Raw genomic sequence first — 57,671 nt, forward strand, 5'->3', positions numbered from 1 at the left:
GGGGCAGAGAGGGGTGAACCCTATCCTCAAATTCGGAGCTTGCGGCTTATGCCCACTACCCCTCTCTGTCGCTTTCGCGACATCTTCCCCTCAAGGGGGGAGATTGATGGCCGCAAACGCAATCAGGACAACCGGCGTTTGGCCGAGAGGCGAGGCAGAGCGCTGAAGCACAGCGCCCCGACAACCTCACCCCGAAATCTTCGAGAAATCCGCAACCGTGCCGGTGGCCTCCCGGATCATGGCGAGCAGCGCCAGGCGGTTGGCGCGGACGGCCTCGTCCTCGGCGTTGACCAGCACATCCTCGAAGAAGCTGTCGACCGGCGCGCGAAGGGCGGACAGCGCCTCCATGGCGGCGAAATAGTCTTCCTTGGCGGACGCGGCCTTTGCCTGTTCCTGGGCCTTGAGGATGGCCGCATGAAGCGCCTTCTCGGCATCCAGCTCGAACAGCGCCGGATCGACCTTGTCGGCAACCCGCGTCTTCTTCTTTTCTTCCGCCGCCAGCAACTGGCTCGCGCGTTTTTCGCCGGCCAGCAGGTTCTGGCCATCCTCGGAATCGAGGAATTTCGTCAGTGCCTCGACCCGGCGGGCGACGACTTCGAGATCGTCGGCATCGGCAGAAAGCACCGCATCGATCAGGTCATGCCGCGCGCCCATGTCGCGCAGGTAGACCTTGAAGCGGTCGTGGAAGAAGGAGAGGAGGTCGCGGTCATCGAAAACCGACAGCAGCGGCAGGCGCACGCCCCGCTCCAGAATGATGCGGATCACGCCAAGTGCTGCGCGGCGGAGCGCATAGGGGTCGCCGGAGCCGGTGGGCTTTTCGTCGATCGACCAGAAGCCGGTCAGCGTGTCGAGCTTGTCGGCGAGCGCCACCGTCAGCGAGACCTTGTTGCGCGGCACGACGTCGGAGGGGCCGAGGGGCTTGTAGTGTTCCTCGATGGCTGCCGCGACATCCTCGCTCTCGCCCTGCAGGATCGCATATTTGCGGCCCATCGCGCCCTGAAGCTCGGGGAATTCACCGACGGCCTCGGTCCTGAGATCGGCTTTCGCCAGCACCACCGCGCGGTCGACTTTTGCCGAATCGGCGCCGACGATCGGCGCGAGTTTGGCGGCCAGCGCCCGGATGCGGGCAACGCGGTCGCCCTGGCTGCCGAGCTTGGCATGGAAGGTGACGTTGAGCGCGTCGAGCTTGGCCATGCGCTGGTCGAGCGGCTTGTTCAGGTCGAGGTCGAATTTCTCGGCTGATGCCTTGAGCGTTCCAAGGTCCGGCAGGTCGCGCTGGTCGATATGCCAGAAATGCAGCGCATCGGAGAGACGCGCGCGCACGACCTTGCCATTGCCGTAACGGATTTCCTTGCCGCCGTCGGTGGCGGCGATATTGGCGACCAGGATGAATTTGTTGGTGAGGCTGTCCTCGCCATGCTTCCGAACCACGAAGCATTTCTGGTTGGTCTTGATCGTCAGCCGAATGATCTCGTCGGGAATTTCGAGAAACGCCTCCTCGAATTCGCCGAGCAGCACCTGCGGATATTCGACCAGCCCCGCGACCTCGTCCAGCAGGCCCTCGTCCTCGACCACGTCGAGCCCGTTGGCGAAGGCGAGATTGGCGGCGTCATCGCGGATGATGTCCTTGCGGCGCTCGGCATCGAGCACCACGCAGGCCTTCTCCAGCCCGGCGGCGTAATCGCAGAAGCGCTTGACCGTGAAGGGTTCCGGCGCGTGAAAGCGATGGCCATAGGTGACATCGGAGGCGACGATGCCATCGATCTCGAAATCGATCACCTTCGTCTCCTCGATTTCCGTGCCGAAGGTGCACACGATCGACTGCAGCGGCCGCACCCAGCGCAGGCTTCCGGGCTCGGCAGATGCCGCGCCCCAGCGCATCGATTTCGGCCACGGGAAGTTGCGGATGATGCCGGGCATCACGTCGCGGATGATCTCTTCGGCGTCACGGCCAGGCTTTTCGATGACGGCGACGTAGAAATCGCCCTTCTTCGGGTCCGACTGAACCTTCGCCTCGGAAATATCGGAAAGCCCCGCGCCGCGCAGAAACCCTTCGAGCGCCTTCTCCGGCGCGCCGACGCGCGGGCCCTTGCGCTCCTCGCGCACATCGGCGGAGCGCGCGGTCAGCCCGTGAATATCCAGCGTCAGCCGGCGCGGCGTGAAATACTCGCGCGCGCCCTCATAGGTCAGACCCGCATCCACCAGCGCATCGGTGACGCGCTTTTTCAGCTCGCCCGCCGCCCGGCGCTGCATGCTGGCAGGGATTTCCTCTGAGCGAAGTTCAAGCAAAAGGTCTGGCATCGGAAAGGGCTTCTATCATTGTCAGGAACTTGGGTGTGGCGGTGTTAGCAAGCTCCGTGAAAAAAGTCATCCGGCAATACGGTTTTTCGAAGCGCGGCCGGAAAAGAACCGTTTTTGCGCCCGCTTTGGGCCGAATTGCGCGTTATTCTGCGCCGACACACAGGAGAACCCAACGTGCACACCTTGTCGCTTTTGCCGCTTGTCGTTCTGGCAAGCAATGCCGCTTACGCCGAGCCGTTACTACCCCAGGGTAATTTTCGCACCGAATGCCTCGAGATCGGCAAAGACGGCCGCCACGGGCTGATCGCGGAAGTATCAATCGAGGGCAACGTGATTTCGGCCAGCGCGCAGACCTATGCGCATAATGATTGCGATGTCCCGACGGTGCGCGCGGACTATCGCGGCATCATTACCGATGTCCGGACAAATGGCGATCGCATCGACTTTACGCAGGAAACGGGCCCGTTTCTCTACACCCTGCTCTCCGATGACGTCACGACCTATTACAACGCCAATGCCGAGTCCGCCGGCTGTGGGCTCACAGGCTGGCAGACCGGCGTGCCGCGCGATGCGGCGGGCAAAACCTGCGCGCCCTACACCTTTCCCGAAATCGGCACGGAACTGAAGGACAGCGTCTGGGAGAACCGGAACGGCATCGAGTTCGCACGCCTGCCGCTTATATGGGACAGCGCGCCGGAAGCCGGCTACCCCGAACAGCCGTCCGGCATCCTCTTCACCCGCGTGGCCGACTGAGCGGCCTACCAGCCGCCACCGCCGCCACCACCGCCGCCGCCGCCGGAAAACCCGCCGCCGCCCGAAAAGCCGGAGGACGAGGTGTTCTGCGTCGGCATCGACGACGACATGGTGGACGCCATCGAGGAGGAGAAGCTGCCGATCTGGTCGGAGAGGTTCTGGTGGCGGAAATCGCCGGCATACCAGTAGGGTGAATAATAGCTGGCCGTGCCAGCCGCGATAGCCGCCACAAGCCATTTGTCGAAGGCGCGCGACCACGGCTTTTCGACGCCGAGCGCCACCGCATAGGGCAGCAGCGTCTCGAAATGCTGCGGCGACATCTCCGGCGCGCCGGCCATGTTCATGCGATTGGCTTCGGCGAGCGTCAGATACTGCTTCAGCCCGGCGATCTCGTCCATCTTCTTGCGGCCCGCCGTCGTCGGCGCGCCCATGATGAAGGCAAAGATCAGGTTGGTGAGCACGAGCCCGCCACAGGCAACGATCACTGCCCAATCCGCGGCATCGATACTGTCGCTGAGAAGCGTGACCGCCATGCCGCCGATGGCCTGCAGCAGGAAGAACCCGACAAATCCGGCGGCGACCAGAGTGCCGATCGCCGAGGACATCGACCGGCCCCGCCGCCGGAACGACTTGGCGATCATCGACGAAAACAGGCCGATGAACACGGAAATGAACACCGAGAAGAACAGCACCGGAATGACGGCGTTCGATATCGTGCCGAACACCAGCAGCAACAGGCCCGCAAGCGCGGAAAGCGCGATGCCGCCCACGAGATACCCGATATTGCGGACAAAGAACTCGCCGCGATGCTCGCTGGTGATCGCCGAGGTGAAGGCGCTGGCCATGGACGACACTTTCGAGCCATGCGCCTTGTCCACAATGAAGACGCCGCCGGCATCATCGACCGATTTCAGCAAGGCCTTCTGCCCCGCCGGCAAAGCCGGATCGTAGGGCTTCGACGTGCGCTTCAGCGTCATGCCCTTCTTCGGCTCGTCGATGATCAGGAAGCCCTTGACGGCAAGGTCGATCGCGGTCGCCGCGATCGCATCGAAACGGCTCGCGCCGAAGCCCTGGTTCTCGACATAGGCGACAAGCGCCGGCGAAAGACCCTCCGGCGGTTCCCAGCGCGGCACCACGACGCCGGCCGGTGGATCGCGCCCGACCTTGCGCCACGACAGGAGGTAATAGAGGAAGACCAGCAGCAGGCCGCCGAAACCGATGAAGTAATTGCGGTAGTCGCTCAAAAACCACGACGCGCTTTCCGACGTCGTCGGCGCGTCGATCGCGCCCTTCGGCACGGCGACGACGACCGAGAGCCCTTCCTTGGGGCCGAGCGGGGCCGTGGTCTCGAAGGTCACGACATTGCCGTTGGTCGTCTCGCGGGCATTCTGTTCGCGTGAGCCGTAGGCGCCGGTGTAGAAGGTGGTCCGCGTCGGCGTCACGCCCTCCGGCAGCGTGATCGTCGCGGTCGCCTGCTCGATCGGGAAAGCCCAGAAATTGCCGGTGGCGTTCCAGTAAATTTCGTCATGGTCGTCGAAATAGCGCACCTGCCGATCGGTTTCGTAGGTGAGCTGATAGGTGTGGTTGCCGGGCGGCAGCACCGTGTCGGCGGAGCCGATATAGATGCGGATGCCATTGGTGATGCTTTCGGTGTGGTGGTCCACCGGCTGACCGTCAAGCGTCACGGATTTGAGGTCGAAGGTCACGTCGCCGGTGCGGCCGCTGTCGGTTTCAAAGCGCAGCGGAAAATCGCGGAAAATGCCGCGCCTGATCTGGTCGCCCTCGGCATGGACGGCGATGGTTTCGGTGACGTCGTAGACCCCGGATTTCTCGACGGTGACGTCCGAGGTGAAGCTGTTGATGACCTCGGCCGCGTGGACCGGAACGGCGGCAAGGAGGAGCGTGGCGAGAAGCACGGCGATGCCGCGCGCGCACCGATCTCCTCCCTTCAGGGGGAGATGTCGCGAACGCGACAAAGAGGGGTAAACCCTCTCGCCGAGACTCAGAATTTGCGGCTTTCGCTGCACCCCTCTCTGCCCCTGTCGGGGCATCTCCCCCTCAAGGGGGGAGATTGATGGGAGTACCGCCGCAAAGGCAGTCCGTATCCTCGAAACCCAATGCATGGCTACCTCGCGCGAGACTGACAGTGTCCGGTTCGCCATGGTGCTTCTCCTCAAGTTTCGTATTTGACGCCCAGCGAGGCCAGCGCATCCCAATAACCGGGATAGGTCTTGCCGACGCAGAGCGGGTCCAGAATGGTGATGCCGGAGATCTTCAGGCCGGCGAGCGCAAAGCTCATGGCGATGCGATGATCGGCGAAGGTGTCGATCTCGGCGGGCAGGTGCTGGCCGGCAAGGGCCGGATCGGAATGGACGATCAGGTCGTCGCCGTCCTCCTCGGCAAGGCCTTGGCGGATCGCGTTGAGGCCGAGCGAAAGCGCGCGGGTGCGATCGCATTCCTTGACGCGCAGGTTCTCGATGCCGGTGAAGCGCACCGGCGTCTCGTTGAAGGCGGCGAGCACGGCGAGCGTCGGCACGGCGTCCTGCATCTGGCTGCCGTCGATTTCAGTCGGCATATGCGGGAAGGCGGCCATCACCGCGTAAGACTTCGCATCCGGCTGGGTGAAGCTTTCCGCGCGCGTGCCGATATCGATCTTCCCGCCGGTCAGAAGCTCGGCGGCCCACAGATAGGTGGCGGCCGAGGCATCCGGCTCGATGTGGAAATCGGTCGCCTGATAATGGCCGGGCTGCACTTCCCAGGTGGCCTCATCCACCTGTTCGGCGGTCGCGCCAAAGGCGGCCATGGCGTCGAGCGTCAGCCGGATATAGCCGCGCGCGCCGATTTCCGTGCCGGTCAGCGCAATGGTGACCGGCGCGGGGGCAAGGGGTGCTGCCATCAGCAGGGCGGAGACATACTGGCTGGAAAGCCCGGCATCGATCTCGATGCGGCCGGAGCCGAAGCGACCATTGCCGGTAATCGTCACCGGCGGGCAGCCGGTCGGGGCCTCGGCCTTGATGCCGAGCCTTTGCAAGGCTTCGACCAGCGGCCCGATCGGGCGCTTGCGCATATGCTCGTCGCCATCGACGATCACGGTGCCATCAACGCTTGCCGCAGCGGCCGTCAGGAACCGGGTCGCCGTGCCCGCATTGCCGAGAAACAGCGGACCGGAGGGGGCTTCGAGCCGGCCGGACCCGGTGACCACAAAGCTGGTTTCATCCGGCTCGTCCACGGAAACGCCCATCGCCCGGAGCGCATTCGCCATGTGCTTGGTATCGGCGCTTTTCAGCGCGCCGGTGAGCCGGCTCTTGCCCTTGGCGAGGCCGGCGAGCAGCAGCGCCCGGTTGGTGATCGATTTCGATCCGGGCGGGCTGACATGGCCCGAAAGCGCGCGATCGGGCGGAATGATGGTGAGCTTGTCCATGCGAAGGCACTTTCATCAGGCCGCCTGTTGCGGCGGCGAACGGTCAGAACGAGACGTTGGGCACGGCGCGGTCGCCGGGTTCCTCGATCTCGAAATAGTCGCGCTTCTGGAATCCGAACTGGCCGGCGATGATGTTGCTCGGGAAGCTTTCAACCTTGATGTTCAGGTCGCGGGCAGCGCCGTTGTAATAGCGCCTTGCCATCTGGATTTCGCTTTCGGTCTTTTCCAGCGAAGCCTGAAGATCAGCGAAATTTTGGTTGGCTTTCAGATCCGGATAGGCTTCCGAAAGCGCGAACAGCCGGCCGAGCGCCTGGCTGAGTTCGCCTTCGGCCTGGGCGCGGCCGGCCACGTCGTTGGCTGCGACGCTCTGGGCCTTGTTGCGCTTTTCGACAACCTCTTCCAGCGTGCCGCGTTCGTGGCTCGCATAGCCCTTCACGGTTTCCACCAGATTGGGGATCAGGTCGGCGCGGCGCTTCAACTGCACGTCGATGCCGGACCAGGCTTCCTCCGCCGTCTGGCGAGCGCGCACCAGGGCGTTATAAAGCGAGATGACGAAGCCGATCAGGGCTCCGATGATGACGATGACAACGATCAGGGTGATCATGCGTATTCCTTCCCGCTCTGGTCGCTCAATCGCCGGTCGAATGGCCTCCTTCAGGCCGCCCTGGCTTCAAAGCCCCCGGCATCGGTCAGAAGATAGGCCTCGCCGCAGGCTTTGGCCAGTGTCCGCACCCGCAGGATATAGCTCTGCCGCTCGGTCACGGAAATCACGCCGCGGGCATCGAGCAGGTTGAAGATGTGCGAGGCCTTGATGCACTGGTCATAGGCCGGGAACACGCACTTGTGCAGCATGCCCGGTTCGCCCGGCGATCCGGCCGCCAGCAGCGCCTTGCATTCGGCTTCGGCATCGAGGAAATGCCGGTGCAGCATCTCGGTATTGGCGTATTCGAAATTGTGGCGCGAATATTCCTGCTCGGTCTGCAGGAAGACGTCGCCATAGGTGACCTTCTCGTCGCCCTCGCGGCCGTTGAAATTGAGGTCGTAGACGCTGTCGACGCCCTGCACATACATGGCGATGCGCTCGAGCCCGTAGGTCAGTTCACCGGCGACTGGCGCGCATTCGATGCCGCAGACCTGCTGAAAATAGGTGAACTGCGAGACTTCCATGCCGTCGCACCAGCACTCCCAGCCGAGCCCCCAGGAACCCGTCGTCGGGTTTTCCCAGTCGTCCTCCACAAAGCGAACGTCATGCAGCAACGGATCGAGCCCGATCGCCTTCAGCGAGCCGAGATAGAGTTCCTGCAGGTCCGGCGGCGACGGCTTCAGCAGCACCTGGTACTGGTAATAGTGCTGCAGCCGGTTCGGGTTTTCGCCATAGCGGCCATCGGCCGGGCGGCGCGAGGGCTGGACATAGGCGACGTTCCAGCGCTTCGGCCCGAGCGCGCGAAGCGTGGTCGAAGGATGCAGCGTACCGGCGCCGACTTCCATGTCGTAGGGCTGCAGGATGGCGCAACCCTTGTCGGCCCAATAGGCCTGCAATGTCAGGATCAGCCCCTGAAAGGAGCGGGTCGGGTGCATATGGGGCGGTATCGTCGCTTCGGACATGGCAGAAGGTTTCCGTCATTCTTGAATGAGCGGTGAGTGCCACTAAAGCAGAGAAGGGTCAAGGGTCGGGTGGCCGCGCTTAAGCCCGGCCACCCGATTGATGCCTATTCCGCCGCAAGCGGGCGGAACTCATCCTTCGTCGGCGTTGCCAGGCTGACCAGCCAGATTGCGAGCCAGGCGACGATGAAGCCCGGGATGATTTCATAGATGCCTGGGCCGCCCATGAAACTCTGGTCGAGACCAAGAGAAATCCAGACGATGACGGTCGCTGCACCCGCCACGAGGCCCGCTACCGCGCCCGCGCCCGACATGCCGCGCCATGTCAGCGACAGGATGATCAGCGGGCCAAAGGCGGCGCCGAAGCCCGCCCAGGCGTGGGAGACGAGACCAAGCACTTCAGAATCGGGATTGTGGGCGATGAGAGCAGCGACGATCGCCACCGCCAACACGAACAACCTGCCGATATTGACGATTTCCCGTTCGCTGGCATGGCGACGCAGGAACAGCCGATAGAAATCCTCCGTGAGCGAGGACGACGCCACCAGAAGCTGGCTAGAGATCGTGCTCATCACCGCCGCCAGCAGCGCGGCCAGCAGGAAGCCGGTGATCAGCGGAATGAAGAGCTGATTGGCGAGAATGATGAAGATCGTCTCCGGATCGGGAACGTTGATATCGTTGCCGACGGTGTAGGAACGCCCGAAAATGCCGACGCCGACCGCGCCCCCAAGCGAGATGATCATCCACGCCATGCCGATATTGCGCGCGGCCGGAACATCCTTGACCGAACGCACGGCCATGAAGCGCACGATGATGTGCGGTTGGCCGAAATAGCCGAGCCCCCAGGCAACAGCCGACAGGAAGCCGATCACGGTCAGGCCGTGGAACATCGACAGGAAGTTCGGATCGACGCTCATCATCCGCGCCTCGGAGACGCCGAAACCGCCGGCCTTGATGAGGACAACGATCGGCATGATCACCAGCGCCAGCATCATGATGCAGCCCTGGATGAAGTCGGTGAGGCTGACCGCAAGAAAGCCGCCGACCATGGTGTAGATCAGCACGATGCCGAGGGTGAGGTAAATTCCGGTCTGATAGGCGCTCATGCCGCCGATATGAATCAGGTCGGGAAAGGCCGTATCGAACAGCTTGCCGCCCGCCACCAGTCCGGATGCGGTGTAGACCGAGAAGAAGATCACGATCACGATCGCCGAAACGCTTCTCAGCGACAGCGCCTTGCTTGGAAAGCGCTTGGACAGGAATTCGGGGATGGTGAGGCTGTTGTCATAGCGCTCGGTCTGTTCGCGCAGCCGCGGCGCGACGATGATCCAGTTGAAGAACGCGCCGACGACGAGGCCGATGCCGATCCAGCTCTGGGTCAAACCCGAGACGAACAGAGCGCCCGGAAGCCCCATCAGCAGCCATCCGCTCATGTCGGAGGCGCCCGCGGAAAGGGCCGCAACGCCCGGCGAGAGCTGTCGACCGCCGAGCAAATATTCTTCGGAATTCGATGTGGATTTGCGCCAGGCGTAAATGCCGATGCCGATCATCAGCAGAAAATACGCCGTCAGGCTGATCGTGATACCAAGACTCATGGCCCTCTCCTTCGCTTGGTTTCCCCTAAAGGAAATCGCGAAAGCCGATGGCCGCCGCGTCTTCCCTGTGGCGAGGAGCAGGCCTTGAAACGGCGCACAGCCCTACTCCGGCTGAACGGCGTCGCGTCTTCAGCGCGAATCCCCGGTTACCGCTCAGGGAGAAACTGTAGCACCGGGAAGAAAGCCGGAGCAAGCGGATTGCAAAACGTCAACTTTTGAACGGATTAAGCGGAGGGGAGAAGCGCGAGGGTGGAACGGCTCCCTAGCACATGAAGTGCGGGCACGTGATCATCCGAGGACGTCACAAAGGAGCTCGTTCCAATCGCAATTGGACGCTCGGAAACGCAAAAAATCAAGTCCCTTTTGATGTCGGCTGGCGGCAAGCTAATCCGCGCTCTTCACCCGATATTCGCCAGTCACCGGGTCCTGCACCAGCGTGCCGGTGGCGCCGCTTTTCTGTTCGGCGCGTTTCTGCTCGCCGCGCGCGGAAAGCGCCTCGGCGTCGTTGACGAACTTGCGGTAGAGCATGTAGCCGCCGCCGGCAATGGCTGCCAGAAACATCAATCGTCCCATTTCATGCTCCTCCGTCGTCTATAGACCGTAACGACCCCATAATGCCCGCTCTTCGGCGGTTTCGGCAAGCCCTGACGCAAAGCCTGCGGCAATTTCCGCACCGTTGAGCTCGCCGGCAACGACTCCAGGCAGCTTGCGTCCGAGGAAATTGGTCGGGCCGGTCACGAGTTTCAGTTCCACCTTGTCGCCATAGCGGCTTTTGAGCGTGGCGCGCATATCGCCGATACCATCGACGAGACCGCGCTCGACGCCGCCATTGCCGCTCCAGAACAGGCCGGAAAACAGCTCCGGATCATCGGCAAGCTTTGCCCCGCGCCTGTCCTTCACCATCTGGATGAAGACCTGATGGATTTCGTTCTGCAAGCCCTTCAGGAACTCGACGTCCTTTTCCTTTTCGGGCTGGAAGGGGTCGAGCATCACCTTGTTCTCGCCCGAGGTGTAGACCCGGCGCTCGACGCCGATCTTGCCGATCATTTCGGTAAAGCCGAAGCCGCCGGAGACAACGCCGATCGATCCGACGATCGAGGTCGGGTCGACGAAAATCTCGTCGCCCGCCAGCGCGATCATGTAGCCGCCGGAGGCCGCGACATCCTCCACGAAGATCAGCACCTTCTTCTGCTTTTCCTCGGCAAGCGCGCGGATACGCTGATAGATCAGGCGCGACTGAACGGGAGAACCGCCGGGCGAATTGAGCGAGATCGCGACGCAGGGCGCCTGCTTCATCGAAAACGCCTTTTCAAGCGCAGGCGCCGCCGAGGCGAGGTTCAGGTTGCGCCGCCCGGGCGAACCGCTGGCCATGATCGTGCCGGCGAGCCGGACGACGGGGATGATCGTCTTGTCCTTGCGGAACCTCTTGGGAACAAGCCCGGCGACCAGGTTTTTCATGGCGTCCTCTGCGTTTCAATTCGATTGACCGCATGTATGCGCAATCCCGCCGAAGACAAGGTCCCATGAGAAGAATAAGCCCGAAAATCAGGCGGTTTTGCCCGCCTTGCGCCGCGCGTAGCATGCCCGGCCATTGTTGAGATCATCGACCGCGGGCAGGAAGGCGTGGCCGTCGTCGCCATGCATGATGATTGGCGGACGGAGCGCCAGGCGCGCGCGCGAGCCCTTGATGGCGCTTGCCAGGATACGGAAAGCGTCCTCGCCGGCGCGGGCATGCACCGGGGTAATCTCGATCCCGCCAAAGCGCCTGCCGCAGGCGGCGATGATTTCGGCGAGCGATTGCGGTCGTGCGATCAGCGAAAGCTGGCCACTAGGTTTCAAGATCGCGCCGGCGGTGCGGATCCACGACTCAAACAGCCCCTCCTCCATCGCATGGGCGACCTGCTTCAGCTGGTCCGGCGTCTTGCGGTCACCGGCCGCGTTGAAGGGCGGGTTCATGATGACGTGGTCGAAGGCGTCGTCCGCAAGGCCTGCGGCATTTCGGCGCGCGCCGGTCAACGTAACATCGGCCTCGAAGACTTCGATACGACCATGGAACGCAGCGTTTTCCGCAAGCGCCAGCGAGCGGCGGGCAAATTCCGCCATCTCCGGCGAAAGCTCGAACAGCGAGACCTCGGCCTCGGGAATGCGGGCTGCAACGGCAAATCCGGCAGCCCCGGCCCCGGCGCCGAGATCGGCCACTCGGAGCCCCTGCCCGCCCCTTGCGGCCTTCGGTTCGACCATCGCGGCGAGCAGCATCGCGTCCATCCCGGCGCGGTGTCCCCTTCCCTTTGGTTGCACGAGATGGAACCGACCGCGATGAAACGCATCGACGGTGAAAACCTCGGCCGTCATTCCGGCTCCAGTTCCCTGCCGAGCCCGGCATCGACCAGCAGAGCACGGGCTTCCGCCTTAGCACTTTCCTCGACCATCAGCCGGCGCGGCAGAAGACCGAGCGAACCCTCCATCACGCTCATCGAGCGATCCGCCACGAAATGGTGGATTCCGGCTTCCTTCAGGAGGCTTTCGGCTAGGCCCAGCACCACGGCGTCATTGGTCCGCAACAGATTGACAAGGGCCATTCATCACTCCTGAAATTCGCGTGAAAGGAGCACATTGCCCCTTGTCGCTGCTTATGCCGCTCCCTATTGTCGGCATGAATGCATGAAAAGGAGCGAGCTCACTTGGGTTCCGTCGCACCACTGGTTAAAGAGAACAAAACATCCGGCTCGGTCAAGCCCATCGTGGACCTGACCCGTTCCGACATGGAGCGCGTCAACGCGCTGATCCTGTCGAAGGCGGGCTCCGATGTCGAAATGATTCCGGAAGTCGCCAATCACCTGATTTCCTCCGGCGGCAAACGGCTGCGGCCGATGCTGACGCTCGCGACCGCCGCCCTGTTCGGCTATCGCGGCGAGCACCATATCCGGCTGGCAACCAGCGTCGAATTCATGCACACTGCCACGCTGCTGCACGACGACGTTGTGGACGAAAGCGATCTGAGACGTGGCAAGTCCAGCGCCCGGATGATCTGGGGCAACCAGGCAAGCGTTCTGGTCGGCGATTTCCTTCTCGGCCAGGCCTTCCGGATGATGGTGGAAACCGGCTCCATGGACGCGCTCGCTGTGCTCTCCGATGCCGCCGCCGTGATCGCCGAGGGCGAAGTGCTGCAGCTTGCCGTTTCCAAGAAGATGGAAACCACCGAGGACGATTATATCGCCGTCATCCGCGGCAAGACGGCGGAACTGTTCGCCGCCGCCGCCGAAGTCGGCCCGATCATCGCCGGCGCGTCAGATGCCGACCGCAAGGCCTTGCGGGACTACGGCATGGCGCTCGGCATCGCCTTCCAGCTTGTTGACGATGTGCTCGATTATGGCGGCGACAGCGCCGATCTCGGCAAGAATGTCGGCGACGATTTCCGCGAGGGCAAGGTGACGCTGCCGATCATCCTCGCCTATCAGCGTGGCAATGACGACGAAAAAGCGTTCTGGCGCAATGCCATCGAAGGTGGCGAGAACGACGATGCCGCCCTCGAAAAAGCCCGATTCCTCCTTGAAAAACACGGCGCGCTCGCCGATTCCGTTGATCGTGCCCTATCTTATGGTGAGGCGGCGCGAGCGGCACTGTCCGGTCTGCCGCATTCCGAAGGCCGTCACGCGCTTGAGGAAGTTATCGACTTCTGCATCGCGCGGATCAACTGACCGACCGGCGCCGCCCGGACTGCCGACCGTCAATGAAAGGGAGCGGATGACCAGCCTGAACAAACGTCGCCTGAAAACCATGCTTTTTGCCGCAGCGCTCGCCTTGCCGATGACGGCGGGCGCCAAGGACGCGACGGTGAACGACCCGGCCTATGATGCCCAGGGCGCGTTGAGTTTTGCCGGGGCGTTGCTGGCCGGCCAGACCGCTGCCGTGGACAACGACCTGGAACGGGCGATCGCCTATTTCCGCCGGGCGTTGCAGCACGAACCTTATGACAGCGGCACCAACAATCAGCTGTTCGTCACCCTGATCTTCAACGGCGATCTGAAGGCGGCCGAAGCGCAGGCGGACAAGACATCCGACGAACCGCAACTTATTCCGGTGCGCGAGCTGGCGCTGGGGCTCGCGGCCCTGCAGGACGGACGCTTCGCGGAAGCGATTCCCCGTTTCGAAGCCTATGGCGGCGCGCCGCTCAACGACCTGGTTGCCGGCCTGCTTCAAGCCTGGGCGCTTTATGGCGAGGGCAAGCCCGATGAAGCGCTGAAGACGGTCGACGCGCTTTCCGGTCCGCCCTGGTACGATCTCTTCACCAATTACAATGCCGGCGCGATCGCTGCCGCTTCCGGCGACACCGCCAAGGCGCGCAGCTATTTCAACGATGCGCTGCTCGACCGCCAGGGCTCGGCAACCTCGCCCGACACGATGCTGAAGACCGTCATCGCGCTTTCGGCGATCGAGGCCGAAGCCGGCAATACCCGCAAGGCGCTCGATACGGTCTCGACGGCGGAGACTTACGGCCTCAACCCGGCTGTGCTCAACCCGGTGCGGGAACGCATCGAGGCCGGCGAGCCCATACAGTCGCTGCCGGAAACCGCTGCCGAAGGCGCCAGCGGCGCCCTGTTCGAAGTCGCGGCGGCGCTTAACCAGGGCGGCAGCGATGACATTGTTACGCTCTATCTGGCACTCGCCGAGGCGCTGACGCCGGATGATTCCGACGTGCTTTACCTGCGCGGCGTGGTTGCCGCCGCCAATGACGAGCCGGAACGCGCGCTTGGCTATTTCTCGCGCATTCCCGAGGATGCCCCGCAATATCGTCTCGCCGAACTACAGCAGGGCCTTGCGCTTGCCGGCCTCGATCGCTTTGACGAGGCGCGCGACCACCTGACCGCGCTGATCGAAGAAGCGCCGGATGACCGCCGCGCCTATCTGGCGCTGTCGGGCGTCTATTCGGAGCAAAAGGATTTCCAGGCGATGGCCGATCTGCTGGACCAGGCGGTGGCGCGCATCGGTCCGGTCGCGTCGGCGGAGGACTGGGGCATTTTCTACCGCCGGGGCATCGCCTATGAGCGGCTGAAGGAGTGGGACAAAGCCGAGCCCGATTTCAAACGGGCGCTGGAGCTCTACCCCAACCAGCCGCAGGTGCTGAACTATCTCGGCTACTCCTGGATCGACCAGGGCATCAATCTGGAGGAGGGGCTCGACCTGATCCAGCAGGCCGTCGATCAGCGCCCCGATGACGGCTATATCGTCGATTCGCTCGGCTGGGCCTATTTCCGGCTCGGACGCTATGACGACGCGGTGCGTGAGCTTGAGCGCGCGGTGGTGCTCGATACCGGCGATCCGACGATCAACGACCATCTCGGCGACGCCTACTGGCAGGTGGGGCGCAAGCTCGAGGCGATCTACCAGTGGAAAAAAGCGCTTACCGATGAGCCCGAAGAGGATCAGGTGCCGGTGATCGAGGACAAGATCGCCAATGGCCTGACGATCGAGGATGACGAGACGCCTCTCGCCAGGGCGGCAGAGGGAGACGGAGACGCCGTCAAGACGCCGTGACCACGGCCGACGGCGCGGCCTTGCAGGCCGAGGCCCGCGCCAAGATCAACCTTGCGCTTCATGTCACCGGCAGGCGCGGCGATGGCTACCACCTGCTCGACACGCTGGTAACCTTTGCAGCCTTCGGCGACCGGCTGACCTTTACCGCGGCAGACGCCGACCGGTTCACGCTTTCCGGCCGGTTTGCCGAGGCCGTGCCGCGCGGTGATGATCCGGATCGCGGCAATCTGGTGCTGAAGGCCCGCAACCTGCTGCGGGAACATGCCGAGGCAGAAGGGCTTTCGGCGACGCCTGTGCATATCCATCTGGAAAAGCGCTTGCCGCCCGCCTCCGGCATCGGCGGCGGCTCGGCAGATGCCGCCGCAACCTTGCGGGGCCTTGCGCGGTTCTGGCGGCTGCCCGGCGAAATACCCGCATCGCTCGCGCTTTCGCTCGGCGCCGACGTGCCGATGTGTCTTGCCGGAAAGCCGCTATTTGCCCGCGGGATCGGCGAGGCGTTAACGCCTGCGAGGGATTTACCCACGCTCTTCCTCGTGCTCGTGAACCCGTTGCAGGAAGTGGCGACGCCAGCCGTTTTCGCGGCGCTCGAACAGCGCGACAATCCGCCGGTCCTCTCCGACGCCGCCATGCCGCGACGGGCAGAGGACTGGCTCGGCCTCATCAAGCGCGCCCGCAACGATCTCCAGCTTCCCGCAAGCCGGATCGCGCCGGTGATCCATGCCGTTATCGATGCGCTTTCGGCGACCGACGCCGAACTCGTGCGCATGTCTGGATCGGGCGCGACCTGTTTCGGCCTTTACCCCGATCTTGCGACCGCGGAGAAAGCGGCGACGCGCCTTGCGGCGGCCTATCCCGACTGGTTTGTCATTGCCACGCCCACAATTTCCTCAGGAGATGCCGCATGAGCGACCGCCCCTTCATTCCCGTGCGCTTTGCCGTGCTCACCGTATCCGACAGCAGGACGCTGACCGACGACCGATCGGGGGACACGCTGGCCGCGCGGATCGAGACCGCGGGCCATATTCTGGCCGATCGTCGCATCGTCGGCGACGACCGGGCGGCGATCGCCGAGACGGTAAAAGCCTGGTGCGACGATGACGGGATCGATGTGGTGGTGACCACCGGCGGAACCGGCTTTACCGGCCGCGATGTGACGCCGGAGGCGATCGAGCCGCTGTTCGACAAGCGCATGGACGGCTTTTCCGCGATCTTCCACCGCATTTCGTTCGAGAAGATCGGCACCTCGACGGTTCAGTCGCGCGCAACCGCCGGGCTTGTCGGAAAGACCTTCGTGTTCGTGCTGCCGGGTTCGCCCGGCGCCTGCAAGGATGGCTGGGACGGGATCATCGCCCAGCAGTTCGACTACCGCCACATGCCCTGCAATTTCGTGGAAATCATGCCCCGGCTGGATGAGCACCTGAAGCGGAACGCGTAAGTGCCGGCATTGCGCCTGATTCGGTTCATGTGCGGATCATCGCCCAGGCCGGAATGATCTCGCAGGAAAGCCGCCGCGTCATCTGCCGGCGGGCGAGCATGAAGGGCGAATCACCGCCTGCGCTGGCCTTTTCGAGCGCCATTGGCTTTGGCAGAAGCACGCCCACTTCCAACGGGCAACGTTTCGCGAAAAGCCTTTGCCAGAGCGAACGGCGATGCCGCTTTGACCGCGAGAACCGAGCGGGCCTGGTTTCCAGAGCGATATGCTCCGATACCGATTCGACCCAGCCGGAAAGCGGCCGCGCGCCCGGCTCCAGCACGAGCACCCAGTCGCCGCGCGACTGGCGGATGACCTCAGTCAGATCCCAGCTCCGCATGAACCGGCAGCCGGCGGCATCAGCCACGCGTTCGACGCCCTCGCCGGCGCCGTGCTCGAGAACGATGACATCGCTGACAAGCCCCTCGACGGCGCCTGCCACCAGAGCCGAGAGCGTGTGCGCAAGCTCGGCTTCCTGATTTCTGCTTTCGATCAGAACGCTTAACATGCCGCTATTTAGGCAATTTGCAGGGCTCTTGCCAAGGGCCAAGGCCCATGTGAACGGAAGGCGCGCCATATGTTCTTGCTTTGTTCTCAAAGTTAACCTATATTTTCCCTCAGTGTTGCGAACGGGCACGAAGATCCGCCGGCGCAACAGACGGGAGATGATCATGGAAGACGCTTTCGATATGGACATCGCCGGCTTCACGCCGCCTCCGGCCCGACATTTCGAGCCGGTCGAGACCGGTCGCAGGCGCGGCCGCGCCGCGACCGCCAACCCTGCCGGCCGGTTCGAACCGGTGAGCCGGGAGCGCTTCGACGACGGCTGGCATCTGGAGGAGGACCTGCCGGCCTTTTCCACCGAGGTGCAGGTCGAAAAGGTGAAGTCGATCATCACCCGCAACACCTCGCCGGACGTGCCGTTCGAACGCTCGATCAACCCCTATCGCGGCTGCGAGCATGGCTGCATCTACTGCTTCGCGCGGCCGACTCACGGCTTCATGGGACTGTCCGCCGGGCTTGATTTCGAGACCCGGCTGTTCGCCAAGCCCGATGCGCCCCGCCAGCTTGCCCGCGAGCTCTCCAAGCCGGGCTACCATGCCAAGACCATCGCGATCGGCACCAATACCGATCCCTATCAGCCGGTGGAAAAGGAATGGCGGATCATGCGCCAGGTGCTGGAGGTGCTTGCCGATGCCAATCATCCGGTTTCGATCACCACCAAATCCGCGCTGATCCTGCGCGATATCGATATCCTGTCGCAAATGGCGGAAAAGCATCTGGTCAAGGTTTCGATGTCGGTGACCACGCTCGACCGCAAGCTTGCCCGCAGCATGGAGCCGCGCGCCGCCACGCCCCCGCGCCGGCTGGAGACGATCCGCGCGCTTGCCGGCGCCGGCATTCCCGTCGGCATCTCCGTGGCGCCGATCATACCGGTGCTGACGGATCACGAACTGGAGCGCATTCTCGACAGCGGTGCTGCCGCCGGGGCGAGCGAGGCGAGCTATATTCTGCTGCGCCTGCCGCTTGAGGTCGCGCCGCTGTTCAAGGACTGGCTGCTGGAGCATCACCCCGACCGCTATCGCCATGTGATGAGCCTGATCCGCTCGATGCGCGGCGGTAAGGATTATGACGCCGAATTCGGCAAGCGGATGAAAGGCAGCGGGCCCTATGCCTGGCAGATTGCCCGCCGATTCGAAATGGCCGTCAAACGGCTGAAGCTCACCCGCCGCAGCATGGCGCTGAGGGAAGACCTGTTCACCCCGCCCGATGGCGGCGGGGCGCAGCTCAACCTGTTCTGATCCCTTTCCGGCCGGGAAAGCCCTTGGACCCGGCCGAAGAGGTCCCCTTCACTGCCGCACATGAGCAGTTTTCAGAATTGCTCCGAAGGGGACTTGCGGGAGATCGGAAGGCGGTGTGAAATGACACCATGTCATCCGCGCTTCCTTCCGATTCTCCTGCCCTTTTCGATTTGCCGCCGGCGGTGCCCGATTTTTCTCTGGAAAGCGCGGCGCGTTTGCGCGGGCTCTGGCCCGTCGCCGGTTGCGACGAGGCGGGCCGTGGCCCGCTTGCCGGCCCGGTGGTGGCGGCCGCCGTGATCCTCGATCCGGAGAATATTCCCGCAGGCCTCAACGATTCGAAGAAGCTCACGGCAAAGGCCCGCGAGGCGCTGTTCGAGGCGATCTTCGATTCGGCGCTGGTATCGGTCGCCTCCAGCAGTCCCGGCCGGATCGACCGGGTCAATATATTGCGGGCCTCGCTCGATGCGATGCGCCGCGCGGTGCTGGGCCTGGCGCTGCCGCCGGCCATGGTGCTTGCCGATGGCCGCGATCAACCGCCCGGAATCCCGTGCCGCTCGCAGGCCGTGATCAAGGGCGATGCCCGCTCGCTGTCGATCGCCGCCGCCTCGATCATCGCCAAGGTCACCCGCGACCGGATGATGGCGCAGGCCGCGACCATCTATCCCGCCTACGGGTTCGACGGCCATGTCGGCTATGGCACAGCGGTCCATCGCGCGGCAATCATCGACACCGGCCCCTGCCCGCTTCACCGCATGAGCTTCCGCCCTCTGCGCCAAGTCGAATAGCGGCCTCAAGGCCTAAACTTTCAGGATTTTTTTCGGGAAATTGCGATGGTCGGAGTGGCAAGATTCGAACTTGCGACCCCCTCGTCCCGAACGAGGTGCGCTACCAGGCTGCGCTACACTCCGTGACCAGCGGCTGCTCTATAAAACAGCCTGCCTGCTTCGGCAAGCGCCCCGCGACATTTTTTTGACGCGAGGCGTAAGGTAATGAACCACCGGGGAACTTCAGCCCTGAAAACGGCGGCGCGGTTCGGCAAAATCCACCCTAAAAACGTCGCCGATCGCCTTCCAGAAGGGGGCCAAATTCAGCCGGACTTGGCGTCGCGCTGATAGATCCAGTCGTGATCCGGATGGTTTTCGAATCGCCACTTGCGCAGCGGCCCGGCCATGACGTTGAGATAGTAGAGCTCATAGCCATAGGGCGCGCCGCAAGGGTGGTGGCCCTTCGGCACCAGCACCACGTCGCCATCCGATACCGCCATGGTCTCGTCCAGCGAACCATCCTCGGTGAACACCCGCTGGAAGGCAAAGCCTTGGGCGGGGTTCAGCCGGTGGTAATAGCTTTCCTCCAGATAGGTCATGTCGGGAAAGCGATCCTCGTCGTGGCGATGCGGCGGATAGGATGACCAGTTGCCGGAGGGCGTGAACACCTCCGTCACCAGCAGGCTGTCGGCGACATCGCGCTCTTCCATCGCGATCGGATAGATGTAACGGGTGTTGGCGCCCTTGCCGCGTTCGGTCAGCGCAATGCCTTCCGGGCCGATCACCTGCGCTTCACGGCCGGGTTTTGCCGGGGCGGTGCAAACGGCAAGCGTGCAATCGGTGGTGGCGGTGGCCGACCATTCGGCGCCTGCGGGAATGTAGACGCAATGCGGCGGCAGGCGCTCGAACACGCTCATCCGCTCGCCGAGCTCGCCGAACGAGACCTCGCCAGAGCCAATTTCGGCCTTGCCCTCGACAAGCACCAGGATCACCTCGGTATCACCGGTATGCTCGCTTGCGCTCTCGCCGGGCTTCAGGCGGTAAAGCCCGAAGCCGACATAGCCCCAGTTCGCGGTTTCCGGCGTGATATCATGCACCTTGCCGGTGGCGGCGGTCGGTTTTCTGAGAAGATTGCTCATCGCGTGCTTTCCCTTTCGTCTTTCGCCTGCATCAGCCCGCAGTGTCGAGACCCGCGGCCTTCGCCATCGCCTTCAGGCTTTTCAGGCCGAGCGACTGATATTCGAACGGATTGCGCACATCCGGATCCTGCTCCGCCTCGATCACCAGCCAGCCCTGATAGCCGGCCTTGGCCGCGATCTTCAGCACGGGTTCGAAATCGACACCGCCCTCGGCATCACCCGGCACGGTAAACACGCCGCGTCGCACGCCTTCAAGGAAGGAGAGATTTTCGCCGCGCACCTGCTCGGCAATCGCGGGCCGCACATTCTTAGCGTGGATATGGCCAACGCGGGCCATATGTTTTGCGGCAAGCCGTTCCGGATCGCCGCCGCCGAACAGGCAATGGCCGGTATCGAGCAGAAGCTTCGTCGCCGGCCCGGTGTTTTCCATCAGAAGGTCGATCTCGTCCTCGGTCTCGACGATCGTGCCCATATGATGATGGTAGACCAGCGCGATGCCCTGATCGGCGGCATATTGCGCCAGCGCCTCGACGCCCGCGCAGAACGCGGCCCACTCGCCGTCGGCAAGCTTCGGCCGGTCGTTGACGGGTTTGCCGTCATCGCCGTGGATCGCGTTCGAGGTCTCGCAGACGATGATGACCTTCGCGCCCATCGCCTTCAGGAGGTCGAGCGCCGGCTGCATTGCCTTCTTCTCGTCTTCGACCGAATGCGTGAGCAGGTTGAGCGAATGCCAGCCGGAGACGTATCTCAGGCCGCGCGGCTCCAGCACCGCCTTCAGGCCCTCGGGGTCCTGCGGAAACTTGTGGCCCTTCTCGATGCCGTCGAAGCCGATCTTGGCGGTCTCGTCCAGGCATTGCTCAAGGCTGATATGGGCGCCGAGACTGCGGTCGTCGTCATTGGTCCAGGCAATCGGATTTGTGCCATAAAGGATCATGCTCAGCTTCTCTTCTTGAGCGCGGCTTCATAGCCGGCGCGCGCTTCGTTGACTTCGCTCCGTTCGGAGACTTCCGGCACCGCCACATCCCACCAGTGGCCGCCTTCATCCGGCGTCGGATAGGGATCGGTGTCAATGACGATCACGTTCACCGCGCTCGCTTCGCGCGCCGCTGCCAGCGCCTCGTCAAGCTCGGCGATCGAGGCGACCTTGGTGGCGTTCGCGCCCATCGCCGCGGCATGGGCGGCGAAATCGATGGCGATCGGGTTTTCGTGGTTGGCATGGGCATAGAGATTGTTGAACTCGGCCCCGCCGGTCGCCATCTGCAGCCTGTTGATGCAGCCATAGCCGCGATTGTCCGTGATCACGACGGTGATCTTGACGCCCATGGCGACGGCGCTTGCGAGTTCGGAATTCGCCATCATGTAGGAGCCGTCGCCGACCATGACGACCACGTCGCGCTCCGGCTCCGCCATCTTGATGCCAAGCCCGCCGGCGATCTCGTAACCCATGGTCGAGAAGCCGTATTCCATGTGGTAGGAGAGCGGCAATTTCGCCTTCCACAGCTGATGCAGCTCGCCCGGCATGGTGCCGGCGGCGCACATCACCACCGTATTGTCGCGCGCGGCGCGCTGGACGGAGCCGATCACCTGCATGTCGGTCGGCAGAGCATTGGTGTCCTCGGGCTTCGCCGTATAGGCGTCGGCCTTCGCAAACCATTCGGCCTTCAACGTGGCATCGGGCTCGGCGAAGCGTTTTTCGCCCAGCGCCGCGCTCAGCTTTTCGAGCCCTACGCGGGCATCGGCCACCAGCGGGATGGCATCGTGCTTGGCGCTGTCGAAGGGCTGCACGTTAAGCGCCAGGATCCGGCGTTCGGGATTGCTGAACAGCGACCACGAGCCGGTGGTGAAATCCTGGAACCGCGTGCCGACGCCGATCACCAGATCGGCCTTTTCGGCAACAGCATTGGCGCTTGCCGTCCCGGTGACGCCGACCGCGCCGAAATTCAGGTCATGATCCCAGGCAAGCGCGGATTTGCCGGCCTGCGTCTCGACCACGGGAATGCAATGCCGCTCGGCGAATGCCGTGAGCGTCTCGGTCGCGCCGGAAAAATGCACCCCGCCGCCGGCAACGATCACCGGATTGCTGGCCGCCTGAATGGCCGCGACGGCGGCTTCGAACTCGGCCGCGTCCGGCTCTGGCCGGCGCTGGCGCCAGACCTTCTTCTCGAACAGCTTTTCGGGGAAATCATAGGCTTCGGCCTGCACGTCCTGGCAGATCGACAGCGTCACCGGGCCGCATTCGGCCGGATCGGTCAGCACCCGCATGGCGCGCGGCAAGGCCGTGATCAGCTGTTCGGGCCGCATGATGCGGTCGAAATAGCGGCTCACCGGACGGAAGCAGTCATTGACGGTCATGGTGCCGTCGCCGAAGTCCTCAAGCTGCTGGAGCACCGGGTCGGGGCCGCGATTGGCGAACACATCGCTCGGCAGCAACAGCACCGGCAGGCGGTTGACATGGGCAAGGGCTGCGGCCGTGACCATGTTGAGCGCGCCCGGACCGATGGAGGAGGTGACCGCCATCGCGCGCCGGCGGCGCAGCTGCTTGGCATAGGCGATCGCGGCATGGGCCATGGTCTGCTCGTTCTGGCCGCGATAGGTCGGCAGCGTGTCGCGCAGGCCGTAAAGCGCCTCGCCGAGCCCTGCGACATTGCCGTGGCCGAAGATCGCCCAGACGCCGGCGATAAAGGGTTCGCCATCCTCGTTATACTGGTTTGCGAGATAGCGCACCGTTGCCTGCGCCGCTGTAAGCCGGATGGTTTTCATGCTGCATTCTCCTTGCGCGCGCGGTCCCAGACTGCGGCGAGACTGCGGTATTTCTCGGTCATTTCGGCAATCGCCGTCTCATCGTCAATGCGGCCCGCAAGCCACTTGCGCGCGGTTTCTCCGAATATCGTGCGGCCGACGGCAAAGCCCTTGACCAGGTCGAATTTTGCCGCCGTGGCGAAGCTTTCCTCCAGTTCGGCAGCCGGCGCATCGAGCCCCAGCACGACAATGCCGCGCACATAGGGGTCATGGCCGGTGATTGCGGAACAGGCCTTTTCCCAGGCCTCTGCCGATTTCATCGGCTCCAGCTTCCACCAGTCGGGATAGACGCCGATCTCATAGAAGCGGTTGATGATGGCGGCCGTCGTGTCGTCATCGATTGGGGCGACCTTGGACGGGATCACCTCCAGCAGGAATTCCAGCCCGTTGCGGCGCGCGGCGGAAAACAGGCGCGAAACGGTCGCCTCCTGGTCGGCCCGCATGGCGGCGTCATCATCCGGGTGATAGAAGCAGAGCACCTTGACCACATTGTCGACTGGCCACTCGCCGAGCCCGCCGAAATCCGGACCGATCTCGGCCTCGGTCTCAAGCGGGCGCGAACCGGGCAGTTCCACCGGACGGCCGATCCAGAGCCCCGTGCCGGTGGCGGCATAGAGCGCATCACGCCCCAGCCGGCCATCGCAGAGAATGCCGTAACCCGGCCGGCCATCGGCGACCCGAAGCGCGGCCTTCAGGCAGAGTTCCTTGAACGGGCCGAGCCTGTCATGCGCAACGCCCGCCTCGTCCGCCATTTCCTCAAGCTGGATGCGGTGGTCGAAGGCGAAGACGCGCATTTCCGGCCACTCGCCGGTGCGGTTTGTCGACCAGTGCACCTGCTCCAGCGCCTTGTCCTTGCGCAACGCCTTGTCGCGAATGCCGGTGCGAAAGAAATACTGCAGCTCCTCCCAGCTCGGGTAAGCCGGCGTGCAGCCGTGGCGCGAGACGGCGAAGGCCCCGCAGGCATTGGCGTATTTCAGGCTGGTCGGCCAGTCCTCGCCGGTCAACCAGCCCTTCAGCAGGCCGGACATGAAACCGTCGCCGGCGCCGAGCACATTGAACACCTCGATCGGAAAGCCCTCGCCGGTCTGGCCGTCATCGAGGCTTGCAGGGATTTCGCCTTCGAATACCACCGCGCCCATCGGCCCGCGTTTGCAGACCAGCGTCGCCTTCGAAACCTTCCGCACGGCCTTCAGCGCCGCAAGCGTGTCGGTGCTGCCGCCGGCGATGTGGAATTCCTCTTCCGTGCCGACAATCAGATCGAACAGGCCGAGCGTGGATTGCAGCTTGGCGGTGACGGCCTCGGATTCAATATAGCGGCTTTCGCCCGCGCCATGACCGGCGAGGCCCCAGAGGTTGGGGCGGTAATCGATGTCGAGCGCGGTCCGCGCGCCGTTTTCGCGCGCCAGCCTGAGCGCCTTCAGCACGGCGGCCTCGGTGCGGGGGTGGGAAAGATGTGTGCCGGTGGCGCAGACGCAGCGCGCCTCGGCAATATAGGCCGGATCGATATCGTCTTCCGACAGCGCCATGTCGGCGCAGTTTTCGCGGTAGAAGATCAGCGGAAACTGTTCCTGGTCGCGGATGCCGAGCAGCACCAGCGCCGTCAGCCGCTCCGGATCGGTCTTCACACCGCGCACATCGACGCCCTCGCGCACAAGCTGCTCGCGGATGAAGCGGCCCATATGCTCGTCGCCGACGCGGGTCAGCAGACCGGCTTTGAGGCCGAGACGCGCCGTGCCGGCCGCGATGTTCGTGGGCGAGCCGCCGATATATTTGTTGAAGGAGGCCATATCCTCCAGTCGCCCGCCAACCTGCGCGCCATAAAGATCGACCGACGACCGGCCGATGGTGATCAGGTCAAGTGACGACAATGATGCCTCCCTGCCGGTCGCGTTCGCCGGCCTATGCGCCGCGCGGATTCGCGGCGTCTGTCGATTTCAATTTTGGATTATAAATTCTATTTTTCTTCGTTTCAATAAAATTATTCGGATTTCAAGGCTCACGAACCGTTGCGCGCCGCGCCGACGGCGACCGTCAAGGCGATGGCCAGACCGAGTGTGGCGGACAGCGAACGGAAGGCCCCGAAATCGACCTCGGTCACCGAAAGCGTGGCAGCGGAAAACGGCCGCAGGGGGCTGACGACCGTATCGGTGATGCCGACCACCGGAATGTCGTTTTCCGCCGCCTGTTCGGCAAACGCCACCGTCTCGGCGGTATAGGGCGCGAAACTGATGGCGATCACCACATCGCCCGGCCGCACGGCCTGATAATTGGCCAGTCCGCCAACCGCGCCGTGCAGCATGGCCGGCACATTCATCCGCTCGAAGGCATAGGCGATATAGGTCGCCACCGAAAACGCCCGCCTGAGGCCGATAATGTGGATCATTTTCGCTTCGGAAAGCAGCGCTACGGATTTCTCCAGTTCAGCCGGTTCCACCGTCTTTAGCAGACCCTCAAGCGAAGTTCGCCCCGCATCGGTGAATTCGGCAAGCAACGCCACCGGGCTACCCGCCGCCGTCTCGCGCAGATGCTTGAGCCGGGTGCGATAATCCGGCCAGCCGCCGACATAGGAATCGCGAAACAGTTTCTGCATCTCCGAAAAGCCGGAAAAGCCGATGATCTGGCAGAACCGCATGAAGGCCGAGGGCTGCACTCCGGCCCCTTCAGCCATTTCCGCCACGGTCGACACCGCGATCCTGTCCTGATTGGCGGCCACGAAATCCGCGCATTGGCGCAGCCTCTTGGGCATTGTGCCGGCGAGTTCCGCCAGCCGTTCCTCGAATTCCCTGATCGTGGCCGGCGCCGTCATGCGTTCCCCTCTAAATGATATTGACATGAACCATGCTACAAACTAGCAAAATGGAATATATATTCCAACAAGATTGTCGCCGCCCCGGCGACGCTCACCGGGAGGATAACATGGTCACGACGATAGCGCTTCTGGGCGCAGGCCGCATCGGCAAGGTACACGCAAAGGCGATCGCCGAGGACAAGCGCGCCCGGCTGGATGCGGTCGCCGACGCCATGGCGCCGGCCGCCGCCGCGATTGCGGAAGCGACCGGCGCCAAGGTGATGACCATCGATGAAATCGAGGCCGATGGCAGCATCGACGCGGTGATCATCTGCACCCCCACCAACACCCATGCCGACCTGATCGAGCGCTTCGCCCGCGCCGGCAAGGCGGTCTTCTGCGAAAAGCCGGTGGATCTCGATGTCGCCCGCGCCCGCGCCTGTGCCGAAGTGGTGAGAGAGGTCGGCGGGCGCGTGATGCTCGGCTTCAACCGCCGCTTCGATCCGCACTTCCTGGCGGTGCGCAAGGCGATCGACGATGGCCGGATCGGCGATGTCGAGATGGTGACGATCGTGAGCCGCGACCCCGGCCCGCCGCCGGCGGAATATATCAAGGTCTCCGGCGGCATGTTCCGCGACATGACCATCCATGATTTTGACATGGCGCGCTTCCTGCTCGGCGAGGAGATCGCGACCGTTTCCGGCACGGCGTCCGTGCTGGTGAACCCGGAAATCGGCGCGCTCGGCGATTACGACAGCGCGAGCCTGGTGCTCGCCACCGAAAGCGGCCGCCAGTGCGTGATCTCGAATTCGCGACGAGCGGCCTATGGCTATGACCAGCGCATCGAGGTGCTGGGCTCGCTCGGCTCGGTCACGGCCGAAAACCAGCGCCCGGTCTCGATCGAGATCGCCAACAAGGATGGCTATACCCGTCCGCCGCTGCACGATTTCTTCATGACCCGCTACACCGCAGCCTATGCCGCCGAAATCTCCGCCTTCATCGACAGCATCGAAAACGGCACCGCGCCCTCCCCCTCGATCGAGGATGGCCTGATGGCGCTGGCGCTGGCGGATGCGGCCGTGCGGGCGGTGAAGGAGAAGAAGACGATCGCGGTCGGCTGAATGCCGGACGCTCCGCGCTGCCGCCATCGAACAGGGAACACCGCACACGTCGCTGCAAAGGCGTGCACATGCGTTTTGTCCGCTCTCGAAAGTCAACGCTCTGTCGCAAAAACTTCATAAAGGCTTTGTTGCACAACAGTGCATTCCAAAGCAAAATGAGGTTGTCGAGGGGGAATGATGGCCGAGAAAGAATTTGTCAGCGCGCAGGAAGTCGCTCGTCGCGCCGGTGTTTCCCGCTCCGCCGTCTCGCGCACCTTCACGCCGGGCGCCAGCGTTTCGGCGGAAACGCGCCGCAAGGTGATGGCGGCGGCCGAGGAGCTTGGCTACCACGTCAACCATCTGGCGCGCGGGCTGATGCGCAATGAAAGCGGCATCGTCTGCCTGATCGCCTCCGAGGTCGCGACCCCCTACCGCTCGGCCCTCGTCAGCGCCATTACCCAGAAGCTTCAGGATCGCGGCAAGATCGCCATGCTGGTCAACACCGACCGTTCCGACGGCAGCGCCGACAAGGCATTGCGCCAGGCGATCAGCTACCGGGCGGATGCCTCCATCATTCTCTCGGGCCTGCCGGACAAGTCGATCGTCCAGCTCTGTCTGCGCAACGGCCAGCGTCTGGTGCTGATCAACCGCGATGACGATCAGGAAGGGCCTCTCAGGATCAATTTCGACAATGACGAGGCGGCGCGGCGAATCCTGACCGCCTTCCTGCGCGCCGGCTGCCGCCGCCTCGCCTTCGCCAATTCGGCCTCGATGACGCCGAGCCTGTTGGCGCGCGAGCGCGGTTTCCTCGCCGCGGGGCAGGCCGAGGGCATCGAGGTGATCGTCGAGCGCTACGGCCAGACGGCCTATGCGTCAGGCCGCACACTCGCCCAGCGCCTGCTGACCCGCAAGGACCGGCCGGACGGGGTGTTCTGCGCCACCGACCTGCTCGCCTGCGGCTTCATGGATGCCGCGCGCAACCAGTTTTCGCTGTCGATCCCCGATCAGCTTTGCGTCGCGGGCTTCGACAACATCGAACAGGCCGGCTGGGAATCCTATGATCTCACCACCTTCGACCAGCCGGTGGACCAGATCGCCCAACAGGCGGTCGACTGGCTCTCCGCCCCGCTTTCCGTGCCCCCTGCCAAACCGACCGTGACGCTGCATGCCGAACTCGTGTGGCGCTCGTCGATCCGCGGCGGATAGAGCGGTCAAACCGCCTCCGCGATGCCGTTTTCCTTGATCGACTGCATCGCCATATAGGTCGAGGTCGAGGCCACATGCGGCAGCGTCGAAATCCGCTCGGCCAGCACCCGGCGATAGGAGCGCATCGAAGCGGTGCGGATTTTCAGCAGGTAATCGAAGCGGCCCGCGATCATGTGCACCTGCTCGACCTCCATGAGCCCGACCACCGCCTTGTTGAATTCCGACAGCGCCTTTTCGCGCGTATCCGACAGCTTCACCTCGACGAAGGCGACATAGTCGAGACCCAGTTGAATGGGATCGAGGATGGCACGATAGCCCCTGATGATGCCCGCCTCCTCCAGATGGCGCACCCGCGCCTGGGTCGGCGATTTCGACAGGCCGATGCGTTTGGCGAGATCGGTGATCGAGATGCGGCCGTTCTCGGCCAGCGTGCTCATTATGGCGCGGTCGAATCGATCGAGATCGGCGCTGCTCTCATTCACTGAAAAACTCCTCAAATTCAGTCAAAACGGCAATATCTTTCATATCAATCAGGCAAAACGCCTGCCGTCTACCGATTATAATAGGGTAATCCAGAGGGAATTGTCATGACAGAAAACACTGAGGCAGACCTGCGAAACGCAATCGACGCGGGCACCTATGCCGACGAATCGCAATTGATCGAGCGGCTCCGCGAGCAAGCGCAGCTGAGCGCCGAGGATCGCGCCCGCATTTCGGAAAACGCGGCCGATCTGGTGCGCGCCATCCGCAATCACGCCAAGCCCGGCATGATGGAGGTCTTCCTCGCCGAATACGGCCTCTCCACCGATGAGGGCATCGCGCTGATGTGTCTCGCCGAGGCGCTCTTGAGGGTGCCGGATGCCGAGACCATCGACGCGCTGATCGAAGACAAGATCGCGCCGTCGGACTGGGGCCGGCATATGGGCCATTCCACCTCGCCGCTGGTCAATGCCTCGACCTGGGCGCTGATGCTGACCGGCCGGGTTCTCAAGGAAGACAACAAGGGCGTGGTGAGCACGCTGCGCGGCGCGGTCAAGCGCCTCGGCGAACCGGTGATCCGCACCGCCGTCGGCCGCGCGATGAAGGAGATGGGCTCGCAATTCGTGCTCGGCGAGACGATCGCATCCGCCCTCAAGCGCGCCTCGAACATGGAAGAGAAGGGCTACACCTACAGCTACGACATGCTGGGGGAAGCCGCCCGCACCGAAGGCGACGCGAAGCGCTATCACCTCGCCTATTCCCGGGCGATCGGCGCGATCTCCGAGGCCGCGACCGCCGACGATATCCGCAACAATCCCGGCATATCGGTCAAGCTTTCAGCACTCCATCCGCGCTACGAAGAAGCCCAGCACGACACGGTGATGGACCATGTCGTGCCGCGCCTGCGCACGCTTGCCCAGCTCGCCCGCTCCGCCGGCATCGGGCTCAATATCGACGCCGAGGAAGCCAACCGGCTCAGCCTGTCGCTGGACGTGATCGAGGCCGTGCTGTCCGAGCCATCGCTCGCGGGCTGGGACGGGTTCGGCGTGGTGGTGCAGGCCTATGGCAAGCGCGCCGGACCGACCATCGACTGGCTTTATGATCTCGCCACGCGGCTTGACCGAAAGATCATGGTGCGGCTCGTCAAGGGCGCCTATTGGGACACCGAGATCAAGCTCGCCCAGGTCGAGGGCATCGACAGCTTCCCGGTGTTCACCGCCAAGCCCGCCACCGACATTTCCTATATCGCCAATGCCCGCAAGCTGCTCGGCATGACCGACCGGATCTACCCGCAATTCGCCACCCACAACGCCCATAGCTGCGCCGCGATCCTGGATATGGCCGGCGACAACCAGGCTTGGGAATTCCAGCGCCTTCACGGCATGGGCGAGGCGCTGCATTCGATCCTGAAGGAGCGCCACAACACCCATTGCCGGATCTACGCGCCCGTTGGCGCGCATCGCGATCTGCTTGCCTATCTCGTGCGCCGCCTGCTGGAAAACGGCGCCAACTCCTCGTTCGTCAATCAGATCGTGGATGAGGACGTGCCGCCGGAAACGGTCGCCGCCGATCCGTTCGACAAGGTGAAGCCGACGAAGCTTCGCACCGGCACGACCCTGTTTGCGCCGGAACGCCAGAACTCCACCGGCTTCGACCTCGCCCACCGCCCGACGCTGGCGATGATCGATGAGGCCCGCGGCCGGTTCGAAAGCCATCGCTGGCAGGCCGGACCGATTATTGCCGGCGAAGCGCCTTCCGGCGAGACGACGGAGATAACCAATCCGGCCCGCCAGCACGACGTCGTCGGAACGGTGACCTGGGCTTCGGCTGAGACCGTCACCGCCGCCTGCGCTGCCGCACGGCCCTGGGATGCCGATGCCGCAACCCGCCGCGCGGTGCTGGAGAAGGCCGCCGATCTCTACGAACAGAATTTCGGCGAGATTTTCGCGCTCGTTGCCCGCGAGGCCGGCAAGACGCTGCCGGACGCGGTTGCCGAACTGCGCGAGGCGGTGGATTTCTTGCGCTACTACGCCGGACAGGCGGAGGGCGCGCCGCCGATTGGCGTGTTTGCCTGCATCAGCCCGTGGAACTTTCCGCTGGCGATCTTCACCGGCCAGATCGCGGCAGCACTTGCCGCCGGCAACGCCGTGCTCGCCAAGCCCGCCGAGCAGACGCCGCTGATCGCGTGGCGCGCCTGCCAGCTTCTCCATGAGGCGGGCGTGCCCGAAACCGCGCTGCAGCTCCTGCCCGGCGCCGGCGATGTCGGCAAGGCGCTGACCTCCAACCCGGCCGTCGGCGGCGTCGCCTTCACCGGATCGACGGAAACCGCACAGATTATCCACCGTGCGATGGCCGAGAACCTCGCGCCCGGCGCGCCGTTCATCGCGGAGACCGGCGGCCTCAACGCGATGATCGTCGACAGCACCGCGCTGCCGGAACAGGCGGTCGCGGCCATCGTCCAGTCGGCCTTCCAGTCCGCCGGCCAGCGCTGCTCGGCGCTGCGCTGCCTTTATGTCCAGAAGGACATTGCCGAACACTTCCTGCGCATGCTGACCGGGGCAATGGACGTGCTGAGGATCGGCAGGCCGTGGCACATCTCGACCGATGTCGGTCCGGTGATCGATGCCGAGGCCAAGGCGGGCATTGCCGAATATCTCGCCGTCGCCGAGGACGAGGGACGCATCCTCAAGACGACCACGACGCCGGATACCGGCCATTTCATCGCCCCGACCCTGATCAGGATCGGCGGCATTGGGGATATGGAGCGCGAAATCTTCGGCCCGGTCCTGCATGTCGCGACCTTCGAGGCGGACGAAATCGATGCGGTGATCGATGCGATCAACGGCTCCGGCTATGGCCTGACCTTCGGCCTCCAGACCCGGATCGACGACCGCGTGCAGCATGTCTCCGACCGCATCCAGGCCGGCAATATCTACATCAACCGCAACCAGATCGGTGCGATCGTCGGCAGCCAGCCCTTCGGCGGCGAAGGCCTGTCCGGCACCGGCCCGAAGGCGGGCGGCCCGCGCTATCTCGACCGTTTCCGCAGGCACGACGCCGAGAGCGCCGGCGAAGCCTGGGATACGGAAATGTCGCCGGCAGCGCTCAGGGACGAAATTGCGCGTGCGGCCATCGAGTCGGGTCGGGTGTTCCGGGACACGCTGCCGGGGCCGACGGGCGAGTCGAACGTGCTTACCGCGCTGCCCCGCGCGCCCCTGCTCTGCCTCGGCCCGGGCAAGGAGGCCGCCAGAAAACAGGCGATCATGGTCGGCGCGCAGGGCGGTCGCCCCGCCGTCGCAACCGGTTCGATCGCGCCGGAAAGCCTTGCCGATCTGGATGGCATTTCAGCCGTTCTGTGGTGGGGCGACGAGGAGACCGCGCGGGCGCTGCGCAAGGCGCTCGCCAGCCGCAAGGGCCCGATCCTGCCGCTGGTGACCGGCGCGCCCGATGCCGGCCACGCGCTCAAGGAGCGCCATGTCTGCGTCGACACCACCGCGGCCGGCGGCAACGCCAAGCTGCTTGGCGGCGTGAGCTGAGCCAAAAAGACTGTCAGCCAACCGGCCGGAAGACGATATCCGCCGGGCGGCTGCGGTCAATGACGGTCTTCGCATTGGGGAGGTCGTTTTCATAAGCCTTGGCATGGGCCGCTTCCGGCGCAAAACCCATATCCTTCCAGCGCTGCAGCAACCGGCGCTCCAGAACGTCGAACGGCACATCGACGCTGATGGTCAGGTCAAAAATGGCGCGAAGATCGCGCCAGCCGGGCTCATTCAGCAACAGATAATTGCCCTCGACCACCAATAGCGGTATCGAAGCGGGAACCGCGCGCGCGCCGGCCCGCGAGATTTCCAGCTTCCTGTCGAACAACGGAACGATGACTTCGTCTTCCGCATTTTCGCTGAGGCGCCGCAGCATCGCCGCGAGCCCACCGACATCGAACGTATGGGGCGCGCCCTTGCGCGACAGCGCCCCGCGCGCCTCCAGCAACCCGTCATCGAGATGAAAGCCGTCCATCGGAATGACGGCAGCCGATCCCGGTTTCAGCCGGTTGAGCCGATCGACTACTTCGTCGGCAAGCGTGGACTTGCCGCTGCCGGGCGCCCCGGCGATCGCCACAAGCCGGCGGCCGGCGGGCAAGGCTGAAAGCACATCAAGCAGGTCTTCGACCCTGGTTATTGATTTCGGCATGGCCCTCCCCCGGCGCAGTTTTGCCAGGCCCTCTTCTTGAAGCGCTGCCGGCGATAGTGGAACCGACTTTCTCTCAGAAAGCGCGACGAAACAAGCGCGTAGGCCGTCCCCACCGAACCGCTGGACCCCGCTTGTCCACATCCCAGCTTTAAAAATGTCAGGACGCGTTTGACATACGCAAAGCAATGCCGTTAAAAGACAATTGTCGAGCATAATTTTACATTAGTTCGATGGACTGAGAATGGGAGGAATTGTCGTGCAGGCTTTGCTTGAGGTGCATGGGCTCGGAAAGTCGTTTTCCGGGGTTCCCGCGCTGATCGACGGCGCATTCCGGCTGATGCCGGGATCGGTCCACGCGCTTTGCGGCGGCAATGGCGCGGGCAAGTCGACTTTCCTCAAGATCGTCATGGGCATCCAGCCACGCGACCGCGGCACAATTAAGCGCAACGGCGAGACCGTGCAGTTCTCCTCCCCCGGCGAGGCGCTTGCCAACGGTATTTCCATCATTGAACAGGAACTGAGCCCTGTCCCGGCGATGACCGTGGCCGAGAACATCTTTCTCGGGCGCGAGCCGAGCGGCGCCTTCGGCCGCATCGATTTCAAATCCATGAACGCGAAAGCGCAGGACCTGCTGGACGGGCTGAAATTCACCATCCGCGCGACCGACATGATGATGGACCTGACGGTCGCCCAGACCCAGCTCGTCGAGATCGCCAAGGCGCTCTCCTATGATGCCGAAGTCATCATCATGGACGAGCCTACCTCCGCGCTTGGCGAGGCCGAGGCTGACCAGCTTTTCGAGGCGGTGAAGACGTTGAAGGCGCGCGGCAAGGGCGTGATCTATGTCAGCCACCGCCTCTCCGAAATCTTCACGATCTGCGACAGCTATACTGTTTTTCGCGATGGCCGCTTCGTCGAGGAAGGCGCGCTTGCCGATATCGACAAGGATCGCCTCATCAGCCTGATCGTCGGGCGTCCGCTGACCGAGGAATTCGTCAAGGACAATACCGCGAGCACCGAACCGACCCTGCGCGTCGAGGGGCTTGCCGCGGCCCATGGCGTGCGCGACGTGTCCTTCGAGGCCCATCGCGGGGAAATCCTGGCGCTTTACGGGCTGATGGGCTCCGGCCGCAGCGAGATTTTCGACAGGCTGTTCGGCCTCTCCGAGGAAACCGACGGCACGATCGAGATCAACGGAAGGCGCCAGCAGATCACCCGCCCTTCTGAAGCGATCGCGGCGGGCCTCGCCTATGTGACCGAGGACCGCAAGGTCTCGGGCCTCGTCCTCACCGGCGATGTTCGGGAAAACCTTTGCCTTGCGACCCTCGACCGCATGTCGACCCCACTGATGATGAACGGCAAGGCCGAGACGGAGGCCGCCGGACGCATGGTCGAGACGCTCAATATCAAGACCGCATCGCTGAAGCTCGGCGTTTCCAATCTTTCCGGCGGCAACCAGCAGAAGGTCGTTCTCGGCAAATGGTTCCTGACCGAGCCGAACGTGCTGCTCCTGGATGAGCCGACCCGCGGCGTCGATGTCGGCGCCAAGCGGGAAATCTATCGCGTCATGTCCGATTTCGCCAAGGGCGGCGGGACCGTGATCATGATCTCTTCCGAAACCGACGAAGTGCTCGGCATGGCCGACCGCGCCATTGTGATGCGCGATGGCCGCGTCGCCGGAACCCTGGATCGGGCGGAAATGTCCGCCGAAAAACTGCTGCATCTCGCGGCGTAAAAACGTGACGCAGGACGGGGCGACGGCACGAACGCGCGTCTTTCACCTGCCGATAACCCGTCAATCGGGGAGGACCATACGTTGACTGACACTGAGAATGCCAAAACCCCGGCCGGCGCCGGAACCGAGCAGAAGCGGCCGATGACCGAGCGGCTGGGGCCGATCGCCCAGCGCTACGGCATATTGATCGCGCTGATCCTTGTCTGCATCGTGCTCTCGATCGTCAGCGAGAATTTTCTCAGCCCGCGCAACATCGTCAACGTGCTGCGCCAGACCTCGATCAACGGCATTCTCGCCATCGGCATGACCTTCGTGATCCTGACCCGCGGCATTGACCTTTCGGTCGGCTCCGTGGTCGCCCTTGCCGGCGTCGTCTCGGCCTCCTTCGCCACGACCTCGTCCAGCGCGTTTATTCCCGGCACGCCCTATATCGCCCCGATCGCGATCGTCATCGGCCTTGCCGCCGGCATCGCCATGGGCGCGATTTCCGGCACGGCGGTGGCACGGTTTTCCGTGCCCGCCTTCGTCGCCACGCTCGGCATGCTGTCGGCGGCGCGCGGCCTCACCCTGATCTATTCCGGCGGTCGCCCGATCCCGGCGCTGACCGACGGCTATCGCTGGATCGGCACGGGCGATATCTTCGGCCTTCCGATCCCGATCATCCTGTTCGCGCTGGTCTTCCTCGTCGCCCATTTCGTGCTGACCAACACCCGTTTCGGCCGACATATCTATGCTGTCGGCGGCAATCCGCATGCCGCCAAGGTCTCCGGCCTCAGCGTCAACCGCATCCGCTTCATGGTCTATGTCATCTCCGGCGCGCTGGCCGGGCTCGCCGGCATGGTGCTTGCCGCCCGCACGGGTTCCGCGCTGCCGCAGGCCGGCGTCGCCTATGAGCTCGACGCAATCGCTGCGGTGGTGATCGGCGGCACCAGCCTGTCCGGCGGCATCGGCCGGGTCAGCGGCACCGTCATCGGCGCGCTGCTGATCGGCGTGATGAACAACGGCCTCGATCTGCTGGGCGTCGAATCCTACTACCAGCAGGTCATCAAGGGCGCGCTGATCGTCGCCGCCGTCATGCTCGACCGCTCGCGCAAGAGCGAAACCTGATCCGGCCCCGCCGGTTGTTCCACGCCGCAAATTCGCAGTCCGTTTTCAGAAACTGCGCGGCACCCACCATGTCACCAAAGGGAGGAAACCCGACATGAAACTTCGTAATATCCTGGCAACCACAGCCCTGGTCGGCGCCGCGTTCGCCGCCACCACCGCCAGCGCGCAGGACCCGCTGAAGATCGGCGCCGCCGTTTACGGCCTCAACGCCGAGTTCATGCAGCTCTGGGCCAATGCCGCCGAAAACCATCCCTCGGTGAAGGACGGTTCCGTCGATCTGACCATCTTCGACGGCCGCTACGACGCGCTGGTCCAGCAGGAACAGTTCGAAACCATGATCACCCAGGGTTACGACGCCATCGTCTTCGTCCCGATCGACATCGAAGCCGGTGCCACGGCCGTTGAATCCGCCTCCGATGCCGGCATTCCGGTGGTCGGCTCCAACACCCAGGTCAACTCCGATCTCCTGACCTCCTATGTCGGCTCGGACGACGTCGAGGCCGGCTATCTCGAAGCCAAGGCCGTGCTCGATGACATCAGCTGCACCGGCGATGTCGTCATCATCGAAGGCCCGATCGGCCAGTCGGCGCAGATCCAGCGCGGCGAAGGCAATGAGAAGGCAATCGCCGAATGCGGCGACGGCGTCAGCGTTGTCGAGCAGCAGACCGCCAACTGGAGCCGCGCGGAAGCCCAGTCGCTGATGGAAAACTGGCTGACCGCCCATGGCGACGACATCAAGGGCGTGATCGCACAGAATGACGAAATGGCGCTTGGCGCGATCGAGGCGATCAAGGCCGCCGGCATGAATGTCAGCGACTTCTCGATTGCCGGCGTCGATGGCGTGACCGATGCGCTGGAAGCCGTCAAGCGCGGCGACATGCACTCGATCCTGCAGGATGGCCAGGCCCAGGCGCTGGGCGCGATCGACGTTGCGATCAAGGCCGTCAACCCGGACTATGAGCCGACCTCCGGCATTTGGGAAAAATACCCTGAAATGCAGTGGAACAACGGCGAATCCAAGCAGTACAATGTGCCGTGGACGCCGGTAACCGCCGACAATGTAGACGAGCTTCTGCAGCAGCGTCAGTAAAACCGAATACCGCCTGCGGCCTTTGCCGGCCGCAGGCGTCACCGTCGCGGCACGGCCGTAAAAGCAGCCAGAAGAAAGGGCGTTTCGATGGCGTCTTCCCCTGAATTTTCACTTGCCGGCAAGGTCGCGGTCGTTACCGGCGCCGCATCCGGCATCGGCGCGGCGATTGCCCGGGCGTTTGCTGCCAAGGGCGCACGCGTCGCCATTCTCGACATGAACCGCGATGCGGGTGATGCCATGGCCGCCGCGCTTGACGGCGCCAAAGCCTTTGCATGCAACGTCACCGACAGCGAAAGCGTTGAAGCCGCGGTTGCCGACGTCAAAGCGGCGCTCGGCGAGATCGACATTCTCGTCAATTCCGCCGGCATCGTCGACCTTGCCCCTGCGGAAGAGCTCTCGAAAGCCGCCTGGGATCGCACCATCGCCGTCAACCTCACCGGCACCTATCTGATGTGCCAGGCGGTCGGTTGCGCGATGATTTCCGCCGGCAAGGGCGGGCGGATCGTCAACCTTGCAAGCCAGGCCGGCTCGGTCGCCATCGAAGGCCACGTCGCCTATTGCGCCACCAAATTCGCCGTTATCGGCGTTACCAAGACGCTGGCGCTGGAATGGGGCAAGCACGGCATCACCGCCAATTCGATCTCGCCCACCGTGGTGATGACCGATCTCGGCCGCAAAGCCTGGGAAGGCGAAAAGGGCGAGGCCATGAAGGCCCAGATCCCGAGCGGCCGCTTTGCCGAGCCGGAGGAAATCGCCGCCGCCGCCGTATTCCTCGCCTCCGACGAGGCAGCGATGATCAATGGCGCCGATCTTCTTGTCGATGGCGGCTACACCGTCCGGTAAATGATGAACGATAAGGTCGCTTCAATGCAGAGATTTATCAACAACCCCGACGATCTTGTCGACGAGACCGTGGCCGGTTTCGTCCGGGCCCACCGCGATCTGGTGCGGCTCGACCCGGCCAATCCGCGCGTGATCGTATCGCAGGCAGCGCCGGTTTCCGGCAAGGTCGGCATCGTCACCGGCGGCGGCTCCGGCCACGAGCCGGCCTTCATCGGCTACACCGGCCGCAACATGGTCGACGCGGTCGCGGTCGGCGAACTGTTCTCCTCGCCGACGGCCAAGAGTTTTGCCGATGCGATGCGCGCAGCCGATGGCGGCGCGGGCGTCGCGGTGCTTTACGGCAATTACGCCGGCGACAACATGAACGTCAAAATGGCCGCCGGCATGCTCGAGAAAGAGGGCGTCGAGGTGGCGACCGTGGTCGCCAATGACGATGTCTGCTCCGCCCCACTTTCCGAGCGCGAGAAGCGCCGCGGCGTCGCGGGCGAAATCTTCATGTGGAAGATCGGCAGCGCCGTTGCCGCCAAAGGCGGGTCGCTTGCCGAAGTGCAGGCCGCCGCGCAAAAGGCGATCGACAGCGTGCGCTCCGTCGGCGTCGGGCTTGGCCCCTGCACCCTGCCGGCCGTTGGCCATCCGAATTTCCAGATCGAGGCGGGCACGATGGAGGTCGGCATCGGCCACCACGGCGAGCCGGGCACCCGCGTGGAGCCGCTGAAGAGCGCCAATGAAGTCGCCGCCGATATGGTCAAGATCGTCATGGACGATCACGACCTACCTGAGGGCAGCGAAGTGGCCGTGCTGGTCTCCGGCCTGGGCGCGACCCCGGTCAACGAGCTTTACGTGCTTTACGACCGCATGGAGCAGGAAATCGAGGCCCGAGGCGCGAGCGTCTACCGCGCCTATGTCGGCAATTATTTCACGTCACTGGAAATGATCGGCGCGACGCTCTCGGTCATGGTTCTGGACGACGAGATGAAGGCGCTGCTGGATATGGAAGCCACCGCGCCCGGCTTCAGCCAGACCGGCAACGCCGCGCCGGACATCCAGCCAGCCGCCGCGAAGGCTGCGACCACTGCTCAGTCACAGGTGACCACGGCCGAGGACGACGCCCCGCGCGCGCCCGAGACCATCAACGGCCCTTCGGTGAAGAATGCCGGCAGTGCGGCGATCGTCGAGGAAATCGCGGCGGTGATCGTCGAGAACAAGGCCTGGCTTTCGGAAATCGACGGCAAGATCGGCGACGGCGACCACGGCATCAACATGGCCAAGGGCTTCGGCCGCGCCGCCGAACGGGTCGCCGGTTCGACCATGTCGCTCGACGAGGCGATGACCGTCCTGTCCGATATTCTGATGTCGGAGATCGGCGGTTCCATGGGCCCCCTCTACGGCCTGATGTTCCAGGAAATGGCCTCGTCCATCAAGGGGCGCACCGCCATCGACGTCGATGCGTTTTCGCAGATGCTGAACGCAGGTCTCGAAGGCGTCCGCTCCACCGGTTCGGCCAAGGTTGGCGACAAGACGCTGATCGACACCTTCGTCCCCGCTGTCGAGGCTTTCGACGCAACGAAGGCGGACGGCTTCGCCCCTGCCCTTCAGGCGATGGCGAAAGCCGCGGAAAAGGGCCGCGATTCCACCGTCGATCTTGTGGCCCGCATCGGGCGTGCCAGCCGGCTCGGCGAGCGCTCGCGCGGCGTGCTGGATGCAGGTGCCACATCCTGCTGCATGATCCTGACCGAACTTGGAAACGGTTTCTCCCGCCGCCTTCAGGATTGATGAAGACGGCGCGGGCGGGCACGGAATCGCTTGTGCTCGCCCGCCTCCTCGCAGCATAATGCGGCCATGATGTATCTCGATTGCCATGCCCTCGCCGATCTGTTTCGCGCCTTCGCGCGCCGGATGAACGATGAACGCGACTATCTGGCCGAGCTGGATGGCGCGATCGGCGATGCCGATCATGGCACGGCCATGGCCGAAGGCTTTTCCGCCGCCGCCGTGGCGCTGACCCACAACGCTTCCGATTATCCCTCGCTCAGGGTTGCGCTGACGCAGGCCGGTCGCTCCTTTCTCAACGCCGTCGGCGCCACCACCGGCCCGCTTTATGCCAGCGGGCTGACCCGCGCCGGCCTTGCCATGCCGGAAGACAAACAGGTGCCGATCGAGCGTCTCGCCGACATCCTGATCTCGATCTCGGAAGGGATCGAGGAACGCGGCAAGGCCTCGCCCGGCGACAAGACCATGCTGGATGCCTGGCTGCCCGCCACCCATGCGATCCGCGATGCGAGAGCCGAGGGCGCAGCGTTCGCCGAAGTTATGAGCCGCGCCGCTGCCGCCGCCGCCGAAGGGGCCGAGGCGACGCGCGGCATGGTGGCGGCCAAGGGCCGTGCCGCCCGCCTTGGCGCGCGCACCATCGGCCATCTGGATCCCGGAGCCGTTTCCGCCGCCGCGCTGATTGACACCGCACGCGATTGGGTATCAGCGGCAGCCGAGCGAGAGACCCTTTGATGGCACGAAAGAGCGGTCCGCGCGCCCTGTCCGCCTCCGAGAGGCAATCCGGCTCCCCACTGCCCCTGCGTTTCGGCGGAGACCCATTGCTATGGGCGGCATGGCTTTATTACGAAGAGGGCATGACCCAGGGTGACATTGCCGTTGCCATGGGCATTTCCCGCCCGACCGTGAACGCTTATCTCGCCGATGCCCGCACGCGCGGCATCGTCTCGATCGAGATCGCGCCGGAGAAATTCCGGCAATTGTCGCTCGCCCAGAGCCTCAAGGAACATTTCGGCTTGGCCGATTGCCTGGTGATCCCCTCGACTGGCGGCGAGCGGACATTGACCGAACGGCTTGGCGCGGCGGGCGCGCAAGTGCTCGCGCTGCATGCGCAATCCGGCGATACCATTGCCGTGACCTGGGGCCGGACGATGCTGGCGATCGCCAATGCCGTCGAGCGCGTCAATCTGCGCGACATGCGCGTGGTTCAGGCGACCGGCGGCACCACCGCCAAGATCCCGTGGACGCCCGAGGCCTGCGCGACACGGCTGGCCGAGGCGCTGGACGCCCGCTGCATTCCGCTGTCCTCGCCCGCCATCCTGTCGTCCGCTTCCGTCCGCGACGTGCTGTTCGAGGAGCCGGTCATCGCCGAACAGCTCGGCGTGCTGGCGGCGGCAAACCGCATCCTGCTCGGCATCTCGTCGCTGCGCGCTGAAAGCACGATCCACACCAGCGGCTTCTTCGACAAGGTCGACGTCAACGAGCACTATCACGCCGCCGTCGGCAGCATTGCCGGGCGGCTTATCAACGCGCGCGGCGAGCCAGTGGCGGGACCGCTCGACGGGCGCACCGTCGGCATCGAGCTTGCAGCGCTGCGCGCCATCCCTGAGCGGATCGCGGTCGCCGGCGGGATCGACAAGGTGCAGGCGATCCTCGCGGCGCTGCGCGGCGGCTATGTCAGCGTGCTGGTCACCGATGTGGACACGGCCTGGGGCATATTGCGCTCCGAGAATGTCGACATCCGCCCGCAGCGGATGGAAACTGCGAGAGCACCGCAACTGCCCGAACGGGTCCACACCAAGAAATTCATCAACCGGCCGCAGGACGCTGTCGACGAGACGCTGGCGAGCGCGCTTCTGGCCCATCCGGAAATCCTGGCCCCGGTTCCGGGCGCGCCCCGCGCCCTGCGTTCGGTTCACGCTCCCCGCCCCGGCAAGGTCGGCCTTGTGATCGGCGGCGGCGCGGGGCATGAGCCGGGCTTTTTCGGTTATGTCGGCCAGGGACTTGCGGATGCTGTTGTCGTCGGCAATGTGTTTGCCGCCCCCCCACCCGATCCGATCCTCGCCTCCACCCGCGCGGTCGATGGCGGGGCCGGCGTGCTGCACATCTTCGGCAATTTCTCCGGCGACGTGATGAATTTCGAGATCGCCGCCGAAATGGCCGCGGCCGAGGGCATCGCGGTGCAGGCTGTCGTCACCACCGACGACATCGCCTCCTCGCCAAAGGAGATGCGGGCCACGCGGCGCGGGGTCGCCGGCAATGTGTTCATCTTCAAGGTCGCGGGTGCGGCCTGCGAGCGGATGATGCCGCTTGACGCCTGCGTGGCGGTGGCGCGGCGGGCCAATGAGCGCACCTTCACAATGGGGCTGGCGCTGGAACCCGGCGCCTCGATCGAAACCCGCCGCCCGACCTTCCAGCTCGGCCCCGACGAGATGGAGATTGGCGTCGGCGTTCATGGCGAGCCCGGCATCGCCCGCGCCGCCATCGGCACGGCCGATCAGGCCGCCGATCTCGTGATCGACCGCCTGCTCGATGAAATGATGCCCAAGGAAGGCGATCGCGTCGCCCTTCTGGTCAATTCGCTCGGCGCGACGCCCGACATGGAACTCTACATCCTGAACGGCCGCATCCGGAAGCGCCTCTCGGCCCACGGGTTGCAGGTCACGCGATCGCTGGTCGGGCGCTACTACACCTCGCTCGACATGGCCGGCGTCTCGATCTCGCTGATGCATCTCGACGACGAACTCGCCGACCTGCTGGATGCGCCCTGTTCTTCGGTGGCGCTGTCGCGGCGGTAGGACGCTTTTGCAGCGGGACGAGCCTATTGCTCCCACGGGGAGACGAGTTCAATCCCGGTATCGCGGAAGTCCTTGATGTTGCGCGTTGCAAGCATACCGCCATGGACCCTTACGATCGCCGCGATCATCCCGTCCGGTGCAGACATTGGCCGCCCCTGACGCACCGCCGTGCCCATGATCTCGCCATAGGCAAGCGCCGCGGCCTCAGTAAATCCGAATATCCGGTCGGCAAAGCGCCTGCGCCATGCCGAAAGCCCGTCCTCCAGCCGGCTCGAGCGCTGGTCGGGGCGGATTTTGGCGATCCCGAACGCAATCTCCGCAATGACCACGGTCGACAGGGCGAGCTCTCCATCATGGCGGATGAGCCAGTCGAGCACATGGCGATCAGGCGCATGGCGCAGCGTTTCCGAGATCACATTGGTGTCGACAAAGATCACAGATCCGGCCCGCCATGGGGTTTGCGGTGGGCGGAAATAATCGCGTCAAGATCGACATCTTCGCCTTCGTTGCTGGCAAGGCGGGCATAGAATTGTCGCGCCGGCTCCCGACCCGCTTCCCGCTCGGCATAAATCTCAAGCGCGCGCTCAACGATATCGGCAATGGAGCGCTTTTCGCGCTGGGCCAGACGATGCGCCAGGTCGCGCGCTCGGGCGCTACGTACCGATAGTTGCGGCTCTGCCATCGTTGCCTCCTTTTGCATGGTCGCCAAATGCGACATGTTCGAATGTAGTAGGCAGCAAAACTGATGGCAAGATGGCAGCAGACATCTGGATGGCTAAATTCATAACGGCCGTTCTGCTCCATCTGCCCTAACAACAATTCCGCATGAATCCTATTGACCACGTTTCGCTTTGATTATACGCTTAATCAAACGCATTCGGGAGGATAGTCTTGACTTTGACCGGGGCGAAACGCGCGCGGCGCGTGACCCAGAGCGATGTTGCAGCGATGGCGGGGGTTTCCACCGCCGTCGTATCCGCCGTGATTTCGCCGAAGCCCGGCAAGACCATCCGTGTTGGCGAAGAGGCCGAAAAGCGCGTTCGCGCGGCCATGGAAGCGCTTGGCTATGCGCCGAATATCGTGGCGCAATCACTGGCGCGCGGACGGCGCAATATCATCGGCGTATTCACCTATGAGGCGATGTTTCCCTCCGACCGGGAAAACTTCTTCTATCCGTTTCTGCTGGGCATCGAACGCGGCGCGATGAAGCTCGGGCAGGACCTGCTGCTGTTCACCTCGTCCTCGCTCGACACCGGCCCGCGCAGCATCTTTCCTTCCGGCACCAACCGCATGGGCGTGGCTGACGGCGCGGTGCTGCTGGGCGAGGAGCCGGACAAGAGTGAGTTGAAGCGGCTTCATGACACGGGCTTTCCCTTCGTGACGATCGGCCGCCGCGAGGCGGCCGGCGCCGCACTCGACTGGGTCGCCGCCGATTATGCTTCCGCAGTCGGCGATGTCGTCGGACGTTGCGCCGCACTCGGCCACAAGACGATGCTGTTTCTGGGCGGCACCGAGGTGCGCGAACAGCATGCCGACCGCGAGGCGGGCTTCCGCAAGAGCGCCGCCGAGGGGCTGACCCTTGCGGTCGAACGGCTTGAGCCCGCGGCGATCGACACCGAGAAGGTTTCCGCCTGGCTTGGCGCGGGCGTCACGGTATTCCTGACCGAGACCTTCAGCCATGCCGTCGCGCTCGAACGGCAGATCGCGGCGACCGGCGGCAGCGTGCCCGGCACCGCTTCCATCGTCGCGCTCGCCGCGCCGATGCTTGAGCCGGCCGGCGTCGAACGCTGGACCCGGATATCCATTCCCCGCGAAGAGATGGGGGAACGCGCGGTGCGCAACCTGATCGCCAGGATCGGCGATCCCGAGCACGACATCATGCGCACCACACTGCCCTGTGGCTACGTGCCGGGGGAAACATTGCAGGCAATCTGAATCTGATCTGAAACGGGAGGTTTAAGAGATCATGTCGACCCAAATGATTAAGCGTTTAATCATCGCAACAGCCCTTACCGGCACGCTCGCTTCGGCGGCGGCGGCCGAGGAGCTTCGGTTCACCGTGTGGACCGGCAGCGAGGCGCATCTCGCCATGCTGAACGGCATTGCCGAGAGCTTCACCGAAACCCATCCGGACGTCATGGTGCAGTTCGACACCATTCCGTTCGGCGATTATGTACAGAAGCTGACGCTCCAGCTTGCCGGCGGCAATCCGCCCGATCTCGGCTGGCTGCTGGAAAGCTCGGCGCCCGCCTTCGTCAATGCCGGCGTGCTCGAAGATGTTTCCGATACGCTGACGGCGGCCGATGATTACAATTACGCCGATTTCTCCGAGCCGGCGATGGGCCTGTGGACCAAGGACGATGCGGTTTACGGCATCCCCTTCTCCACCTCGCCCTTCCTGATCTACTTCAACAAGACGCTTTATGACGAGGCCGGCCTGGAAACGCCCGCCGAGCGCGCGGCGGACGGCACCTGGACCTGGGAACAGCTCAAATCCGATGCCGCCGCCCTGCGCAACGCCGATGCCGGCGTCTGGGGCTATGAGACCGTCGACGGCCAGGGCTATGGCGCCCGCGTGATGCACAATCTCATGCCGATCGTGCGCGCCTATGGCGGCGAGGCCTGGAGCGACGGCGCCTGCACCCTCGACAGCCCGGAAGCCTCCGAAGCCGTGCAGCTCTTCCACGACATGGTCTATGCCGATCAGTCGACCGTGCCGCCCGGCGAACAGGGCGACTTCTTCTCCGGCAATGCGGGCCTGACGATGACGCAAATTTCGCGCGTCACCAAACTGGCGGATGTCGGTTTCGACTGGGGGATCGCCCCCCTGCCCTCCGGTCCGGCAGGTGAGGCCTCGACCGTCGGCCAGGCCGCCGTCGTCGCCTTCGCGCAGGGCAAGAACAAGGAGGTCGCGGCCGAATTCCTGGCGCATATGACCTCTGCGGAAAACGTCGCGAAGATGGCCGAGTTCTTCCCGCCGGCGCGTATCAGCGTTCTGGAAAGCGACGCGTTCCTCTCCAGCAACCCCGCCGTGACGCCAGAGCAGATGGAAATCGTGGCCGCCGGGATCGAGGGCGGTTCGGTGCTGCCAAGCCATGAGCGCTACCCGCAGATCGAGGCAGCATCGCGGCCCGACTTCGATGCGCTGTGGGCAGCCGACGCCGATGTGCCCGCCGTGCTTGCCAGGCTCTGCGACGATATCGACCCGCTGCTGAAGTAAGAGAGGTTTTCCGGCGGCCTTCCCTACGGCCGCCGGAAACCACCCCACTCGAAATTCGCCCGCATAAAGGAAGCGATGATGTCCGCTCTCCGTTCCGGACTGACACTGAAGACGCGTGAGGCGATCGCCGGCTGGCTGTTCGTCAGCCCGGTCCTGACCGGGTTCGCCATCTTCTTCGTCGGCCCGCTGATCGCCGTGTTCTATTATTCCACCACGGAGTGGAACCTGTTGTCGCAGCAATCCAGCTTCGTCGGCGTGGAAAATTACGTCGACGCGCTGACCCGAAACGACACGTTCTGGCATGTGCTCGGCAATTCGCTTGTGTTTGCGGCGGGTCTCGTGCCGCTCAACATGGCGCTGGCGCTCGGACTTGCGATCGCGCTGTCGCGACCCTTCCGGGGCGTTGTCGTCTTCCGGACGCTGTTCTTTGCGCCCGTCATTACATCGGCCGTGGCATGGGCGATCATCTGGACCTTCCTGCTCCAGCATGAAAGCGGCGCGGTCAACCAGGCGCTGTCTGTCGTCGGCATTGACGGGCCGAACTGGCTGCACGAGCCGCGCTGGGCCATGGCCTCGGTGATCGTCACCCGCGTGCTGAAAACCGTCGGCCTCAACATGATCCTCTATATCGCCGCACTGCAGGCGATCCCGCGCGATTATGAGGAGGCAGCCCGGCTGGAGGGCGCCAATGGCTGGGACATCTTCCGCCGCATCACATGGCCGCTTCTGGCGCCAACGACGCTGGTGATTATGGTGATCACGGTGGTCGGCTCGCTGAAGGTGTTCGACCATATCTATCTCATGACCGGCGGCGGGCCGCAGAACGCCACCCTCGTGCTCGCCTTCTACATCTATGAGCAGGGCTTCAAGTTCTTCAACACCGGCTATGCCTCGGCGCTTGCCGTGGTGCTGTTCGTGCTGATCCTGGCGCTTACCATCCTGCAGATGCTTTTGAAAACGGTGCGCAAATGAACTATCGCCTGCAACAGAAGATTACCCGCATCTGCTGGGTCGTCGGGCTTTCAGCGCTCGCCATCCCCTTCGTGTTCCCGTTCATCTGGATGCTGTCGGGCGCGCTCAAGGGTCAGGCGGACGTGTTCTCCTCGGCCGCGCTGATCCCGGCTACCATGCACTGGTCGAACTTTTCCGAAGTCTTCGCCTACCAGCCCTTCGCCCGGCAATATTTCAACTCGCTCTATATCGCCGTCATCGTCACCGGGCTGACGCTGTTCCTGTCCTCGATGGCCGGCTATGCGCTGGCGCGGCTGCGCTTTGCCGGGAGCGCGCTGGTTCTGCTGCTGTTGATCTCGGCGCTGATGATGCCGGAGGAGGTCACCATCGTTCCGAACTTCTTCCTGATGAAGAATCTCGGCCTGATGAACACCCATATGCCGCTGATCCTGCTGCCGCTGTTCGGCTCGCAGGGCGTGATGGCGACCTTCCTGATGCGCCAGTTTTTCCTGGCCCTGCCGAAGGAACTGGAGGAAGCCGGCCGCATGGACGGGCTGACGCGCTTCGGCGTCTATTTCAAGGTGGCGCTGCCGCTGTCGAAGCCGGCGCTTGCGGCCGTCGGCATCATCACCTTCCTGTTTTCGTGGAACCTGTTTCTGGAGCCGCTGGTGTTCGTCAACGACATCAAGCTGTTCACCCTGCCGCTGGCGCTTGCCAATTTCACCGACACCTACGGCCTGCCGCTCTGGCACCTGCAGCTTGCAGCGACAGCGCTGGCCGTCATTCCCATGCTCATCGTCTACATTCTGGCCCAGCGCCAGATCGTTGAAAGTTTCGCCTTGTCTGGCGTGAAAGGATAACAAAATGAAGGAACTCACCAGCGACATCGTCATCATCGGCGGCGGTCTGGGCGGGGTCGCGGCAGCGCTTTCGGCGCTGAAGCTCGGCCGCAGCGTCGTCCTGACCGAGGAGTTCAAATGGCTCGGTGGCCAGTTGACGACGCAGGCCGTGCCGCCGGATGAAAACCCGTGGATCGAGAAGGACGGCTCGACGGCGAGCTACCGTGCGCTTCGCCAGAACATTCGCGATTACTACCGCGACCACTACCCGCTGACCGATGAGGCCCGCAACGACGAAAACCTCAACCCCGGAAGCGGTAACGTCTCGCCGATCTGCGCGGAACCGCGCGCCGGCGTGGCGGCGATCGAGGCCCTGCTTGCGCCGTGGTACGCGACCGGACGGCTGACGGTTCTCATGAACGCCAAACCGGTTGCCGCCGAGACCGAGGGCGACCGCTTCACCGCCGTCACCGTGCGCTCCGTCGAACATGGCGAGATGGTGCTAACCGGCCGCTATTTCATCGACGCCACCGAACTTGGCGATCTTCTGGAGCTCGGCAATGTCGAGCACGTCATCGGTGCGGAAAGCCAGGCGAAAACCGGCGAGCCGACGGCGCTCGCCGGCGAGGCGGACCCCAATGACCAGCAGGCGGTGAGCTGGTGCTTCGCCATGAGCTATCACCCGGACGAGGACCACACCATCGAGCGCCCGCGCGACTACGATATCTGGCGCGATTTCAAGCTCGATTTCTGGCCCGATCGCCAGCTTTCCTTCATCGGCCCCAATCCGGTGACGCTGGAGCCCGACAACCGCCCGCTGTTCGTCGGCGACAGCGACGCCAAGTTCGCGCCGGACAACTGGCATTACCGGCGGATATTCTATCGCAAGAACCATGTCGGCAACCGCTACCCCTCCGATATCTGCCTCGTGAACTGGCCGCAGATCGACTATTGCGGCGGACCGATCGTCGGCGTTTCGCCCGAGGAGGCGGAGAAGCATCTGGAAGGCGCGCGCCAGCTCTCGCTCTCCATGCTCTACTGGATGCAGACCGAAGCGCCGCGCCATGACGGCGGCTACGGCTATCGCGGGCTGAAGCCGGCGGGAAGCGTGATGGGCACGCTCGACGGTCTGACGATCGCCCCCTATATCCGCGAGAGCCGCCGCATCAAGGCGCTTTTCACAGTCACCGAAAACCATGTCGGCATCGATGCCCGCGAAGGGCTGAAGGGCGCCGAGCAGTTTTCCGACAGCGTCGGCGTCGGCTCCTACCGGATCGATCTTCACCCCTCCACCGCGCCGCGCAACTATGTCGACATCGCCAACTGGCCTTTCCAGATTCCGCTGGGCAGCCTGATCCCGGAGCGGGTGACGAACATGCTGCCGGCCTGCAAGAATATCGGCACCACCCATCTGACGAATGGCTGCTACCGGCTTCATCCGGTGGAGTGGAATATCGGCGAGAGCGTCGGCGCGCTTGCCGCCTACTGCCTCGACAACGACATCTCGCCGCGCGGCGTGCGCGAGACGCCGGAGCGGCTGGCGGATTTCCAGAGCCTGCTTAAAAGCCGATTCGAGGTGCCGCTCGCATGGCCGCAGCATATCCGCGAAACGCCGCGGCTCGAACTGTTCGGACGCGTGGAGTGAAGACATGGCCAAGCTTGAACTGAAGGGCGTCAGAAAGTCCTATGGCGCGGCGGAAATCATCAAGGGCATCGATCTTACGGTTGAGGACGGCGAATTCTGCGTGTTCGTCGGCCCGTCCGGCTGCGGCAAGTCCACGCTGCTCAGAATGATCGCCGGCCTTGAGGATATCACCGGCGGTACGCTTGAGATCGGCGGGAAACGCATGAACGATATCGCGCCCGCCAAGCGCGGCGTGGCGATGGTGTTTCAGTCTTACGCGCTCTACCCGCATCTGACCGTGCGCGAAAACATCGCCTTCGGGCTGAAGGTGCGCAAAACGCCGGCCGCCGAGATCGACAGGCTGGTGGAAGAGGCCGTCGCCACCTTGCAGCTCGACAAGCTCACCGAGCGCTATCCGCGGGAGCTGTCCGGCGGCCAGCGCCAGCGCGTGGCGATCGGCCGCGCGATCGTCGGCCAGCCGGAAACCTTTCTGTTCGACGAGCCGCTTTCCAACCTCGATGCGGAGCTCCGGGTGCATATGCGCACCCAGATCTCGGAGCTGCACGCGCGGCTGAAGCGGACGATGATCTATGTGACCCACGACCAGGTCGAGGCGATGACCCTTGCCGACAAGATCGTGCTTCTGCGCGACGGGCGGATCGAGCAGGTCGGCAGCCCCGAGGACCTTTATGAGCGTCCGGCGAACCTGTTCGCCGCCCAGTTCATCGGCGCGCCGAAGATGAACATCTTCGAGCTGACGCCCGCATTCGAAACCCTTCGCGCCACGAGCGGGCTTCCGCCCGAGACCCGCTATTGCGGCATCCGGCCGGACAGTTTCGAGATCACGTCGGAGGATCAGGGGGCCATCGCCGCCAAGGTCAGGCTGACGGAATATCTCGGCAATGCGCGGCTGGTCCATGCCGATGTCGAAGGCCACGGTCCGATCATCCTGGAACAGCCGGCAGGCCGGGAGCTTACCGCCGGCGCCACGATCCATCTCGCCGCCGCCCCTGCGCATTGCCACGCATTCAACGAGGCCGGCAACCGCCTCGCGACCGCGCGTTAAGCCGTCAGCCGGTTGTCATCCGCTTCAATATCCCGGTCCGCCAATAGAACTGGTGGACCGCGACGGCGGCGATATGGGTTATGATCAGAAACCACATCACGAGCTTCATCTGATTGGCATGCGCCAGCGCGGCCGCGCCGCTTCCGAAATAATAGCCGGCGATGCCTGCAAGCGGCATCACGATGAACATCAGATAAAACGTCCAGTGCGCCACCTTCGACAGCAGGCGAAAGATCGCCGGCTCGCCCGCGGGCTCCGGCGGCACGCCCTGAATGAAGCGCAGCGCCAGCCGGATCAATGCGAGAACGAGTACCGTGATCCCGACATAGGCGTGGATGTCGGCCGAGAGCTGAACATCGTCCGGAATGGGCTTGTTGCCGTAATACAGAACGCCCCAGCGGACCAGATCATCGGAGAAGAGCAGGTTGAACAGGATCAGCAACGCCATGATCCAGTGCAGGGCGCGCTGCGAGCGCGAAAAGGAAACCGGAGTCGGACGCACAGGATTTATCCCTCTTATCAAGAGCTTGTTCGGATAAACCATCAAACGAAAATGCGGCCTGCAAAGCAAGCCGCACTTTCGAAGGTGACATCTTTTTCATGAAGCGGGCGGGGAAGCGCCTCACATGTGGATCGGCTTGAAGAACGCGCCAAGTGCCGCCTCCTTCACCGCTTCCGACATGGTCGGGTGCGCATGGCAGGTGCGGCCGAGATCTTCGGCAGAACCGCCGAATTCCATCAGCACCGCCGCCTCGTGGATCATCTCGCCGGCGCCGAAGCCGACGATGTGGACGCCGAGCACGCGGTCGGTCTCCTTGTCGGCGAGCACCTTGACGAAGCCATCTGTGGTTTCCATGGCGCGCGCGCGGCCATTGGCCATGAACGGGAATTTTCCGATGGTATAGGCGACGCCGTCCTTCTTCAGCTCTTCCTCGGTCTTGCCGACGGAGGCGACTTCCGGCTGGGTGTAGACCACGCTCGGGATCACGTCGTAATTGACATGGCCGGCCTGACCGGCGAGGATTTCGGCGAGCGCCACGCCCTCGTCCTCGGCCTTGTGGGCGAGCATCAGCCCCTTGACCACATCGCCGATCGCATAGATGCCGTCGACATTGGTCTTGAAGTGGCTGTCGATTTCCACGCGGCCGCGATCGTCCAGCTTCACGCCGGCCTCTTCCAGGCCGAGACCCTCGGTATAGGGCTTGCGGCCCGTCGAGATCAGCACGATGTCGGCCTCGATGGTTTCGGCATCGCCGCCCTTGACCGGCTCGAAGGTCACCTTCGCGCCGTTGTCGGACTTCTCGACCGCCGTCACCTTGGCGGACAGCTTGAAGTCGAGACCCTGCTTCGCCAGCATCTTCTGGAACTGCTTTGAGACCTCGCCATCCATCGGCCCGAGGATCTTGTCGAGGAATTCGACCACGGTGACCTTGGCGCCAAGGCGCGACCAGACCGAACCAAGCTCGAGCCCGATGACGCCGCCGCCGACCACGATCATCTTTTCCGGCACCTTCTTCAGCGCGATGCCGCCGGTGGAGGAGACGATCGTCTCCTCGTCGATCTCGACATCGACGCCCGGAATGCCGGCGACATCGGAGCCGGTGGCGATCACGATGTTCTTCGCCTCGAGCTCCTCGGTCGAGCCGTCTTCCTTGGTCACCTGGACCTTGCCGGGTGCGAGGATCTTGCCGGTGCCCTGAATGCCGTCAATCTTGTTCTTCTTGAACAGGAAGGCGACGCCCTCGACATTCGACTTCACAACCGCGTCCTTGTGGCCCATCAGCTTTTCGTGGTCGAGTTCGACGCCCGAAAGCTTCACCCCGAGGCTCTCCATGCCGTGGGCGGCATGGGCGTACTGCTCGGAAGCATGCAGCAGCGCCTTGGACGGTATGCAGCCGATATTGAGGCAGGTGCCGCCATAGGTGGCGCGCTTCTCGACGACAGCGACCTTCATGCCGAGCTGCGACGCCTTGACCGCGCAGACATAGCCGCCGGGGCCGGAGCCGATTACGATGAGATCATAGGACATCTGATTTCCTTCTCTTTATTGAGGTCATCGCCGATGCGAAGGATGGGCGCTGCATGACCGTATTTCCTGGCGGCCAATGGCCGTATTTCTAGTCGTCGGCTCAGCCCGCCTTTTCCGTTGCCAGCTTCAGGCCGAAGGCGATGAAGACCGCACCGCTCGCGCGGTTGATCCAGACGCTCGCCTTTTCAAAAGCCGAGCGCATGCGCGGCGTGGTCAGGAACAGAGATACCCCGACGAACCACGCGATCAGGCACGTCGCCATGACGAGGCCATAGCCGAATTTCACCGCCGCGGGCGTCTCATGGCTGACCACGGTCGAAAAGATCGACAGGAAGAACAAGACCGGCTTCGGATTGAGCGCGTTGGCGAGAAAGCCGAGCGAGAGGGCCTTTCCCGCTCCCTGCCTTGCCGTTGCGCCGGCTTGCGCTACGGGCGAAACATCGACCTTGCCGGAACGCAGCGACTGGATGCCGAGATAGATAAGATAGGCCGCGCCCGCCCATTTGATCACGTTGAAGACCATGATCGACTGCGAGATGATCAGCCCCAGTCCCATGATCGTGTAGCTCACATGGAACATCAGCGAGGTGCCGACGCCGAAGCTGCTGAGCACTGCCGAGCGCCTGCCATGCACCAGCGCCTGCCGGATGATCATCGCGGTATCCGCGCCGGGAGCGACGATGGCGAAGGAAAAGATTGCCATCAGCGACGCGAGCTCAATCAGATATTGATGCTGCATGAAGGGCGTCCCGGTTTATTGCCTGCTGAGCGCGAGTTTAACGCCGAAACCGGCAAAGGCCAGCGCCACGCTCCGCCGCATCCACGCCATCGCCCGTTCGCTGGAAAGCACGCGGTCGCGCATCAGCCCGGAAAACTGGCCGTAGAGCACGAAGACGGCAAAGGTCATCGCCATGAACACGGCGGACAGCATCAGCATTTCGAGAACGGGTGCCGCGGCAGCGGGCGAGACGAATTGCGGCAGGAAGGCGAGGAAGAAAACGGAGAGTTTTGGGTTCAGGATGTTGATCAGGAAGCCGTTGCGCGCGATCGCAACCAGGCCTCGCCGCGGCGTCCCCTCTCCGGAAACCCTGAGCGTGCCGCGATCCCTCAGCGTCTGCCAGGCGAGATAGAGGAGATAGGCAACGCCGGCAAACTTCACCGTCTGGAACAGAAGCGCGCTGGTGTGAAACAGCGCGGCGAGGCCGAAGACGGAGGCGAGGATTGCCGGAATGATGCCGAGCGTGCAGCCGAAGGCGGCGGCAACGCTTGCCATCCTGCCCTGCGCCAGACCGGTCGCGAGCGTGTAGACCACGCCCGTGCCGGGAGCCAGAACCACAATCAGCGCCGTAATCAGAAATTCGATGCTCATGCTTTCCGGCTCCCCGGTTTTGTTGATCAGAGATCGAGAACGAGGCGTTCGGGATCTTCCAGCGTTTCCTTGACGCGCACCAGGAAGGTCACCGCTTCCTGCCCGTCGACCATGCGGTGGTCGTAGGACAGCGCCAGATACATCATCGGACGGATGACGACCTGACCGCCGATCGCCATCGGCCGCTCCTGGATCTTGTGCATGCCGAGAATGCCGGACTGCGGCGCGTTCAGGATCGGCGAGGACATCAGCGAACCGTAGACGCCGCCATTGGTGATCGTGAAGGTGCCGCCCTGCATGTCGGCCATCGAAAGCTGACCGCCGCGGGCCGCCTTGGCGAGACGGGCGATCTCGGCCTCGATTTCGGCAATCGACATCTGGTCGGCATCGCGCACGACCGGAACCACGAGGCCCTTGTCGGTACCGACGGCCATGCCGATGTGGCAGAAGTTCTTGTAGATGATGTCCGTGCCGTCGATCTCGGCATTGACCGCCGGGATTTCCTTCAGCGCGTGGCAGACGGCCTTAGTGAAGAATCCCATGAAGCCGAGCTTCACGTCATGCTTCTTCAGGAACAGGTCCTTGTACTTGGAGCGCATCTCCATCACGGCCGTCATGTCCACCTCGTTATAGGTGGTCAGCATCGCGGCCGTGTTCTGCGCATCCTTGAGGCGCTTGGCAATGGTCTGGCGCAGGCGGGTCATCTTGACGCGCTCTTCGCGGTCGGCGTCCTCGACCTTGGAGGGAGCGCGGGCCGGCGCTTTTGCTTCCGACGGGGCCGGAGCCGATGTGCCCTTGGCGGCGGCAGCAATCACGTCGCCCTTCAGGATCTGGCCGCGCTTGCCGGAGCCTTCGACCTGATCTTCCGAGATGTTCTTCTCGGCCATCATCTTGGCGGCGGCGGGCGCGGCCGGCATGTCGCCGTATTTGCCCTCGGCCTTTTCTTCGGACTTGGCTTCTTCCTTCGGCGCTTCGGCCTTGGGAGCTTCTTCCTTGGGCTTTTCTTCCTTCTTCTCGCTGGCGGCAGCGCCGTCGCCCTCGCCGATCTGGCCGAGCAGGGCATTCAGCTCAACCGTCTCGCCTTCGGCGGCGACGATTTCCGACAGCACGCCGGCGGCGGGTGCGGGAACCTCGATGGTCACCTTGTCGGTTTCAAGCTCGACAATCGGCTCATCGGCGGCAACCGCGTCGCCGACCTTCTTGTACCAGGTGCCGACGGTCGCCTCGGTAACGGATTCGCCCAAAGTGGGAACGCGGATTTCAGTGGCCATTTCAAAAGTCCCGATCTTGATAATGTCTGTTTCAAAACGCCTTGAGGCGGTTTGCGCATGCCGGGCTCCTCGTCCGGCATGCTGGGAAAGGCTCAATCACTCGCCGAGCGCGTCTTCCAGGAAGGCCTCAAGCTGCGCCAGATGGCGCGACATCAGGCCCGTGGCCGTGGAAGCGGCTGCCGGACGGCCGGCATAACGCACCCTGGTATGCTTGGCGTCGATATGGGTCAGCACCCATTCCAGATAGGGCTCGATGAACGACCATGCGCCCATGTTCTTCGGCTCTTCCTGGCACCATACCATCTCCGCATTCTTGAAGCGCGACAGCATGTTGATCAGCGCCTTGGCGGGGAAGGGGTAGAGCTGCTCGACGCGCAGCAGGTAGACGTCATTGATGCCGCGCTTCTCGCGCTCCTCGAACAGGTCGTAATAGACCTTGCCCGAGCACAGAACCACGCGGCGGATCTTCGCATCCTTGACCAGCTTGATCGGCGTGTCGTGTTCGACAGCGTCATCCCACAGCAGGCGATGGAACGCGGTCTCGCCGGCCATTTCCGACAGCGTCGAGGTCGCGCGCTTGTGGCGCAGCAGCGATTTCGGCGTCATCAGGATCAGCGGCTTGCGGAAGTCGCGCTTCAGCTGGCGGCGCAGGATGTGGAAATAGTTCGCCGGCGTGGTGCAGTTGGCAACCTGCATGTTGTCCTCGGCGCACATCTGCAGCCAGCGCTCCAGACGGGCGGACGAGTGCTCCGGCCCCTGCCCTTCATAGCCATGCGGCAGAAGGCAGACGAGACCGGACATGCGCAGCCATTTGCGCTCGCCCGACGAGATGAACTGGTCAAAGATCACCTGCGCGCCGTTGGCGAAGTCGCCGAACTGGGCTTCCCACAGCGTCAGCGCGTTCGGGCGCGCCAGCGAGTAGCCGTATTCGAAACCGAGCACGGCTTCTTCCGAAAGCATCGAATTGATGACTTCGTAGCGGCCCTGGGCCTGATGGATATGCTGGAGCGGGATATAACGCTCCTCGGTTTCCTGGTCGTAGAGCACCGAATGGCGCTGCGAGAAGGTGCCGCGCTCGACGTCCTGACCGGAAAGCCGAACCTTGAAGCCCTCATGGCAGAGCGCGCCGAAGGCCAGCGCCTCGGCCATGGCCCAGTCGATCCCCTCGCCAGTCTCGATCATCTTTGCGCGGTTGTCGAGGAAGCGCTGCACGGTGCGATGCACGTTGAAGCCTTCGGGAACCTCGGTCAGTTTCTTGCCGATTTCCTTCAGCGTCTTCATCGGAACCGAGGTCTTGCCGCGACGCAGCTCATCGGCATTGTCGGCGGCGCGCAGGCCCGACCACTCGCCGTCCAGCCAGTCGGCCTTGTTCGGCTTGTAGGAGGAGCCGGCCTCGAATTCCTGTTCGAGAAAGTCCTTCCAGTCGGAAAGCATCTGCTCGAACTCGTCCTTGGTGATCAGGCCTTCCTTGATCAGCCGCTCGGCGTAAAGCTGGGTCACGGTCTGGTGGCCGCGGATCGCCTTGTACATCTTCGGCTGGGTGAAGGACGGCTCGTCGCCCTCGTTATGGCCGAAGCGGCGATAGCAGAACATGTCGATGACGACCGGCTTGTGGAACTTCATCCGGAACTCGGTCGCGATCTTGGCGGCGTAGACCACCGCTTCGGGATCGTCGCCATTGACGTGGAAGATCGGCGCCTCGATCATCTTCGCCACATCCGACGGATAGGGCGAGGAGCGCGAGAAGGCCGGGTTGGTGGTAAAGCCGATCTGGTTGTTGACGATGAAATGCACAGTGCCGGCGACGCGATGGCCGCGCAGGCCGGAAAGGCCGAGCACTTCCGCAACGACACCCTGGCCGGCAAAGGCGGCATCGCCGTGCAGCAGGAGCGGCATCACCTTGGCGCGCTCGGACAGCGGCACGATCTCGCCCTCGCGCTGGGTGGCGAGAATATCCTGCTTGGCGCGGGCCTTGCCCATCACCACCGGATCGACGATTTCTAGATGCGACGGGTTTGCCGTCAGCGACAGGTGAACATTGTTGCCGTCGAATTCGCGGTCGGAGGAAGCGCCGAGATGGTACTTCACGTCGCCCGAACCCTCGACATCGTCGGGCTTGAACGAACCGCCCTTGAACTCGTGGAAGATCGCGCGATGGGTCTTGGCCATCACCTGCGAGAGCACGTTGAGGCGGCCGCGATGCGGCATGCCGAGCACGATCTCCTTCAGGCCCAGCGAACCGCCGCGCTTGATGATCTGCTCCATCGCCGGGATCAGCGATTCACCGCCATCAAGGCCGAAACGCTTGGTGCCCTTGTATTTGACGTCCAGAAACTTCTCGAAGCCCTCGGCCTCTACCAGCTTCTGCAGGATCGCCTTCTTGCCGTTCTCGGTGAAGGTGATGCTCTTTTCGGGGCCTTCGATCCGCTCCTGAATCCAGGCCTTCTCCTCCGGGTTGGAGATGTGCATGAACTCGACGCCGAGCGTCGAACAGTAGGTGCGGGTCAGGATATCAACCATTTCCGGGATCGTGGCGTATTCCAGCCCCAGAACATTGTCGATGAAGATCGGCCGGTCGTAATCGGCTTCGGTGAAGCCGTAGGCCTGCGGCGACAATTCGTTGTAGTCGTCATCCGCCATGCCGGCGAGACCGAGCGGATCGAGATGGGCGTGCAGATGGCCGCGCATGCGGAAGGCGCGGATCATCATCAGCGCGCGCACGGAATCGCGGGTGGCGCGCAACACTTCCTCGCCGGAAAGGGCGGCGCCTTCGGCGGCGGCCTTGGCGGTGAGCTTCTTCTCCACCACGCGCTCGACATCGCCCCAGTTGCCGTCAAGGGCGGCGGTCAGTTCGTCGGCAGGCTTGACCGGCCAGTTGTCCTTTTTCCAGGACGCGCCTTCAGCCGCCTTCCTCACCGCGTCCGGATCATCGCCGAGCGCCTTGAAGAAATCGCGCCACTCTTCCGATACCGAATTCGGATCATCCTCATAGGCCGCGTAGAGATGCTCGATATAGGT

Annotated in this window: 49 protein-coding genes and 1 tRNA gene (1 of these 50 running past the window's edge); 23 read left to right on the plus strand and 27 right to left on the minus strand. The window is 63.7% G+C overall.

Annotation, left to right across the window (positions count from 1 at the left end):
- Positions 1-186: 186 nt before the first annotated feature.
- Positions 187-2,301, minus strand: a complete 2,115-nt coding sequence (glyS, locus tag V6765_RS19920; protein ID WP_448432031.1) for a glycine--tRNA ligase subunit beta — start codon at positions 2,299-2,301, stop codon at positions 187-189.
- A gap of 174 nt (positions 2,302-2,475) precedes the next feature.
- On the opposite strand from glyS, the gene V6765_RS19925 reads away from it, so the two are divergent.
- The gene (locus V6765_RS19925) at positions 2,476-3,054 is read left to right on the plus strand and encodes a hypothetical protein (protein ID WP_448432033.1); all 579 of its coding nucleotides are present in this window, start codon (positions 2,476-2,478) and stop codon (positions 3,052-3,054) included.
- A 5-nt stretch (positions 3,055-3,059) separates the two neighbouring features.
- Here V6765_RS19925 and V6765_RS19930 read toward each other — a convergent pair whose 3' ends face one another.
- The 9 genes from V6765_RS19930 to V6765_RS19970 form a co-directional block, all read right to left on the minus strand.
- Complete coding sequence (locus V6765_RS19930) at positions 3,060-4,970, minus strand: DUF2207 domain-containing protein (protein WP_448432035.1); 1,911 nt, start codon at positions 4,968-4,970, stop codon at positions 3,060-3,062.
- A 257-nt stretch (positions 4,971-5,227) separates the two neighbouring features.
- On the minus strand, positions 5,228-6,475 hold the full coding sequence (locus tag V6765_RS19935) for a 3-phosphoshikimate 1-carboxyvinyltransferase (RefSeq protein ID WP_448432037.1): 1,248 nt from the start codon (positions 6,473-6,475) through the stop codon (positions 5,228-5,230).
- Positions 6,476-6,518: 43 nt separating this feature from the next.
- Entirely contained in the window at positions 6,519-7,079 is a 561-nt protein-coding gene (locus tag V6765_RS19940) for a LemA family protein (protein ID WP_018062626.1), read from the minus strand.
- Positions 7,080-7,129: 50 nt separating this feature from the next.
- On the minus strand, positions 7,130-8,080 hold the full coding sequence (locus V6765_RS19945; RefSeq protein WP_448432039.1) for a glycine--tRNA ligase subunit alpha: 951 nt from the start codon (positions 8,078-8,080) through the stop codon (positions 7,130-7,132).
- A gap of 104 nt (positions 8,081-8,184) precedes the next feature.
- Complete coding sequence (gene putP, locus V6765_RS19950) at positions 8,185-9,672, minus strand: sodium/proline symporter PutP (protein ID WP_448432041.1); 1,488 nt, start codon at positions 9,670-9,672, stop codon at positions 8,185-8,187.
- A 384-nt stretch (positions 9,673-10,056) separates the two neighbouring features.
- On the minus strand, positions 10,057-10,245 hold the full coding sequence (locus V6765_RS19955) for a hypothetical protein (RefSeq protein ID WP_448432043.1): 189 nt from the start codon (positions 10,243-10,245) through the stop codon (positions 10,057-10,059).
- Positions 10,246-10,263: 18 nt separating this feature from the next.
- The gene (locus V6765_RS19960; protein WP_448432045.1) at positions 10,264-11,130 is read right to left on the minus strand and encodes a S49 family peptidase; all 867 of its coding nucleotides are present in this window, start codon (positions 11,128-11,130) and stop codon (positions 10,264-10,266) included.
- Between the two features lie 87 nt (positions 11,131-11,217).
- A complete protein-coding gene (locus tag V6765_RS19965) occupies positions 11,218-12,024 on the minus strand; it encodes a tRNA1(Val) (adenine(37)-N6)-methyltransferase (protein ID WP_448432047.1) in 807 nt (268 codons plus the stop codon).
- Positions 12,021-12,251, minus strand: a complete 231-nt coding sequence (locus tag V6765_RS19970; RefSeq protein ID WP_448432049.1) for a putative signal transducing protein — start codon at positions 12,249-12,251, stop codon at positions 12,021-12,023. Before V6765_RS19970 ends, V6765_RS19965 begins: the two co-directional genes overlap by 4 nt.
- Positions 12,252-12,353: 102 nt before the next feature.
- Here V6765_RS19970 and V6765_RS19975 point away from each other — a divergent pair, with 102 nt between their 5' ends.
- Genes V6765_RS19975 through moaB form a run of 4 tightly spaced genes read left to right on the plus strand, consistent with a single transcriptional unit; the run spans position 12,354 to position 16,642 of the window.
- Positions 12,354-13,370 (plus strand): polyprenyl synthetase family protein, encoded by a 1,017-nt coding sequence (locus V6765_RS19975; RefSeq protein WP_448432051.1) that lies wholly within the window; start codon positions 12,354-12,356, stop codon positions 13,368-13,370.
- A 46-nt stretch (positions 13,371-13,416) separates the two neighbouring features.
- On the plus strand, positions 13,417-15,207 hold the full coding sequence (locus V6765_RS19980; RefSeq protein WP_448432053.1) for a tetratricopeptide repeat protein: 1,791 nt from the start codon (positions 13,417-13,419) through the stop codon (positions 15,205-15,207).
- Positions 15,204-16,112, plus strand: coding sequence for a 4-(cytidine 5'-diphospho)-2-C-methyl-D-erythritol kinase (locus tag V6765_RS19985; protein ID WP_448432055.1), 909 nt, complete (start codon positions 15,204-15,206; stop codon positions 16,110-16,112). Before V6765_RS19980 ends, V6765_RS19985 begins: the two co-directional genes overlap by 4 nt.
- The gene (gene moaB / locus V6765_RS19990) at positions 16,109-16,642 is read left to right on the plus strand and encodes a molybdenum cofactor biosynthesis protein B (RefSeq protein WP_448432057.1); all 534 of its coding nucleotides are present in this window, start codon (positions 16,109-16,111) and stop codon (positions 16,640-16,642) included. Before V6765_RS19985 ends, moaB begins: the two co-directional genes overlap by 4 nt.
- A gap of 25 nt (positions 16,643-16,667) precedes the next feature.
- Here the strand turns inward: moaB and V6765_RS19995 are convergent, their stop codons facing one another.
- Positions 16,668-17,186, minus strand: a complete 519-nt coding sequence (locus tag V6765_RS19995; protein WP_448432059.1) for a glycosyl transferase — start codon at positions 17,184-17,186, stop codon at positions 16,668-16,670.
- 181 nt (positions 17,187-17,367) lie between these two features.
- On the opposite strand from V6765_RS19995, the gene V6765_RS20000 reads away from it, so the two are divergent.
- The gene (locus V6765_RS20000; RefSeq protein WP_448432464.1) at positions 17,368-18,480 is read left to right on the plus strand and encodes a PA0069 family radical SAM protein; all 1,113 of its coding nucleotides are present in this window, start codon (positions 17,368-17,370) and stop codon (positions 18,478-18,480) included.
- Between the two features lie 128 nt (positions 18,481-18,608).
- The gene (locus V6765_RS20005) at positions 18,609-19,265 is read left to right on the plus strand and encodes a ribonuclease HII (RefSeq protein WP_448432061.1); all 657 of its coding nucleotides are present in this window, start codon (positions 18,609-18,611) and stop codon (positions 19,263-19,265) included.
- Positions 19,266-19,311: 46 nt separating this feature from the next.
- Here the strand turns inward: V6765_RS20005 and V6765_RS20010 are convergent.
- The 6 genes from V6765_RS20010 to V6765_RS20035 all read right to left on the minus strand — a co-directional run bounded on the left by V6765_RS20010 (position 19,312) and on the right by V6765_RS20035 (position 25,988).
- Positions 19,312-19,388, minus strand: a tRNA-Pro gene (locus tag V6765_RS20010).
- Between the two features lie 179 nt (positions 19,389-19,567).
- A complete protein-coding gene (gene iolB, locus V6765_RS20015) occupies positions 19,568-20,383 on the minus strand; it encodes a 5-deoxy-glucuronate isomerase (RefSeq protein WP_448432063.1) in 816 nt (271 codons plus the stop codon).
- Between the two features lie 31 nt (positions 20,384-20,414).
- Positions 20,415-21,317: a myo-inosose-2 dehydratase gene (gene iolE, locus V6765_RS20020; protein ID WP_448432065.1), complete on the minus strand. Its 903-nt coding sequence runs from the start codon at positions 21,315-21,317 to the stop codon at positions 20,415-20,417.
- Between the two features lie 2 nt (positions 21,318-21,319).
- On the minus strand, positions 21,320-23,143 hold the full coding sequence (gene iolD / locus V6765_RS20025) for a 3D-(3,5/4)-trihydroxycyclohexane-1,2-dione acylhydrolase (decyclizing) (RefSeq protein WP_448432067.1): 1,824 nt from the start codon (positions 23,141-23,143) through the stop codon (positions 21,320-21,322).
- Complete coding sequence (locus tag V6765_RS20030; protein ID WP_448432069.1) at positions 23,140-25,050, minus strand: bifunctional 5-dehydro-2-deoxygluconokinase/5-dehydro-2-deoxyphosphogluconate aldolase; 1,911 nt, start codon at positions 25,048-25,050, stop codon at positions 23,140-23,142. Before V6765_RS20030 ends, iolD begins: the two co-directional genes overlap by 4 nt.
- Before the next feature lie 128 nt (positions 25,051-25,178).
- Complete coding sequence (locus V6765_RS20035; protein ID WP_448432071.1) at positions 25,179-25,988, minus strand: MurR/RpiR family transcriptional regulator; 810 nt, start codon at positions 25,986-25,988, stop codon at positions 25,179-25,181.
- Between the two features lie 110 nt (positions 25,989-26,098).
- Between V6765_RS20035 and iolG the strand changes: the two genes are divergently transcribed.
- Positions 26,099-27,091, plus strand: a complete 993-nt coding sequence (gene iolG / locus V6765_RS20040) for an inositol 2-dehydrogenase (RefSeq protein WP_448432073.1) — start codon at positions 26,099-26,101, stop codon at positions 27,089-27,091.
- Between the two features lie 177 nt (positions 27,092-27,268).
- Complete coding sequence (locus V6765_RS20045; protein ID WP_448432075.1) at positions 27,269-28,276, plus strand: LacI family DNA-binding transcriptional regulator; 1,008 nt, start codon at positions 27,269-27,271, stop codon at positions 28,274-28,276.
- 5 nt (positions 28,277-28,281) lie between these two features.
- Here V6765_RS20045 and V6765_RS20050 read toward each other — a convergent pair whose 3' ends face one another.
- Positions 28,282-28,758 (minus strand): Lrp/AsnC family transcriptional regulator, encoded by a 477-nt coding sequence (locus V6765_RS20050; RefSeq protein ID WP_448432077.1) that lies wholly within the window; start codon positions 28,756-28,758, stop codon positions 28,282-28,284.
- A 105-nt stretch (positions 28,759-28,863) separates the two neighbouring features.
- Between V6765_RS20050 and putA the strand changes: the two genes are divergently transcribed.
- Positions 28,864-32,292 carry a bifunctional proline dehydrogenase/L-glutamate gamma-semialdehyde dehydrogenase PutA gene (gene putA, locus V6765_RS20055; protein ID WP_448432079.1) on the plus strand — a complete coding sequence of 1,143 codons (3,429 nt, stop codon included), beginning with the start codon at positions 28,864-28,866 and terminating at the stop codon, positions 32,290-32,292.
- 13 nt (positions 32,293-32,305) lie between these two features.
- On the opposite strand, the gene V6765_RS20060 is transcribed toward putA, so the two are convergent.
- Entirely contained in the window at positions 32,306-32,944 is a 639-nt protein-coding gene (locus tag V6765_RS20060; RefSeq protein ID WP_448432081.1) for a nucleoside triphosphate hydrolase, read from the minus strand.
- A gap of 256 nt (positions 32,945-33,200) precedes the next feature.
- On the opposite strand from V6765_RS20060, the gene V6765_RS20065 reads away from it, so the two are divergent.
- The 7 genes from V6765_RS20065 (at position 33,201) to V6765_RS20095 (ending at position 42,284) form a co-directional block, all read left to right on the plus strand.
- Positions 33,201-34,679, plus strand: coding sequence for a sugar ABC transporter ATP-binding protein (locus V6765_RS20065; protein WP_448432083.1), 1,479 nt, complete (start codon positions 33,201-33,203; stop codon positions 34,677-34,679).
- Between the two features lie 81 nt (positions 34,680-34,760).
- Complete coding sequence (locus V6765_RS20070) at positions 34,761-35,786, plus strand: ABC transporter permease (RefSeq protein WP_448432085.1); 1,026 nt, start codon at positions 34,761-34,763, stop codon at positions 35,784-35,786.
- 94 nt (positions 35,787-35,880) lie between these two features.
- Positions 35,881-36,876 (plus strand): substrate-binding domain-containing protein, encoded by a 996-nt coding sequence (locus tag V6765_RS20075; RefSeq protein ID WP_448432087.1) that lies wholly within the window; start codon positions 35,881-35,883, stop codon positions 36,874-36,876.
- 87 nt (positions 36,877-36,963) lie between these two features.
- Positions 36,964-37,719: a GolD/DthD family dehydrogenase gene (locus V6765_RS20080; RefSeq protein WP_448432089.1), complete on the plus strand. Its 756-nt coding sequence runs from the start codon at positions 36,964-36,966 to the stop codon at positions 37,717-37,719.
- 24 nt (positions 37,720-37,743) lie between these two features.
- A complete protein-coding gene (dhaL, locus tag V6765_RS20085; RefSeq protein ID WP_448432091.1) occupies positions 37,744-39,492 on the plus strand; it encodes a dihydroxyacetone kinase subunit DhaL in 1,749 nt (582 codons plus the stop codon).
- 66 nt (positions 39,493-39,558) lie between these two features.
- Positions 39,559-40,221 (plus strand): dihydroxyacetone kinase subunit DhaL, encoded by a 663-nt coding sequence (gene dhaL, locus V6765_RS20090; RefSeq protein WP_448432093.1) that lies wholly within the window; start codon positions 39,559-39,561, stop codon positions 40,219-40,221.
- Positions 40,221-42,284, plus strand: coding sequence for a bifunctional sugar-binding transcriptional regulator/dihydroxyacetone kinase subunit DhaK (locus V6765_RS20095; protein ID WP_448432095.1), 2,064 nt, complete (start codon positions 40,221-40,223; stop codon positions 42,282-42,284). Before dhaL (V6765_RS20090) ends, V6765_RS20095 begins: the two co-directional genes overlap by 1 nt.
- A gap of 23 nt (positions 42,285-42,307) precedes the next feature.
- Here V6765_RS20095 and V6765_RS20100 read toward each other — a convergent pair whose 3' ends face one another.
- Entirely contained in the window at positions 42,308-42,721 is a 414-nt protein-coding gene (locus V6765_RS20100) for a PIN domain-containing protein (protein WP_448432097.1), read from the minus strand.
- Positions 42,718-42,966, minus strand: a complete 249-nt coding sequence (locus tag V6765_RS20105; protein WP_448432099.1) for a type II toxin-antitoxin system VapB family antitoxin — start codon at positions 42,964-42,966, stop codon at positions 42,718-42,720. The genes V6765_RS20100 and V6765_RS20105 overlap by 4 nt, the downstream gene beginning before the upstream one ends.
- A 209-nt stretch (positions 42,967-43,175) precedes the next feature.
- Here V6765_RS20105 and V6765_RS20110 point away from each other — a divergent pair, with 209 nt between their 5' ends.
- The 6 genes from V6765_RS20110 (at position 43,176) to V6765_RS20135 (ending at position 49,984) form a co-directional block, all read left to right on the plus strand.
- A complete protein-coding gene (locus V6765_RS20110) occupies positions 43,176-44,219 on the plus strand; it encodes a LacI family DNA-binding transcriptional regulator (protein WP_448432101.1) in 1,044 nt (347 codons plus the stop codon).
- Positions 44,220-44,262: 43 nt separating this feature from the next.
- Positions 44,263-45,504, plus strand: coding sequence for an ABC transporter substrate-binding protein (locus tag V6765_RS20115; protein ID WP_448432103.1), 1,242 nt, complete (start codon positions 44,263-44,265; stop codon positions 45,502-45,504).
- A gap of 75 nt (positions 45,505-45,579) precedes the next feature.
- Entirely contained in the window at positions 45,580-46,476 is an 897-nt protein-coding gene (locus tag V6765_RS20120; protein WP_448432105.1) for a carbohydrate ABC transporter permease, read from the plus strand.
- Positions 46,473-47,315, plus strand: coding sequence for a carbohydrate ABC transporter permease (locus V6765_RS20125; RefSeq protein ID WP_448432107.1), 843 nt, complete (start codon positions 46,473-46,475; stop codon positions 47,313-47,315). Before V6765_RS20120 ends, V6765_RS20125 begins: the two co-directional genes overlap by 4 nt.
- Before the next feature lie 4 nt (positions 47,316-47,319).
- Positions 47,320-48,939, plus strand: a complete 1,620-nt coding sequence (locus tag V6765_RS20130; RefSeq protein WP_448432109.1) for an FAD-dependent oxidoreductase — start codon at positions 47,320-47,322, stop codon at positions 48,937-48,939.
- Positions 48,940-48,943: 4 nt separating this feature from the next.
- The gene (locus V6765_RS20135) at positions 48,944-49,984 is read left to right on the plus strand and encodes an ABC transporter ATP-binding protein (protein ID WP_448432111.1); all 1,041 of its coding nucleotides are present in this window, start codon (positions 48,944-48,946) and stop codon (positions 49,982-49,984) included.
- 4 nt (positions 49,985-49,988) lie between these two features.
- Here V6765_RS20135 and V6765_RS20140 read toward each other — a convergent pair whose 3' ends face one another.
- From V6765_RS20140 to V6765_RS20165, 6 genes are all read right to left on the minus strand, one after another.
- Positions 49,989-50,486 carry a cytochrome b gene (locus tag V6765_RS20140; RefSeq protein WP_448432113.1) on the minus strand — a complete coding sequence of 166 codons (498 nt, stop codon included), beginning with the start codon at positions 50,484-50,486 and terminating at the stop codon, positions 49,989-49,991.
- Positions 50,487-50,606: 120 nt separating this feature from the next.
- Positions 50,607-52,013 (minus strand): dihydrolipoyl dehydrogenase, encoded by a 1,407-nt coding sequence (gene lpdA, locus V6765_RS20145; RefSeq protein WP_448432115.1) that lies wholly within the window; start codon positions 52,011-52,013, stop codon positions 50,607-50,609.
- A 100-nt stretch (positions 52,014-52,113) separates the two neighbouring features.
- On the minus strand, positions 52,114-52,752 hold the full coding sequence (locus V6765_RS20150; protein WP_448432117.1) for a LysE family transporter: 639 nt from the start codon (positions 52,750-52,752) through the stop codon (positions 52,114-52,116).
- A gap of 15 nt (positions 52,753-52,767) precedes the next feature.
- Positions 52,768-53,382 carry a LysE family translocator gene (locus V6765_RS20155; protein WP_448432119.1) on the minus strand — a complete coding sequence of 205 codons (615 nt, stop codon included), beginning with the start codon at positions 53,380-53,382 and terminating at the stop codon, positions 52,768-52,770.
- Between the two features lie 26 nt (positions 53,383-53,408).
- Entirely contained in the window at positions 53,409-54,653 is a 1,245-nt protein-coding gene (odhB, locus tag V6765_RS20160; RefSeq protein WP_448432121.1) for a 2-oxoglutarate dehydrogenase complex dihydrolipoyllysine-residue succinyltransferase, read from the minus strand.
- Positions 54,654-54,749: 96 nt separating this feature from the next.
- Positions 54,750-57,671: the 3' portion of a 2-oxoglutarate dehydrogenase E1 component gene (locus V6765_RS20165; protein ID WP_448432123.1), read on the minus strand. Its footprint extends 63 nt past the window's final position; the window shows 2,922 of its 2,985 coding nt (coding positions 64-2,985); its start codon lies off the right edge, out of view; it ends in the stop codon at positions 54,750-54,752.

The organism is Martelella sp. FOR1707 (genome assembly GCF_053484265.1).

Coding starts and splice junctions, on each gene's coding strand:
- odhB (WP_448432121.1), bottom strand. CDS start 54,653: ATGGCCACTGAAATCCGCGTTCCCACTTTGGGCGAATCCGTTACCGAG.
- iolE (WP_448432065.1), bottom strand. CDS start 21,317: ATGATCCTTTATGGCACAAATCCGATTGCCTGGACCAATGACGACGAC.
- V6765_RS19965 (WP_448432047.1), bottom strand. CDS start 12,024: ATGACGGCCGAGGTTTTCACCGTCGATGCGTTTCATCGCGGTCGGTTC.
- dhaL (WP_448432091.1), top strand. CDS start 37,744: ATGCAGAGATTTATCAACAACCCCGACGATCTTGTCGACGAGACCGTG.
- V6765_RS20115 (WP_448432103.1), top strand. CDS start 44,263: ATGATTAAGCGTTTAATCATCGCAACAGCCCTTACCGGCACGCTCGCT.
- V6765_RS19980 (WP_448432053.1), top strand. CDS start 13,417: ATGACCAGCCTGAACAAACGTCGCCTGAAAACCATGCTTTTTGCCGCA.
- V6765_RS20120 (WP_448432105.1), top strand. CDS start 45,580: ATGATGTCCGCTCTCCGTTCCGGACTGACACTGAAGACGCGTGAGGCG.
- moaB (WP_448432057.1), top strand. CDS start 16,109: ATGAGCGACCGCCCCTTCATTCCCGTGCGCTTTGCCGTGCTCACCGTA.
- lpdA (WP_448432115.1), bottom strand. CDS start 52,013: ATGTCCTATGATCTCATCGTAATCGGCTCCGGCCCCGGCGGCTATGTC.
- glyS (WP_448432031.1), bottom strand. CDS start 2,301: ATGCCAGACCTTTTGCTTGAACTTCGCTCAGAGGAAATCCCTGCCAGC.
- V6765_RS20150 (WP_448432117.1), bottom strand. CDS start 52,752: ATGCAGCATCAATATCTGATTGAGCTCGCGTCGCTGATGGCAATCTTT.
- iolD (WP_448432067.1), bottom strand. CDS start 23,143: ATGAAAACCATCCGGCTTACAGCGGCGCAGGCAACGGTGCGCTATCTC.
- V6765_RS20000 (WP_448432464.1), top strand. CDS start 17,368: ATGGACATCGCCGGCTTCACGCCGCCTCCGGCCCGACATTTCGAGCCG.
- iolG (WP_448432073.1), top strand. CDS start 26,099: ATGGTCACGACGATAGCGCTTCTGGGCGCAGGCCGCATCGGCAAGGTA.
- V6765_RS20125 (WP_448432107.1), top strand. CDS start 46,473: ATGAACTATCGCCTGCAACAGAAGATTACCCGCATCTGCTGGGTCGTC.
- V6765_RS19960 (WP_448432045.1), bottom strand. CDS start 11,130: ATGAAAAACCTGGTCGCCGGGCTTGTTCCCAAGAGGTTCCGCAAGGAC.
- putA (WP_448432079.1), top strand. CDS start 28,864: ATGACAGAAAACACTGAGGCAGACCTGCGAAACGCAATCGACGCGGGC.
- V6765_RS20080 (WP_448432089.1), top strand. CDS start 36,964: ATGGCGTCTTCCCCTGAATTTTCACTTGCCGGCAAGGTCGCGGTCGTT.
- iolB (WP_448432063.1), bottom strand. CDS start 20,383: ATGAGCAATCTTCTCAGAAAACCGACCGCCGCCACCGGCAAGGTGCAT.
- V6765_RS20095 (WP_448432095.1), top strand. CDS start 40,221: ATGGCACGAAAGAGCGGTCCGCGCGCCCTGTCCGCCTCCGAGAGGCAA.
- V6765_RS19935 (WP_448432037.1), bottom strand. CDS start 6,475: ATGGACAAGCTCACCATCATTCCGCCCGATCGCGCGCTTTCGGGCCAT.
- V6765_RS20130 (WP_448432109.1), top strand. CDS start 47,320: ATGAAGGAACTCACCAGCGACATCGTCATCATCGGCGGCGGTCTGGGC.
- V6765_RS20105 (WP_448432099.1), bottom strand. CDS start 42,966: ATGGCAGAGCCGCAACTATCGGTACGTAGCGCCCGAGCGCGCGACCTG.
- V6765_RS19955 (WP_448432043.1), bottom strand. CDS start 10,245: ATGGGACGATTGATGTTTCTGGCAGCCATTGCCGGCGGCGGCTACATG.
- putP (WP_448432041.1), bottom strand. CDS start 9,672: ATGAGTCTTGGTATCACGATCAGCCTGACGGCGTATTTTCTGCTGATG.
- dhaL (WP_448432093.1), top strand. CDS start 39,559: ATGATGTATCTCGATTGCCATGCCCTCGCCGATCTGTTTCGCGCCTTC.
- V6765_RS20045 (WP_448432075.1), top strand. CDS start 27,269: ATGGCCGAGAAAGAATTTGTCAGCGCGCAGGAAGTCGCTCGTCGCGCC.
- V6765_RS20005 (WP_448432061.1), top strand. CDS start 18,609: ATGTCATCCGCGCTTCCTTCCGATTCTCCTGCCCTTTTCGATTTGCCG.
- V6765_RS20035 (WP_448432071.1), bottom strand. CDS start 25,988: ATGACGGCGCCGGCCACGATCAGGGAATTCGAGGAACGGCTGGCGGAA.
- V6765_RS19940 (WP_018062626.1), bottom strand. CDS start 7,079: ATGATCACCCTGATCGTTGTCATCGTCATCATCGGAGCCCTGATCGGC.
- V6765_RS20135 (WP_448432111.1), top strand. CDS start 48,944: ATGGCCAAGCTTGAACTGAAGGGCGTCAGAAAGTCCTATGGCGCGGCG.
- V6765_RS19970 (WP_448432049.1), bottom strand. CDS start 12,251: ATGGCCCTTGTCAATCTGTTGCGGACCAATGACGCCGTGGTGCTGGGC.
- V6765_RS19945 (WP_448432039.1), bottom strand. CDS start 8,080: ATGTCCGAAGCGACGATACCGCCCCATATGCACCCGACCCGCTCCTTT.
- V6765_RS20075 (WP_448432087.1), top strand. CDS start 35,881: ATGAAACTTCGTAATATCCTGGCAACCACAGCCCTGGTCGGCGCCGCG.
- V6765_RS20060 (WP_448432081.1), bottom strand. CDS start 32,944: ATGCCGAAATCAATAACCAGGGTCGAAGACCTGCTTGATGTGCTTTCA.
- V6765_RS20155 (WP_448432119.1), bottom strand. CDS start 53,382: ATGAGCATCGAATTTCTGATTACGGCGCTGATTGTGGTTCTGGCTCCC.
- V6765_RS19995 (WP_448432059.1), bottom strand. CDS start 17,186: ATGTTAAGCGTTCTGATCGAAAGCAGAAATCAGGAAGCCGAGCTTGCG.